This is a genomic window from Bradyrhizobium sp. BR 10289 (genome assembly GCF_019455385.1).
Classification (GTDB): domain Bacteria; phylum Pseudomonadota; class Alphaproteobacteria; order Rhizobiales; family Xanthobacteraceae; genus Bradyrhizobium.
In genome coordinates this window covers 171567-227394 of sequence record NZ_JACOFR010000011.1, presented here as the reverse complement: position 1 = coordinate 227394, position 55828 = coordinate 171567, and the positions used below count along the sequence as shown (strand labels likewise).

The following is a 55828-nucleotide window of genomic DNA, read 5'->3' as shown; positions in this document are numbered from 1 at the left end:
CGACGTTCGGATCTTCGACGACGCGCGCGACCAGCCGGATGTCGTCCGTGCTGTATTGGGTTTTGCGGGTCATCGGCAGGAAGTTGTAGCCGGGGACGTTGACGACGCCGATCGCATGGCCGTCGGGCGCCCCGCGCGCGATCGACATGAAAGCGATCTCGCCGCCGGCGCCGGGCTTGTTCAGCACGACGAATTTCGCCTTGCCGCCCAGCGCACGCTCGACGAAGGGAAGCAGCTTGCGCGCCATCACATCGGTGCCGCCGCCTGGCGCAAAGCCCACCACGACCTCGATGGGCTTGTCTTCGGGCCATGCGGCCCATGCCGGGCTACAGCAGGCAGCCAAGCCAAACGCAGCCACGAGCGCGACAATCTTCCTGTTCATGATTTCCAGCCCTGTTTCTTGTTTTTGGCCGATCTTGCCGATCGGGTGTTTGCGCATTTAGCCGGCAAGCTGACGGAATGGCAACCGGTCTGCCGCGGGACGTTTACGCCATAGGCGGCTGACGATGACCGAGCGGATTGCTGGCACGCGGAACCAAACGCTGCGTGCAACTTTCTTCTAGTGAAACCTCGCATCAGCAAGGTCGACCGGAGAGGAAGTGCGGCATGCTGCGCGAAGGCAAGGACGGAGAAATATTCGACCGGACGGGCAACGTCGCGGCCGCCATCGCGGAGGAAGGCCTGCGCTACGTGAGCGACGCTGCAGCGGGCTACACTCGCAAGCGCGCCGGTACGTCATTTGCCTACTACGACAAGGATGGCAAACGCATCACCGACAAAGCGATTATTCGCCGCATCAAGTCGATCGGCATCCCGCCGGCCTACGAATCCGTCTGGATCTGCCCGTCCGCCAACGGCCACATACAGGCGACGGGCCTCGATGCCCGGGGTCGCAAGCAGTACAGGTACCATCCGAAGTGGCGCGAGCTACGGGAGCAGAACAAGTACGAGCATATCATGCAATTCGCGCAGGCTTTGCCGGCGCTGCGCGCCCGCGTCGCCTCAGACATGACGCGGGACGGCCTCCCTCGCGAAAAGGTACTGGCAACGATCGTGAGCCTGCTGGAGAAAACACTCATACGCGTCGGCAACGCGGAGTACGCCGAGAAGAACAAGTCGTACGGCCTGACGACGATGCGACGCAAGCACGTGGAAATCGGCAGAGGCGTGCTGCGCTTCGACTTCACCGGCAAGTCCGGCAAACAATGGAAGCTCCAGGTGGAAGATAAGCGGATTGCAGCCATCGTGAAGCGCTGCGCCGAGATTCCCGGGCACGAGCTCTTCAAGTATCTGGACGGCGACGGTACCTCACGGACTGTGGATTCCGGCGACGTCAACGGCTACATCAAGGATGTCACAGGAGAAGACTTCACCGCGAAGGACTTCCGCACCTGGGCCGGTACCATCCTGGCGGCGCTCGCGCTGTCGGAGTTCAAGAAATACGACAGCGCGGCAGAGGCCAAACGCAATGTCGTCGCGGCCATCGAAAACGTCGCCAAGCAACTCGGCAACACTCCCGCCATTTGCCGAAAAAGCTACGTGCACCCGGAGATTTTCAACGCCTACATGTCCGGCGATCTGGTGAAGATGCTTGACGCGAGGATTGCCCGCAAGTTCAAGCAGCAATACGCCGAACTCAGCCCGGACGAGATCATGGTTCTGGCCTTTCTCCACAAGCGTCTGCGGGCCCTCAAGCCCGCCGCTTAGAGGAGCAGTCAGACCGCTGCTTCGAATACCAATCCGCGTATGGCGAGTTCTTCACCAGGTGCCGGTTGAAATCCGGGGCGCCGTCGTCCCACCAGACTGGCCCTCGCTCGCCCAAGCGGCGCTTCGCCTCATCTACCCGCCGATGAGCTTCGAGCTCCGCGTCCCGGTCCCCGACACCTTTTGCCGCCTTGACGGCGCGTCGCGCATCCATGAGCTCTTTGACCAGACGCGCCTTTTCACGTGGCTCAAGGTCGGGATCGCTGAGGCGCCACAGCTTTCCCTTCACGACGAAGTAGCGCCGGTCCGGCGTCACGGGATGCTTGATGCCGGCCATGAATTAAAGGATGCGCTTGCTCTTGGCCGCCGTGAAGAACATGCCTGATAAGGAATGGCTAGTCACGAGCACTGCTCAGGACCCTCTATTTGGTCCGGACAGTCTTGGCACCGGCAGACTTGAGCGCGTCGACGAGGCGATGCGTATCGTCACCATGGAAGTTGACCGATACCTCGATAGGCCCCTCGAGCTTGGCGCCGCGCTCCGGTTCGGGCACAGCCTTCGCGTCGGCACCGACAGGCCTCTCGCCAGCAGTGTTATTGGAGCCAGTCGGCTGCACGAACACGTCGCCCCTCGGAACGCCGTATTCTTGCACCACGTGCTCGACTGCAAGCTCCGCCGCGCGGCGATTATCGAATTCGGCGATAAGGGTGCATTCCATGCCCGCTCCTTTCACGATGCGGGCGTCAACCGGTGGCGCAGGCTGAGGTTCCTATCCGGGATGATCGACGGTTGCGAGAACGCGATCGCATCGCTGGTCGATTCAGGGATGAAAGAAGAAGGTCCAGATCGCGACCATGATCACGGCGGCAAGTGCCAGACTCAGGAGCAGCATCACCAAGACGCCTCCGCGGGGCGCCGCTTGGTGTGCTTCCGTTGAGCGTTCCGCAATCTTTTGTTCTCGCGCGTGCATGACGTCCTCCTTCAACACAAAAGCCGCGACGCGAGGATGGTTCCTGGAGGAACGCGCCATGGCCGTCTGCGTTCGGACCTCGAAGGAGCACATCATGACCGAAAAATTCAATCCGGCGCCGCCGGACAAGCACGCCGAGGACCCGAAGCAGAGCGTGAAGCAGGACACAAAGCGTGACGATGAGCTGGACAAAGGTCTCAAGGACACTTTCCCCGCATCCGACCCGGTCAGCAGCACGCAGGCCTCCAGCGCAACGCCTGACGCCTGACGCCTGACGCCTGACGAAGGCACTGTGGGATAGGCAGGCCTATGACATCAACTTTCATGCAGGAGCGGAGAAGTAAGTGATGGGTTTCGCTGCTCTCTACCCACCTTCCGAACTGCTACGGCAGATCGTGCCGCGTTCTCTCAGCCTCTCGGCCATTCACCCCTTCGACCATCGAGCACATCATTGATCGGCCAGCTCGAGCTTGGGAAGAGACCGAGTTGAACAAGGCGCGAGCTGCCTGCATCACCCCGTATCCGGCTATTTCCGGTCAGCCCCATATCCTCGAGACACTCGACCAGCATGCGGCGCCGATAGGCCTATGGCCGAATGCCAAGCCATGCCACCGGAACAAGCCGCCCTGCGAGGGCCAAATCGGCCGTGGACCCGTCCGGAAAATCGTTGCAAAAGGGAGACCTGAGGCGCCGGCGGCCGGTCCGCCAAGCCTCTAGGAAAACGTCGACTTTTGGAAGAATGGTCGGAGTGGCAGGATTCGAACCTGCGACCCCTGCGTCCCGAACGCAGTGCTCTACCGGGCTGAGCCACACTCCGACAAGAGGCCGGCTTATAGCGTCGGGCTTGGCGCACCGCAAGCGGGCGATATGAGGAATTTTGTCCCTGTGAAAACGGGTCTTGAAACACTGGTTTTACCGGCAGGCAGCGCGGCCGCCGAGGCCGCGGCCCGGACCCTCGCTGCGGGCGGGCTGGTCGCGTTCCCCACCGAGACGGTCTACGGGCTCGGCGCGGACGCCGCCAATGCGACGGCGGTTGCCCATATCTACAGCGCCAAAGGGCGGCCAGCCTTCAATCCGCTGATCGCGCATGTCCCGGACCTTGCCGCCGCGCAGGCCATCGGGCGGTTCGACGCGCGGGCACTGGCCCTTGCGCAAGCGTTCTGGCCGGGGCCGCTGACGCTGGTGGTGCCGAAGACAGAGGGTTGCCCGGTGTCGGACCTCGCCACCGCGGGGCTCGACACGGTCGCGATCCGCATTCCCGCCCATCCGGTGGCGGAAGCGATCCTGCGCGCCTTTGGCGGGGCGGTGGTGGCGCCGTCCGCCAACATCTCCGGCCACGTCTCGCCGACGCTGGCCGCGCATGTCGAGAGCGATCTTTCCGGGCGGATCGACCTGATCGTCGACGGCGGGCCGGTTGCGGTCGGTGTGGAATCGACCATTGTCGGCTGCTTCGAGGCGCCGATGCTGCTGCGGCCCGGCGGGCTGTCGCGGGAGCGGATCGAGGCGGTGCTGGGCGCGCCGCTGGCGCGGCCGCCGGTCGAGCCCGAGAGCGACGACAGCCAGCCGCTGGCGCCGGGCATGCTGGCCTCGCATTACGCGCCGCGCGCAAATGTGCGGCTGCGCGCACAGGACGTTGCGCCTGATGAGGCGCTGCTGGCGTTCGGGCCTGCGCGCCTGCCGGGGCTCGAGGCCGCCGCTGCCGTCATGAATTTGTCGCCCGCGGCTGATCTCGATGAAGCCGCCGCCAATCTGTTCGGCTATCTTCGCAGCCTGGATGCAAAAGCGCCAAAGGCGATCGCGGTGATGGCGATTCCCGAAGAAGGCTTGGGCGAAGCGATCAACGACAGGCTGCGGCGCGCGGCTGTTGCGCGATAAAGAGTAGAGACGAGACGATGAACATCAACAAGCCTGCCACCCCTCCACTTGCGCCCGAGCTGATCGAGCAATTCCGCAAGATCGTCGGGGACAAGCACGCGATCACCGATGCGGCCGATATGGAGACGTACCTCACCGAGGAGCGCAATCTGTTCCACGGCCGCTCGCCGCTGGTGCTGCGTCCGGGCTCAACGGCGGAAGTCTCAGCAATATGCAAGCTCGCCTCCGCGCACAAAATTGCGCTGGTGCCGCAGGGCGGCAACACCGGCCTCGTCGGCGGCCAGACGCCGCATAATGGCGAGGTCGTGGTGTCGCTGCGGCGGCTGGACAAGATCCGCGAGGTCGACACCGCCTCCAACACCATGACGTGTGAGGCCGGCGTCGTGCTGCAGATCGCGCAGCAGAAGGCGTCCGACGTGGACCGGCTATTTCCGCTCTCGCTGGGCGCGGAGGGAAGCTGCACCATCGGCGGCAACCTCTCGACCAATGCCGGCGGCACCGCCGCGCTCGCCTATGGCGTCGCGCGCGAGATGGCGCTGGGGCTGGAAGTGGTGCTCGCCGACGGACGCGTGCTCAACGTGCTCTCGAAGCTGAAGAAGGACAATACCGGCTACAATCTGCACAACCTCTTCATCGGCGCGGAAGGCACGCTCGGCATCATTACCGCTGCGACATTGAAACTGTTTCCGAAGCCGCGGGCGGTCGAGACCGCCTATGTCGGGCTGAAATCGCCGGCGGCGGCCTTGAAGCTGCTGACGATCGCGCAGAGCGAAGCCGCCAATACGTTGACGAGCTTCGAGCTGCTCTCGGAGATGGCGGTCGATTTTTCGGTCCGTCACGGCATCGACGTGCGCGATCCGCTAGCCGAGAAGCATCCCTGGTACGTGCTGATGGAATTGTCCTCGCCGGGCGACGATGCCCGCACGCCGCTGGAGACGATTTTGGGCCGCGCCATGGAGGAAGAGATCGTCGACGATGCCGTGATCGCGTCGAGCCTTTCCCAGCGCAACAATTTCTGGAAGCTGCGCGAGGAGATGTCGTCGGCACAGAAGCCCGAGGGCGGCTCGATCAAGCACGATATCTCGGTGCCGGTTGCCGCCGTGCCTGAATTCATCGCGGAAGCCAACGCTGCCGTCGTGAAGCTGATCCCCGGCGCGCGGCCGGTGCCGTTCGGCCATCTCGGCGACGGCAATCTGCATTACAATGTCAGCCAGCCGATCGGCGCCAACACCGCGGATTACCTCGCGCGCTGGCACGAGATGAACGCCGTGGTGTTCGAGATCGTGCTGCGCATGGGCGGCTCGATCTCGGCCGAGCACGGCATCGGCGTGCTCAAGCGCGACGAGCTGCCTGACGTCAAGGACAAGACCGCCATCGAGCTGATGCGCTCGATCAAGGCGATGCTCGATCCGCACGGCATCATGAATCCGGGGAAGGTGCTGTGAGCGTACTTGCAATCGAGGCGATCGGGGATGCCGATGTGGAGCCGGTGGTCGCGCTGTGGCAGCGCTGCGGCCTGACGCGGCCATGGAACGATCCCCATGCCGACATCGCGCTGGCGCGGCGGCGCGACAATTCCACCGTGCTGATCGGCCGCGACAATGGCGCGATCGTCGCGACCGTGATGGTCGGCCATGACGGCCATCGCGGCTGGGTCTATTACGTCGCGGTCGATCCGGATTGCCAGAAGCGCGGCTATGGCCGCGTCATCATGGCGGCGGCTGAAGACTGGCTGCGCAGGGCCGGCATCGCCAAGCTGCAGCTGCTGGTCCGCCGCGAGAACGCCAAGGCGAATGCGTTCTATCAGTCGCTCGGCTTCGAGGAATCGACGTCGGTGATGTTCCAGAAATGGCTCGACGGCCGCGATACGACGCCAAGCAATTGAGATCCAGCCATGACCATTTCCGACCGCGTCCGCATCAAGGACGTCCGCGTGCTCTCGGACGGCTGGACCACGCTGAAGAACACGACGTTCGAATACCGCCGCGCCAATGGCGAGTGGCAGACGCAGCACCGCGAGACTTATGAGCGTGACAATGCCGCCGCCATCCTGCCGTACAATCGTGCGCAGCGCAGCGTGATCCTGGTGAAGCAGTTTCGCCTGCCGGCGTTCATCCGCGGCTATGACGATCTCCTGATCGAAGCGGCCGCCGGTGTGCTTGACAACGCCGAGCCCGAGCTGCGCATCCGCGCCGAGGCCGAGGAAGAAACCGGCTATCGCCTGCACCACGTCGAAAAAGTGTTCGAGGCCTTCATGAGCCCCGGCTCGGTGACGGAAAAACTGCATTTCTTCGTCGCCGAGTACGAGCCTTCGATGCGGGTCAGCGACGGCGGCGGCCTCGCGCACGAGGGCGAGGAGATCGAGGTGATGGAGCTTTCCATCGACGAGGCGCTCGCAATGATCGCCGACGGCCGCATCATCGATGGCAAGGCGATCATGCTGCTGCAATACGCAGCGCTGCATATTTTCAGATAAGTGCCGACCTCCCCGTTGAGCAAGGCCGCAACTATCTTTAGTCTGTCGTCTACAAGAACCTAGGAGACGCGCCCATGTCCGCTCCGCGCGACGACGATTTCGGCTTTGCGCCCGACTATGATTCCCCCGTTCCCTATATGCAGCGCACGCGCGATTATTACGCGGCGATCGGCTACACGACTGCGTATCGCTGGGCGCATTACACCGAGGCGCCGTTTCAGCCGCTGAAGAAGCCGCTGGCGCAGTCGCGCGTCACCATCATCACCACCGCTGCGCAATACGACCCCACCAAGGGCGACCAGGGGCCGGGCGCGGCATATAACGGCAGCGCGAAGTTTTACCAGGTCTATGACGGCGACACGTCGAAGCAGCACGATTTGCGCATCTCGCATATCGGCTATGACCGCAAACACACCAGCGCCACCGACAGCGGCACCTGGTTTCCGCTGCCGCAGCTGCTGAAGGCTTCGACAGCGGGGCGCATCGGCGAAGTCGCCCCGCGCTTCTTCGGCGCGCCGACGAATCGCAGCCATCGCGTCACGCTCGACACCGACGCGCCGGAGATTTTAGCACGCTGCGTTGCCGACAAGGTCGACGTCGCGGTGCTGGTGCCGAACTGCCCGGTCTGCCACCAGACCACCGCGCTCGTGGCGCGGCATCTCGAGGCCAACGGCATCCCGACCGTAATCATGGGCTGCGCCAAGGACATCATCGAGCACGCCGCCGTGCCGCGTTTCCTGTTCTCGGACTTCCCGCTCGGCAATTCCGCCGGCAAGCCGCATGACACGGCCTCGCAGGCGCAGACGCTGGAGCTCGCGCTTCGCGTGCTGGAGACCGCGAGCGGCCCGCAGACCACGATGCAGTCGCCGCTGCGCTGGAGCGCGGATGCGTCCTGGAAGCTCGACTACAACAATGTCGCGCAGCTGTCGCCGGAAGAGCTGGCGCGCCGCCGCGCCGAATTCGACAAGCAGAAGGAGATCGCGCGCGGCAACCGCGCTGCCTGACGTCCTCCGATAACAACAACAAGGGAGTGAGACGTGACGCGACCATTCGAGGGCGTGAAGATCCTGGATTTCACGCAAGTGCTGGCCGGTCCCTACGCCAGCTATCAGCTCGCGCTGCTGGGCGCCGACGTCATCAAGGTCGAGCGGCGCGAGGGCGAGGACATGCGCCGCACGCCGCTGTCGCGCGAATGGGCCGAACGCGGCCTCGCACCGGCGTTCCAGGCCATCAACGGCAACAAGCGCAGCCTGACGCTCGATCTGCAAAAGCCCGACGCCATCGCGATCGTGAAGAAGCTCGCCGCGACCGTCGACGTCGTCATGGAGAATTTTCGCCCGGGCGTGATGGACAAGCTCGGTATCGGCTATGAAGCCCTCTCCGCGATCAATCCAAAGCTGATCTATTGCGCGGTGTCGGGCTTCGGCCAGACCGGCCCGGACCGCCTGCGGCCCGGCTATGACGGCAAGATGCAGGCGCTGTCAGGCATCATGGCGATCACCGGCCATCCCGAGACGGGGCCCACCCGCGCGGGCTTTGCGGTGTGCGACGTGCTTTCGGGCGCCACGGCCGCGTTCGGCGTGTCGAGCGCGCTCTACCAGCGCGACCGCACCGGCAAGGGACAGCTCGTCGACGTCTCCATGCTGGAGGCGACGATGGCGTTTCTCTCGGGGCAGATCGCGGATTGGTCGGTCGCCGGCCATCGCCAGCAGCTGTCGGGCAACCAGGCGGTAAGCCGCAGGACCACGGCGAATTTGTTCAAATGCGGCGACGGCCACATCCTGCTCGCCGTCAACAACGAGAAGCAATATCGCGCGCTGATGTCGGCGCTCGGCCGCGAGGACACGCTGAGCGACCCGCGCTTCGCCGACTGGTTTGCCCGCAACGAGAACGAGCCCGCGCTGCGCGCCATCATCGAGGAGGCACTCGCGAAACGGCCGGCGCGCGAATGGGAGACGGTTCTGGAAGATGCCGGCGCGCCCTGCGCCAGCATCTGGAAGGTCGAGGAGGTCATCGATCATCCCCAGATCAAGGCCCGCGGCGCGATCCAGGAGCTGGACACGAAATACGGCCGCCTGCGCTTTGCCGGCAGCGGCTTCAAGCTCGCCCATGGCGGCGGCAAGCTCGACCGGATGGCGCCGGAGCTCGGCGCAGATACGGATGCGGTGCTGGGCGAGCTGGGGTTCGACGCGGCGGAGATCGCTGAGTTAAGGGCAAAGGAGATCGTTTAAACTCCGTTGCCGTAGGGTGGGCAAAGGCGCAACGCGCCGTGCCCACACCTGTAGCCTTCGCGCACAATCGTGGGCACGCTTCGCTTTGCCCACCCTACGGCACCACGCTAGAACAACGACCCCTGCCCGTCATCTGATGACGCAGCCGCAACCTTCCGCACCGCCTTCTTGGGCTTTGCGGCCTCGGCTTCCGCTCCCATCTGTTCCGCGCTGATCGGCAGCACGAGCTGATCGTCATCATTGGCCACCCGATTGACGCGGGTGGAGACCGGGTGCCAGACGAATTCGCCGGGGCGCGGCGCCGTCATCAGCGGCAGGATCGCATCGACCTCATCGCCCCTGATATCGAGCCATCGCTCGAAATCGCGCGGGCTGATCGTGACCGGCACGCGGTCATGCAAGCTCGCGAGGTCCTCGCCCGCAGCCGCCGTGACGATCGCGACCGTGTCGAGCTCCTCGCCGTTCGGCCCGACCCAGGTCTCGAACACCGCGCCAAACCCGAGCGGCCCGCCGTCGGCGCGGTGGATGAAGAACGGCTGCTTGCGGCCGCCCTCCGACTTCCATTCGTAATAGCCGTCGGCCGGGATCAGGCCGCGCCGCCGCCGGATCGCCTTCTTGAACGCGGGCTTCTCCAGCACCGTCTCCGAGCGGGCGTTGATCAGGATTGTAAATCCGCGGGGATCCTTCACCCAGCTCGGCAACAGGCCCCAGCGCATCAGGCGGAAATGGCGCGCGCCGTTCTCGACCAGTACGACCGGAATCGGTTGCGTCGGGGCGACATTGTACCGTGGCGGGAAATTCGGCTGCTCGATATAGCCGAACAGTTGCCGTAAAGCCTCGGGGGCTGACGTTATGACGAAGCGTCCACACATGCTTGGGCGACAATATAGGGTCCGTTCAGGTCCTTTTAACCCCAAACGCTAACACTGCGGCAGATGAGCTCAATGGCCTCCCAACCCGCGCGGGCGCATGTACAGACGGGCCCCGAGGCTGCGGCCTGGGCGGAACGGCTGCGCGTGGCCAATATCAACCCGCGGACCGGGCTTGCCACCGACTATCTCAACCATTTCAATGAAGCCGTGATGCTGCTGGAAATGGTGCCCGACATGCCTGAATGCGCGGAAGACTTTCTGACCTGGTCGCCGCTGTCCTATGCCGAGCATTTTACGGCGTCCAATTTCAAGGCACGCGATCTCGCCATCGAGGCCTATGAAAAGGCCGATCCGACCGTACGCGCCCAGTTCGACCACATCACCGACACCATGACCTCGATCCTGACCGCCGTCGGCTCGGCCATGCGGGAGGTCGAGAAGGACACCACCCGCGTTCGGCTGGCCGAGCAGGCCACGGCCTGGGTCAAGCCGCTGATCGCAGCCTGCGGCGGCATCATCAATGGCGGTGCGGAAGCCGACGTCGACACCATCATGGCGAATTGACGCCGTGGCGTCCGTCGTCCAGCCCACCCGTCCCCAGATCGCGGTCAGTGCCGCGATTTTCCGCGACGGCAAGGTGCTGCTGACCCGCCGCGCCCGCTCCCCTGCCAAAGGCTTCTATTCACTGCCCGGCGGCCGGGTCGAGTTCGGCGAATCGCTGCACCAGGCCCTCAAGCGCGAGGTCGACGAGGAGACCGGGCTCGGGATCGACATCGTGGGCCTGGCCGGCTGGCGCGAGGTGCTGCCGGCCGCCCCCGGCGCCGGCCATTACCTGATCATGTCCTTTGCCGCCCGCTGGGCGGCCCGGGAACCGGCCCTGAACGACGAGCTCGACGATTACCGCTGGATCGCCCCGGACGCCCTGGCGGACCTCGGCGACCTCAAGCTGACCGGGGGGCTGGAGGAGATCATCCAGTCGGCCCACCGGCTGGTCGGCCCCTGACCATCCTGCCTTGCGTCATTAGTCCTGAGCGGGCATACACCCCGCCGATGTCCACGCGATTTCTGGCCATTTTTGCTCTCATTCTCGCCTGCGCTTCCACGCCCGCGAGGGCCCAGGACGTGGCGGCGCCGTTTGACGGCGATTTGCAGCGGCTGGCGGAGATCCTCGGCGGCCTGCACTATCTGCGCGGCATCTGCGGCTCCAACGAGGGCAACAAATGGCGCAGCGAGATGCAGGCGCTGATCGATGCCGAAACCCCCTCCGGCGAGCGCCGCACCCGCATGATCGCCGGCTTCAACCGCGGCTATAACGGCTTTCAGCAGACCTACCGGAGCTGCACGCCGGCGGCGACGGTGGCGATCCGCCGCTACATCGAGGAAGGCTCGAAGATCTCGCGGGATCTCACGGCGCGTTACGCGAACTGAGCTCTCTCCACGTCATTCCGGGGCTCGCGAAGCGAGAGCCCGGAATCCATTGGTCCACCGTCTCTGAGGCCCAATGGATTCCGGGCTCACGACTTCGTCGCGCCCCGGAATGACAGGTGCGGACGCGTGACGGGAACCCTGTCATCGTCTTTGTTCACAGCCGTTAACCGTTCTTAAAGATGTGGCCTAGCGGTCGTTAACGCGCGTGCTACACCTCATCTGCAGCGCATCGCCGTGGATCGCGCCCCAGCCCTGATCGAGTTTCATGAGCCAGCCGATTTCCTACGCCCCCGCCCGCGCGCCGCTGCCCGATCACGAGCAGAAGCAGGCCGCACTAAGCTATCTCAACGAGGCCTGGGCCGAAGCGCGCCATGACGGCGTCGACGGCGACTGCCTGGCGCAGGCGAGCCTGTTTGCGGCCTTTGCCGAGCTCGTCGGCACCTATGGCGAGGACGCGGTGGCGAAGTTCGTCGAGGGTTTTCCGGGCCGCATCCGCAACGGCGAATTCTCCGTCGACATCTGCCGGCAGTAAACGCTTCGACGCCTAATCCGTTTCGATCGGCAGCGACGGGTCTCTCGCCCACTCCCCCATCGAGGCGTCGTACAGCGTCAGCTTGTCGTAGCCGAGCTGCGTCAGCATGAGCAGGTCGATCGTTGCGGAGATGCCGCCGCCGCAATAGCAGATCACGGTCTTGTCGCGCGTGACGCCCTGGGCGGCGAATTTCGCTTCGGCATCCGCAAGGCTCGTCAGCGTCTTGTCGGACCTGGCGAGCGTCGCCGCAGGAACGTTGACGCTGCCGGGCACGCGGCCGGGCCGGCCGTAGCGGCTCGGCTCGAGACCCTGATGAAATTGTGGCCCCAGCGCGTTGACGATCACGGTCGAGGGATCGCCGATCCGCGCCTTCACAATGGTCTTGTCGACGAACAAGCCCGCGCGCGGTGAGGCCTTGAAGGTCGTGGCCGGATAGCTCTTCGGCGCGCCCGTCTCGATCGGGCGTCTCTCTTCCTTCCATTTGTCGAGACCGCCGTCGAGAACGCGCGCATCGACACCCAGCGAGCGCAGCATCCACCAGAACCGCGTCGACCACATCATGGTGCCGATGCTGTAGAGCACGATGGTCTTGGATGCATCGGCGCCGTGGCGGCCGAACGCGGCTTCGAGCTGGGCGACGGCGGGCATCATGAAGAATTGCTGCGCGGAAGCGTCGGAGAACTCGCCCTGCAGATCGAGGAAATCGGCGCCGGGAATGTGGCCGGCTGCGAAGGTCTTGTCGCCAGGGACGGCGCGATAGGGCACATCGCTCCCCGGCGGCACCGGCTCGTTGTAGGTCGTGCAATCGTAGAGGCGGAGGTCGGGATCGCCCAGAATGGCGGCGAGTTGCTCGGTGGTGATGAGGGCAGTTGGCTGGGACATCGGACTCTCCCAATCTAAGCTGGCGCTTCACGGCACACTGTCATTGCCCGCGAAGGCGGGCAATCCAGTATCCAGAGGCCGGAGTTGTATCAGCCAACTCTCGCCGCGGAGTACTGGATGCTCCGCCTGCGCGGGGCATGACAGCGGAGCGAGACGGCAGACCGCGCCCCTACTGCTTCAGCGTCTCCAGGAACCGCACTGGCTCGCCCTGCGAGGCCGTCACCAACTCGCCCTGCCACATCACGCGGCGGCCGCGGATGAAGGTGCCGACGGGCCAGCCGGTGACGCGGACGCCGTCATAGGGCGTCCAGCCGGCCTTGGAGGCCACCCATTTGTTGGTGATGGTCTCGCTGCGCTTGAGATCGACGATGGTAAAATCGGCATCGTAGCCGGCGGCGATGCGGCCCTTGCAGGCCATGTTGTAGAGGCGCGCGGGACCGGCGCTGGTGAGATCGACGAAACGAGCCAGCGTCAGCCGACCCGCATTGACGTGATCGAGCATCAGCGGCACCAGCGTCTGCACGCCAGTCATGCCCGAGGGCGAGGCCGGATAGGTCTTCTGCTTCTCTTCGAGCGTATGGGGGGCGTGATCGGAGCCGAGCACGTCGACGATGCCCTGCTCGATGCCGCGCCAGATGCCGGCGCGATGATCGGCGCCGCGCACCGGCGGGTTCATCTGCGCCAGCGTGCCGAGCCGCTCGTAGCAGTCGGGCGCCACCAGCGTCAGATGATGCGGTGTCGCCTCGCAGGAAGCAACGTCCTTGTGGTCGCGCAAAAACTCGATCTCTTCCTTGGTCGAGATGTGCAGCACGTGGATGCGTTTTCCGGTCTCGTGCGCGAGCTTGACCAGACGCTGCGTCGCCATCAGCGCCGCGGTCTCGTCGCGCCAGACCGGATGGGAGCGCGCGTCGCCCTCGATGCGCAGCGGCTTGCGCTCGTTGAGGCGGTACTCGTCCTCGGCGTGGAAGGCGGCGCGGCGGCGGATCACCTGGAAGATGCGGCGCAGGCTCTCGTCGTCCTCCACCAGCAGCGCGCCGGTGGACGAGCCGATGAACACTTTCACGCCCGCGCAACCCGGCGCGCGTTCCAGCACCGGCAGGTCCTGCACGTTCTCGCGGGTGCCGCCGATGAAGAAGGCGAAATCGCAATGCATGCGGTGATGCGCGCGCTTCACCTTGTCGGAGAAGGTGGCTTCCGTCACCGTGAGCGGCGAGGTGTTCGGCATCTCGAACACGGCGGTGACGCCGCCCATCACGGCGCTGCGCGAGCCGGTCTCGAGGTCTTCCTTCTGCTCCAGCCCGGGCTCACGGAAATGCACCTGCGTGTCCATCACCCCGGGCAGAATGTGCAGGCCCTTGCAGTCGATCACTTCAGCCGCGGAGGCTTGCGACAACGGACCCAGCTCGGCAATCCGGCCGTTGGCGATGCCGATATCGCGAACACCCTCGCCGTCTTGGTTGACGACGGTGCCGCCTTTGAGGATCACATCGAAACGCTGGGTCATGGGGCCTCTCTCATCCTCAGGGCGCAGGGCTCGAGGTCTTGTCGTTTACGCCTTGCGGGCTTACGTTCGGAAGCCACATGTCGCAAGAGATTTTCGCATGAAATCAGCGTTTCTTCCCGATCGGGGCGTGATCAAGGTCGCGGGCGAGGACGCGCGCAACTTCCTCAACGGCCTCATCACGACCGATGTCGACAGGCTCAAGCCGGGCCTCGGCCGTTTCGGCGCGCTGCTGACGCCGCAGGGCAAGATCATCGCGGATTTCCTGATCACGGAAGTGCCCGCGGGCCATGGCGGCGGGTTCCTGATCGACTGCCCGAAAGCGCTGGCCGAAGGCCTCGCCACCAAGCTGAAATTCTACAAGCTGCGCGCCAAGGTCACTGTGGAAAACCTCGATCTCGGCGTGCTCGCAGCCTGGGGCGGCGAGCTTGCAGCACAGCCGGACCTTGCCTTCACCGACCCGCGCAACGCCGAGCTCGGCACCCGCATCCTGATCCCCGAGGATCTCAAGCAGAAGTTGTCCGACCTGATCGGCGCGGAGCTGGTCGATGCGGCCGATTACGAAGCGCATCGCATCGCACTCGGCGTGCCCCGCGGCGGACTCGATTTCACGTATAGCGATGCGTTCCCGCACGAGACCAACATGGACCGCCTTGCCGGCGTCGACTTCGACAAGGGTTGCTATGTCGGTCAGGAGGTCGTCTCGCGCATGCAGCATCGCGGCACCGCGCGCACGCGCAGCGTCAAGGTGCTGCTCGAGGGGCCCTCGCCCGAGGCCGGCGCCAGCGTCATGGCCGGCGACAAATCCGTCGGCACGATGGGCTCGTCCGCCGACGGCAAAGGCATCGCGCTGGTGCGGATCGACCGAGTCGCCGACGCGCTCGACGCCAATCAGCCGCTCAGCGCCGGCGGCATCACGCTACGGCTCGCCGAACCCGAAGTCGTTCGTATTCCCTTGAAGCAGCCCACCACATGAGCCGTGCCGCCCGCCTGCATCCCGACGGAAAGACCCGCTGCCCCTGGCCTGGCGAAGATCCGCTCTATGTCGCCTATCACGACACCGAATGGGGCGTGCCTGAATATGACGACCGCGCGCTCTTTGAAAAGCTGATCCTCGACGGCTTTCAGGCCGGCCTCTCCTGGATCACGATTTTGCGCAAGCGCGACAATTTCCGCAAAGCGTTCGACGATTTCCGGCCGGAGAAGATCGCGCGCTATACCGACAAGAAAGTGCATGCGCTGATGAACGATGCCGGCATCGTGCGCAACCGCGCCAAGATCGAGGGCACGATTTTGAGCGCGAAGTCCTATCTCGACATCATGGAGAAGGGCCCGGGCTTCTCGAAGCTGCTGTGGGACTTCATGGGCGGAAAGCCGAAGGTCAACAACTTCAAGACCACCGCGAGCGTGCCGGCCTCGACGCCTTTGTCGGTGCAGATCTCGAAGGAGCTGTCCTCGCGCGGCTTCAAATTCGTCGGTCCGACCATCGTCTACGCCTTCATGCAGGCGACCGGCATGGTCAACGATCATCTCGTCGACTGCCACTGCCACGCCACCTGCAGCAAGCTGCAGCGTAAGCCGCGTCTCAAGGCCAAATGAGCGCCAAGAAGACGTCACGCGCCGCGGAGTCCCGCGCCTGGCAGCGCATGCTGTCGGGCCGGCGCCTCGATCTGCTCGATCCCTCCCCGCTCGACGTCGAGATCGCCGACATCGCGCATGGCCTTGCGCGGGTTGCGCGCTGGAACGGGCAAACCACCGGCGCGCATATCTTCTCGGTCGCGCAGCACACGCTGCTGGTGGAGACCGTGATGCGGCACGAGAACCCGCGCGTCGACACGCGGGTCCGGCTCGCGGCCCTGCTGCATGATGCACCCGAATATGTCATCGGCGACATGATCTCGCCGTTCAAGGCCGTGCTCGACGGCCATTACAAGGCGGTCGAGAAGCGCCTGCTCGGCGCCATCCACATCCGCTTCGGCCTGCCGCCGGTGCTGCCGGACGAGATCACGCAGGCGATCAAGGCCGCCGATCGCGGCGCGGCCTATCTCGAGGCGACCGAGCTGGCTGGCTTCAGCGAGAGCGAGGCCAAGCGACTGTTCGGCAAGGATCCCGGCCTCTCCGACAGCGTCCGGCGCGACTATCTCACACCCTGGACCGCGGCGCGGGCGGAGAAGCAGTTTCTGGAGCGGTTTGGCGCGGTGTTTGCGTAGGTGCGGGAGGGTGGGCAAAGGCGCACTTGCGCCGTGCCCACGTTCTCTGGCGGCAGCGCAAGAAATGGTGGGCACGCTTCGCTTTGCCCACCCTACGGCACCGGCTATAATCGCCAAAAAGGTCCGCCATGATCCACGTCTGTTCCCTCGCCGCGCTTCCCGAAACCGTCCGCCTCTCCAAGGCCAGCCATGTGCTGACCGTGATGGCCAATGTCGAGCAGGTCGCGCGGCCGGTGTCGGTGCTGCCGGCCAATCATCTCAAGGTGTCGATGGACGACATCACCGAGGAGATGGACGGTTTCGTCGCGCCGTCCGAGGCGCATATCGAGCAGGTGCTGAATTTCGTGCGCGGCTGGGACCGGGCTGCGCCGCTGGTGGTGCATTGCTATGCCGGCATCAGCCGCTCGACCGCGAGCGCGTTCGCCGCCGTCTGCGCGCTCAATCCGGAGCGCGACGAGATCGAGATCGCGAAGAAGATTCGCGCGGCCTCTCCCATCGCTTCTCCGAACCGGCGCATCGTCGGCCTCGCCGACCGCGCGCTCGGGCGCAACGGCCGCATGCTGCGCGCGCTCGACGAGATGGGCCCGGGCGCGATGATGGTCGAAGGCCGCCCGTTCGTGATCGAGCTCGAATGACAGCTGCGAGCCGCAACGCCGGTGCGCCCCCTCTCCCGCTTGCGGGGGAGGGTTGGGGTGGGGGTATCTCCGCAGTGGGACTTCCCAAGAGGCAAGAGCCCTCACCCGCGCCTTCGGCGCGACCTCTCCCGCGCGCGGGAGAGGTGAAAGACACGACGACCGCATGAGCGACAAGCTGCTGACGCCGATCGAAATCGGCCTGACTGCCGCGATCGTCGCGATCGCGGATCATGAGCCGCTGATCCTGACCGCGCGCGGCAGCGACGGCCTCGCCGGCCTGCCGTTCGGCCCGTTCGATGCGCTGAGCCATCGCACCTTCGAGATCGGCCTGCGCGCCTGGGTCGAGGAACAGGCGGCCTTAAGGCTCGGCTATGTCGAGCAGCTCTACACCTTTGGCGACCGCGGCCGTCATGCCGAGGCCGGCGACACGGGCGCGCATATGGTGTCGATCGGCTATCTCGCGCTGACGCGCGCCGTCGACGGCGAGCTTGCCGCAACAGGCGCGAGCTTCGAGCCCTGGTACCGCTTCCTGCCCTGGGAAGACTGGCGCGAGGAGCCGCCCGCGATCATCGCGCGCGACATCATTCCCGCTTTGAGCAAATGGGCGGAAGAGGAGACGCCGGAGACGACGCGCGCGCTGCCGCGCAAGGACCGCGTGCGGTTCTATTTCGGTCTCGGCGGCGCGCCGTGGGACGAGGAGCGCGTGCTCGACCGCTACGAGCTGCTCTACGAGGCTGGCCTCGTCGAGGAAGCCAGACGCGATGGCCGTCCTGCGGCATTAGCGCGCAAGACGCTTCCCGCGCTCGGCACCTCGATGCGGTTCGATCACCGCCGGATTCTGGCGACCGCGATCGCGCGGCTGCGCGCAAAACTGAAGTATCGCCCTGTCGTGTTTGAACTTTTGCCCGCCGAGTTCACACTCACTGAGTTGCAGCATACGGTGGAAGCGATCTCCGGCCGGCACCTGCACAAGCAGAATTTCCGCCGCCTGGTCGAAACGGAAGCCCTGGTCGAACCGACCGGGGTGATGTCGACACAGACGGGCGGACGGCCGGCGGCGCTCTACCGCTTCCGCCGCGAGGTGCTCCAGGAGCGGCCCGCGCCGGGCTTGCGCGTCCGCTCCCGGCGCTAACCCACGAAGTGCGCGACCGGCCCTGCCCGCCGGCGGCCTGGAGGCTTCATGTTCGACGGCCCGTTTGACGTCTTTGCGTTGATCATTGCGATCGTCGCCTTCCTGGTCGCGATCAAGGCGTCCAACCAGGCTGCCGACCTGCGCCGCCGGCTGAGCTCGCTCGAAGAGATGTACTACGCGCTGCGGAAGGTGCAGCCGCCGCCGATGCCCGCGCCCGTGCCGGTCGAAGCGCCAGCGCCGACGGCAGCCGCAGAGCCGCCGCCGCTTGCGCCGGGGACGGAAACGGCGCCGCCTCCGCTCGTCACCGAAGCCGCTGCGCCGCCGCCGCTCGAAGCGAGCCCCGCGGCCGAGGTACCGCCGCCTTTGCCGACGCCGGCAGCCGAGTCCAGCGAACCCGGCTTCGAAGAGCGGCTCGGCACCCGCTGGGTGGTCTGGATCGGCGGCCTTGCGCTCGCGCTCGGCGGCTTCTTCATGGTGCGCTACTCGATCGAGGCCGGCCTCGTCGGCCCCGGCGTGCGCGTGTTCCTCGGCGGGCTGTTCGCACTGGCACTGCTGGCTGCCGGCGAATGGTCGCGGCGCAAGGAGAGCATCTCCCACATCGCCGCGCTGCCGATCGCCAATATCCCCGCGATCCTCACCGCGGCCGGCACGGCGGTGGCGTTCGCGACCATCTATGCCGCCTACGCGCTCTACGATTTCCTCGTGCCGGGGACGGCCTTCGTGCTGCTCGGCATCGTTGCGATGGGCACGCTCGCGGCGGCGCTCCTGCACGGACCCGCGCTCGCCGGCCTCGGCGTGGTCGGCGCGTTCCTGACGCCGGTGCTCGTCTCCAGCGGCAAGCCGGACTATTGGGCGCTCTACATTTATCTCGCCATCGTCACCGCCGCGAGTTTTGGCCTCGCCCGCATCCGGCTGTGGCGCTGGCTGGCGGTGGCCACCATCGCCTTTGCCGTGCTCTGGATCTTCCCGGGTCTCGACACCGGCGACATGCAGGTCGCACCGCACGCCTTCCATGCCATCGCCGGCTTCGTGCTCGCCGCGCTGCTGGTCGTGTGCGGCTTCATGTTCGGCCCTGTCATCGAGGACGGCGAGATCGAGCCGGTGTCGTCGAGCTCGCTCGGCGCCTATCTGTTCGGCGCGATGCTGGTCGTGCTGTCGAGCGCGCATGCGGATCTGGCGCTTATAGCGTACGCATTGCTAGTCGCCGGGACGCTGTTCGTGGCCTGGCGTGCGCCGGCGGCGACAGGTGCGCTCGGCGCTGCCGCTACCACCGTCTTCATCGTGTTCGCCGAATGGGCCGTGCGCGCAAATCCCGACATGCTGGTGCTGCCGGGCGGCCCGATCCCCGGCGTCGGACCGGTCGCGACCGACGGCTCGGTGAGCCTGCATCTGGTGACGGCCGCGATCTTCGCCGCGGGCTTCGGCGTCGCGGGCTTTTTCGCGCAGGGCCGATCGCGCTCGCCGATCATTCCGGTGGTGTGGTCGGCGGCGGCGGTCGCGACGCCGATCGCGATCCTCATTGCGCTCTATGCCCGCATCGCCCATCTCGACCGTTCGATCCCGTTCGCGATCCTCGCCGTGCTGCTGGCCGCAGCCTTCGGCGCCGCGACCGAAGCGCTTTCGCGCCGCGAAGACCGGCCGGGAACGCCGACGTCAATCGCGCTGTTCGCAACCGGAACGCTCGGCGCGCTGGCGCTGGCGCTGACCTTCGCGCTGGAGAAGGGCTGGCTCACGATTGCACTGGCGCTGATGTCGCTCGGCACCGCCTGGGTCTCGCTGCAGCGGCCGATCCCGGTGCTGCGCCGGCTCGCCGCCGTCTTCGCGGCGATCGTCACCGCGCGCATCGCCTATGATCCGCGCATCGTCGGCGATGCCGTCGGCACCACCCCGATCTTCAACTGGCTGCTGTGGGGTTACGGCCTGCCCGCGGTCTCGTTCTGGGGTGCGAGCATTGTCCTGCGCCGCCGTGGCGACGACGCGCCGCTGCGCACGGTCGAGGCCGCCGCAATCCTGTTCACCGCCCTGTTCGCCTTCATGGAAATCCGCCACTTCGCTACCGGTGGCAACATGATTTCCGCGCCGTCACTGCTGGAATGCGCGCTTCAGGTCTGCATCGCGCTTGCCATGGCGATCGGGCTGGAGCGGCTCGGGCTGCGCAGCCGCAGCATCGTGCACAATGTCGGCGCGGTCGTGCTGACCGCGATCGCCGGACTCATCAGTGTGTTCGGCCTCTTCATCCTGGAGAACCCGCTGATCTGGCACATCGACGTCGGCGGCGCCGTGTTCAACCTGCTGCTGCTCGGCTATGCGCTGCCGGCGGTGCTGATGCTGCTGCTCTCTTATGCGGTGGTCGGCGAACGCGGCAAGGTCTACGCCAACACGATCGCGGGAGGCGCGCTGCTGTTTGCGCTCGCCTATGTCACGCTGGAGATCCGCCGCTTCTATCACGGCCCGATTCTCTCGACCGGCCCGACCACGGGCGCGGAGCAGTACACCTATTCGATCGGCTGGCTCGCCTTCGGCGTGGTGCTGCTCGGCGTCGGCATTCTCGTCAATTCGGAGCGGGCGCGGCTGGCGTCCGCCGCGGTGATCGCGCTGACGATCCTGAAGGCGTTCGTGATCGACATGTCGACGCTGACGGGCGTCTACCGCGCGCTGTCCTTCATGTGCCTCGGTGTCGTGCTGGTCGCGATCGGCTGGCTCTACCAGCGCATCCTGTTCCGGCGGCAGGTGACGCCGCCGCCGGCGCCGCAGACAAACGGTTAAAGCATCAGGCCGCGCGGACCGATTCCAGGAACTGCGCGACCTCGACCTTGAGGCGCGTGCTGTCGGTCGCGAGCGACTTCGCGGCGGACAGCACCTCGGTCGAGGCCTCGCCCGTCTCGATCGCGCCGCGCTGCACGTCGGTGATGTTCGCCGAGACTTCCTGGGTGCCGACCGAGGCCTGCTGGACGTTGCGCGAGATCTCCTGCGTCGCCGCGCCCTGCTCCTCGACGGCCGCCGCGATCGCCGCGGACACTTCGGACAGCCGCTCGATGGTGCCGCCGATCTCCTGGATGGCGCTGACGGATTCCTGCGTCGCCGCCTGGATGCCCGACACCTGCGCGCCGATCTCGCCGGTCGCCTTCGCGGTCTGCTCGGCAAGGGCCTTGACCTCGGATGCGACGACCGCGAAGCCGCGGCCGGCTTCACCCGCGCGCGCCGCCTCGATCGTGGCGTTGAGCGCAAGGAGATTGGTCTGGCCCGCGATGGTGTTGATGAGTTCGACGACGTCGCCGATGCGGGAAGCGGCCTGCGACAGCGCGTTGACGCGTTCGTTGGTGCGCGCGGCCTGCTCGACCGCTTCCGCCGCCATCCGCGCCGAATCCTGCACGCGGCGGCTGATCTCGGTGATGGAGGACGACAGCTCTTCCGAGGCGGAGGCGACCGCCTGGACGTTGGTGGAGGCTTCCTCGGACGCGGCCGCGACCACGGTCGCGAGCTCCTGCCCGCGCTGGGCGGTACTGGTCAGCGTCGAGGCGGAGGCCTCGAGCTCGGTCGAGGCCGAGGAGACGGTGCCGACGACCTCGCCGATCATGGCCTCGAACCTGCGGGTGATGGCATCGACGCGGCGGCCGCGTTCGATCTTGGCTTCGGCGTCGAGTCTCGCCGCCTCGTCGGCGGCCCTCTTGGCGATCAGGGCTTCCTTGAAGATCTGGAGCGCATCCGCCATCGAGCCGATCTCGGTCTTCTCGCCGCGATGCGGCACCTCGGCCGCGAGATCGCCTTCGCCGAGCAACTGCATCGGCTTGATGATCGAGGCGATGCCACGCGACACGTCGCGCACCAGGTAGTAAGCCGCGCCGATCGCGATCACGACCGAGAGCACGATGATGCCGACCAGCACGCGGAAGATCATGGCATAGCTGTCGGCGGCCTGCTTGGTCTCCAGCTCGGCACCGCGATTGTTCATCTCGATGCCCTTCTGGAGCAGCGGATCGGCCGCCTGCGCCATCTTCGCGACCTTGGTCTGGAGCATCTCGTTGGCATCGACCGGGAACTTGCCGATGCTCTTGCGCGACAGTGCCATGACGTCCTGCACGCCGCTCAGATAATCGGCCCACGCCTTGGTCCACTGCTCGTACAGCGAGCGCTCCTCTGCCGAGGTGATCAGCGGCTCGTAGACCTTGCGGGTCTGGTCGATGCGACCTTGCAGCGAGGCGAGACGTTTCTCGGCGGCTTCCTTGCCCTCGGCGGTGTCCTGCATCAGATGCAGGCGCAGCGCGACGCGCAGCTCGTTGACGTCGGCACGGATCGAGCCCAGCGCACGCACGCTGGGCAGCCAGCTCTCGGCGATCTCGACGGTGTGCGAGTTGATGTTCTGCATGGTGCCGATCGCCACGACGCCGACGCCGGCGAGCGAGAGCACGAGGACGGACAATACGGTCAGAAGCTTGAAGACGATCGACAACTTCGACATCACGACAAATCCCGATAATACCTGGCAGCGCACGAGTTACCCGCGCCGCAATCGTCTTGACCGACGACAGGGCGGAGTCATTCCAACAATGCTGGCTGGTTCTTGTCCCGTAGGATTGCTCACATAGTTGCAAACAGGCGTTAACAGGAAGCTACGTGAAACTACGGAACTCGTTGTCGCCGCGATCACATGTTCTGCAACTGCGCGCTGCAATTCAGCAAAGGTCGCGCTGCGCCATACCCACGCACCTCACGCGGCGCGCACCGACTCCAGGAAGCGGGCGACCTCGCTCTTCAGCCGGTTGCTCTCCCGCGACAGCGACTGCGCCGCCGAATGTACCTGCGCCGACGCGGCCCCGGTCTCGCCGGCACCGCGCTGGACGTCGCCGATATTGGCCGAGACCTCCGAGGTGCCCTGCGCGGCGTGCTGGATGTTGCGGGAGATCTCCTGCGTCGCGGCACCCTGCTCCTCCACCGCCGCGGCGATCATCGAGGAAATCTCCGACATCCGCGCGATGGTGTCGCCGATCTCCTTGATCGCGCCGACGGAGTCTTCCGTCGCGGTCTGGATCGCGCCGATATGCTGGCTGATCTCGCCGGTGGCTTTCGCAGTCTGCTCGGCGAGCGCCTTCACTTCGGTCGCAACCACCGCAAAGCCCTTGCCGGCTTCGCCCGCCCGCGCCGCCTCGATCGTCGCATTCAGTGCCAGCAGGTTGGTCTGGCTGGCGATGGTGTTGATCAGCTCGACCACGTCGCCGATGCGGGAGGCGGCCTTCGTCAATTCGGCGACGCGTTCATTGGTGCGCTGGGCCTGCCCGACAGCAACGTCGGCGACGCGCGCCGATTCCTGGACCTGCCGGCTGATTTCGGAAATCGACGACGTCATCTCCTCGCTCGCCGAGGATACCGACTGCACATTGGCGGACGCCTCTTCGGAGGCCGCCGCCACGGCAGTCGCAAGCCCATTGCCGCGCTCGGCGGCTCGCGTGAGCGTGTTGGAGGACGCTTCGAGCTCGGTCGCAGCCGAGGACACGGTCTCGATGATCTCGCCGACCGCGCCTTCGAACGTATCGGCGAGACGCTGCATATCGGCTTTGCGCTGCTGGTGTCCGCGCGCATCCGCCTCGGCCTGCTCGGCGCGCAGCCGCTCGGCTTCCGCCATATTGGTCCTGAACACCTCGACCGCACCGGCCATCTCGCCGATCTCGTCCTTGCGCCCGATGCCGGGAACGGAAATCGAGAGCTCGCCGCGCGCCAGCCGCGTCATGGCGGCGATCATGTCGCCGAGCACCTTCGAGATCGAGCGCCCCAGCAGGAAACCGACCACGGAGAGCACGACGACGGTCAAGCCGAAGGCAACCATCATCCAGACGCGGACGGCCTCACGCGTTGCGGCTTCCGCGGCGTCAGCCTGCCTGTGCGCGGCATCGACGGCGGCGCGGACCTCGACCATGGCCGGCTCGATCTCGCGAAAGGCCTTCTCCATGCTGTTGTCGAGAGCCGCGCTCTGCTGTGCGGCCTCGGCCCAGGCCGCGAACCCGGACTGATATTTCTGCAGCTTGGCCATGATGTCTTTCATCACCGCCTCCGAGACCGCAACGACCTCGATCGCGTTTGAGAACTCGACCCCGGCCTTCTTCACCTCGGCAATGTATTTCGGGTCGCGCCGCAGCATGAAGTCCTTCTCGTGCCTGCGCATCATCAGCATCCAGGTCGTCGACCGGGGATCGTCGATCTCCTTCAGCTTGGCCTCGATGTCGTGCACGGCGGCGCGAAGCGAACCAGACAGGCCGAGCGTCTCGTTGAGCCCGAGCCTGGTCTCGGCCGCGACCAACGCGGCAAAGTCCGACGCATACCGCCTGAAGCCCTCCTGGGCCGACTTCATCTTGTCCGACAGCGCGCTCAAGCCCCCGGCCGCCATCTGCCGCTGCACCTCGTCGAAATCGCGGTCGATCGGCCCGATCAGGTCGGCATGTGCCTTGGCGTAACTCTCGGTCCGGCGCTGCTGGAAATTCTTCTCGTTGCGGCGGGCCTCCAGCATCTCGATCGAGATCTGCTTGTTGAGGTCAGCGATCGCGCGGGCGCGGTTGGCAACGGTGCGGGAGGCCTCTTGGGAGAGGGTGCCGATCTCGTAGATCGCGCCGAAGGCGACGAGACCGACCAGGCCGAAAAGTCCGATCGCCATGACCTTGTGGGTCAGGCGGATGGAAAGGCCGCTCATGAATGTGCTCCAAAACGCTATGACGCAATACAAGAGGGCGACTCAATGCCCGGAATATTGCGGTGATCATGCCTGCGCCGCTTTTCCGAAAAGTTAACCCTGCCTTGGCTTTCATCGCGCGTCCTGCTTAAGTCAGGCGGCGCGCACGGTCTCCAGGAACTTGCCGACCTCGAGCTTGAGGCGGTCGCTGTCGCCGGACAGCATCTGCGCAGCGGAGAGCACCTGAGAAGACGCCGAGCCGGTCTCGCTCGCGCCGCGCTGCACATCGGTGATGTTGGACGAGACCTGCTGCGTGCCCTGGGCCGCCTGCGCCACGTTGCGAGAGATTTCCTGCGTCGCGGCGCCCTGCTCTTCCACCGCGGCCGCGATCGTCGAGGAGATCTCGGACAGCTTCTCGATGGTGTCGCTGATCTCCCTGATGGCGCCGACCGATTCCTGTGTCGCGGCCTGAATGCCGGAAATCTGCTGGCCGATCTCGCCGGTCGCCTTTGCCGTCTGCTCGGCGAGAGCCTTGACCTCGGATGCAACGACGGCAAAGCCCTTGCCGGCTTCGCCGGCACGCGCGGCTTCGATCGTGGCGTTGAGCGCCAGCAGATTGGTCTGGCCCGCGATGGTATTGATCAGCTCGACGACATCGCCGATGCGCGTCGCTGCCTTGGACAATTCGCTGACGCGTTCGGTCGTGGTGCGAGCCTGGCCGACCGCCTCGCTCGCCACGCGCGCCGATTCCTGCACCTGGCGGCTGATCTCCGTGATCGAGGACGACAACTCTTCGGTTGCCGAAGCCACCGACTGCACATTGGTGGAGGCTTCCTCGGAGGCCGCGGCGACCACGGTGGTGAGCTGCTGCGTGCGCTCGGCGGTGGAGGTCAGCGTGGTGGCGGAGGCCTCAAGCTCGGTCGAGGCCGACGACACGGTGCCGACGATCTCGCCGACGGCACTTTCGAAATCGTCGGCGAGCCTATACATCTCGGCCTTGCGCTGCTCGGCCGCGATCTGGTCCTGCCGCATTTTGGCTTCGGCTTCCGCGCGCGCCTTCTGCTCCGACACGATCTTGAATTTCTCGACGGCGCCAGCGACCTCGCCGACCTCGTCCTTGCGGCCGAGGCCCGGCAGCACCACGGTGAAGTCGCCGCCGGCAAGCTTCTCCATCGCCACCGTCAGCGCGCGCATCGGTCGCGCAATGCTGAACACCGAGAAGATGCAGGCACCGATCAGGACCAGCGCCGCCACCGTGCCGGTGATGAAGGAAGTCCGCGCGACGGAGGCGGCCTCGGCCTCAGCCTCGGCGCGGGCCTCGATGCTCCTCTGCTTGGCGAACTCGGTGATTGTGTTGGTCAGCTCGGAGATCTCTGCGTTGATCGGAGCCAGCGTCTCCTTGCGGACGCGGTCGACCTCGGCCACGAGCTTGGCATATTGCTCGGCCGTCTCGGCGTCCTTCTTCCCCTCGAGCGCGAGCTCCTGCTTGCGGATCGCCTCGATCTGCAACTGGCCTTTGCCGAAATCCCCGATCAGCACGGCGAGGCGGTCGATCCGTTTGCGGTTCTCGGGCGACCGCGAGAGCTTCGCCATTTCGCCGGAGAATTTCGATGCAGCCGTGAGCCGATCGTTGAAATAGCTGACGGCCTTCTGCATCTCGGCCGCAGAGGTCGAGGACAGAATGTCGCGAATGCCGATCTGCATGCCGCGGACGGATGCCTTTGCTTCCGCAGCGTTCAGAGCAATCGATTGCTGTCCCGCTGCTGCATTGCCGAGCCTCTGAACATCGGCATCGCCGCTCATCTGCAGGAAGATCATCAGCACGACGAGACCGATCGTCAGCGCCGAGGTGACGGCGAGCTTGGTGCCAATTCGCAGGTTCTGAATGACCATCATTGCAATAATCCCGGGATACGCATTGCCGCGGCGAGCCGCGCGAACATCCCGGAAAAGCTAGTCAGGAGGTTTCTGATTAACGTTAAAGCGAGGCCCGGCAGGCTTCGTAGTAATACGGGAAATGCTGCTCAAACCATCACACTTGCACAGCCATCGCGTGCAGCGAAATGCCACTTCGCGGATTTGCAGACGCCGTGTCCATTCGCCCGCCGAGGGATTTGCGTCCCTCAGCCCAGCTTCTCCCCGACGAGACTGACGCGAAACACCGGCTTCTTGTCTTCGTCGAGCAGCTCCATGCTCCACTTGGCATTCGGCTTCATGTTGCGCGCGATGCTGCCGAGCAGATTGGCGCAAACCTCGGTCATCTCGGTCCAAGCCGCCGCGCGATCCTCGAACTCGTATGGCTGATCGGCGGCGCCCGAATAGCGACCGGTACTGATGCGAAAGAAGTAAAGCGACATCGTCAAAAAACCTTGCGCCCCCCGGCCCCGCGCAAACTGGGGCGCGAACAGCTACCAACGCATGAAAGCCGCGGACCGTATGACTACGGCGCGGCGGCTTCGCGGGTGATCGATGTCTTCAACGGAAAGATGCGCGAGCTGCGGCGCGCATGCCAGCTCACTGGGTGGAACGGCGCAGTTCCAGCGGGGCGTCGTTCTTGGCGGGCTCCGACTTTGCTTCCGATTTGGCCTCGGCCCTGGCTTCCGCCTTCACCGGCTCGAGACGGCCACTCTCGACGCGCGGCGTCTCGATGCGTGCAGCGACTTCGGTGTTGGTGGCGCCGACCGAACCCGTGTGCTCGGAGGAGCGCAGCGAGCGCGGGCGCGCCACGGCGCGGGCCATCAGCATCTGATTGCCGCCCTGGTGGTGGAAGTCGCAATAGGCGAAGCCCATGCCGGACACCGAGCCGCGGAAGCTGCGATCGTCGGTCTTTTCCAGGTTGAAACAGGGCTCGAACGGAATGCCCTTGATCGAGGCGCAGACGTTCTGGCCGCGGATCTGGAGCGTGTTGCCGGGCAGGCGGAGATGCTTCACCGGGCCCGAGCCCGAGAACTGCACCGCGCCGGCCGCGCCGAGGTCGTCCAAGATGCGGCCTGCGCCGCGGGTGCCGTCGAAACAGGTGAAGGCGAACACCTTGCCGGCGACGAAGCGGCGGGCCTCGTCGGCATTCATGCTTCCAGCGATAGCCGGCGCAAACGTTACTGCCGCCGTGACAGCCCCCAACACAATACGCGCAAGCATGCTCTACTCCGAACCCAACCCCGCAGCGGGCGATGCCTTATTTCTTTACCCGCTGCTTACCATACTAACCAAGGCAACATTGAAGCAGCTTGGTTGGTAAAGTCTAAACGTCGTTAAGCTATTTTTACCACGATGCGACCGCGGACCTGGCCAGGGAGGATTTTCGCGCCCCATTCCGGAACCTCGTCGAGTAAAATTTCTTTAGTGATTTCAGACAGTTTCGTCCGATCCAAGTCGGATGCCAGGCGCTGCCAGGCGGCTTTTCGCGGCTCGATCGGGCACATCACGGAATCGATGCCGAGAAGGCACACCCCGCGCAAAATGAAGGGTGCGACGGACGACGGCAGGTCCATGCCGGCAGCAAGGCCGCAGGCGGCGATGGCGCCGCCGTACTTCGTCATCGACAGGAGATTCGCCAGCGTCGTCGAGCCGACGCTGTCGACACCGCCCGCCCAGCGCTCCTTGGCCAGCGGTTTTGCCGGCCCCGACAATTCATTGCGGTCGATCACCTCGGCGGCGCCAAGGCTCTTCAGGTAATCGGCCTCGGAGGCACGGCCGGTCGAGGCGATCACGTTGTAGCCGAGCCGGGACAGCACGGCGGTCGCGACCGAGCCGACGCCGCCGGCCGCGCCTGTCACGATCACGGGGCCGCTCTTCGGCGAGATGCCGTGCTTCTCCAGCGCCAGCACCGAGAGCATCGCCGTGAAACCGGCGGTGCCGATGGCCATGGCATCGCGCGCCGAGAGCCCCTGCGGCAGAGCGACCAGCCAGTCACCCTTGACCCGCGCCTTCTCGGCATAGGCACCGAGATGGGTCTCGCCCATACCCCAGCCGGTGCAGACGACCTTGTCGCCGGCCTTCCATGCCGGATGCGAGGAGGCTTCGACCGTGCCGGCGAAATCGATGCCGGCGATCATCGGGAAGCGGCGCACCACGGGCGCCTTGCCCGTCAGCGCGAGGCCGTCCTTGTAGTTCAGCGTCGACCATTCGACACGAACGGTGACGTCGCCCTCCATCAGCTCGGCGTCGTCGAACTGCGTAAGCTGCGCGGTGGTGCCCTTGTCCGCCTTGTCGATCCTGACAGCCTTGAATGTGGCCACGACTGCACTCCCTGACTTGTTTGTCGGGATTGTTTAGCCGATCAGGCAGGCTGCGCAACCGCCCTCTGGACCGGCTTTTCCACGATGGGAAGATTGATCAGCGCCGAGAGCACGCCGAACAGGATCGAGAGCCACCAGATCGGCGTATAGGAACCGAACTTTTCGAACACGATGCCGCCTAACCAGACACCGAGGAAGCCGCCGACCTGATGGCTGACGAAGGCAAAGCCATAGAGCGTCGCGAGCCAGCGCGTGCCGAACATCAGCGCCACCAGCGCCGAGGTCGGCGGCACCGTCGACAGCCAGGTCAGGCCCGAGATCGCGCCGAACGCGATCGCGGAGAACGGCGTGATCGGGAACGAGATGAAGGCGAGTGTCGCAAGCGCACGGGTGAAATAGATGACCGAGAGGATGTAGCGCTTCGGCAGATAGTTCTGGAGGTAGCCGACGCTGAGTGATCCCATGATGTTGAACAGGCCGATCGCCGCGATCACCCAGCCGCCGGTTTGCGTCGAGATGCCGCGATCGACCAGAAACGCCGGCAGATGCACGGTGATGAAGGCGAGCTGGAAGCCGCAGGTGAAGAAGCCCAGCACCAGCAGCACATAAGAGCGATGGCCGAAGGCCTCCGCGAGCGCCCTGGTGAAGGTCTGGTCGTCCGCGGGCGCCTTGCTCGCGGAGCTGTCAACCGGCGGCGTCGAGAGCGCCAGCGACAACGGAATGATCAGCAGCATCAGGAAGCCGAACACGGTGAGCGCCTGCTGCCAGCCGAAATTGTCGATCAGCGCAACACCAATGGGCGCGAACAGGAACTGGCCGAACGAGCCTGCCGCCGTGCCGGCGCCCAGTGCGAGGCCGCGCTTCTCCGCCGGCAAAAGTTTTGTGAACGCCGAGAGCACCAGGTTGAACGAACAGCCGGCCAGGCCAAAGCCGATCATCACGCCCGCGCCGATATTGAGCGACAGCGGCGTCGCGGAGTAGCGCATCAGCAGCAGACCGCCGGCATAGAGCAGCGCGCCGACGCACATCACGCGGAACAGGCCGAAACGATCGGCGACCGCGCCGGCTAACGGCTGGCCCAATCCCCACAACAGATTCTGGAAGGCAATCGCGAGACCGAACACGTCGCGGCCCCAGGCGAATTCGTGGCTCATCGGCTGCACGAAGAAGCCAAGCGCCGAGCGCGGGCCGAAGCCAAGCATGCCGATGGCACAGCCGCAGAGAATGATGATCGCCGGCGTGCGCCAGGAAGAACGTGAGGCCGAACCGAGTTCGCCCGCTTGTGTCGACATTGGGTGTCCCTCGTCTATCGTTGGCGGGTCCGGAATAGGCAGCCGCGAGTCAGGCGTTTAATGCAGATGCATGAAAACCCCAAGTCAAAAATCGTTGCGTGCCACGAAGGGCTGCCGCAGGAGCATTGCATTTCCCTGCGGCCTCGTCCGACGCGGGGATGCAACTGGACGGCACGAGTTGACGGGAATGTGTGCGGTGGGGCCTAGCGGTCTCGGGTGCCGCGTGTTATCTTAGATTTACTCAGTTTGAGTATATATGAACTCCGGCGAAACGCTACCGGCCCTCGGCCGGATTTCTCGGGCTCTATATATACTCAAATAGAGCATAATTTGACATACATGGGAGGCTTCAATGCCGATCACTGGAATTTACGGCCCCGACGACTTTGCGGGACGGCCGCAGGGCCAAATCGTCACTCCACGCGTCCAGCCGACACGGGCAGGCCCCGTACTGCCGATGCCCGCGCTGGAATGGACCAGCGCGGTCGAGCGCGCCACCGCGCCACTCTATGAGCGCGTCAAGCACGTGATCCCGCCGGTCGAGTGGCCGCTGATGGCGCCGACGATTCACGCGATCAACGAGCTCAAGCGCGAACGGGGCGCGGTGGTCCTCGCCCACAATTACCAGGCGCCGGAAATCTTCCACTGCGTCGCCGACATCGGCGGCGACTCGCTCCAGCTCGCGGTCGAGGCGACCAAGGTGAAGGCGAACGTCATCGTCCAATGCGGCGTGCACTTCATGGCGGAGACGTCAAAGCTGCTCAATCCGGACAAGACCGTGCTGATCCCGGATTCACGCGCCGGCTGCTCGCTCGCCGCCAGCATCACGGGCGCGGACGTCCGCCTGCTCCGCGAAAAATTTCCCGGCGTGCCAGTCGTCGCCTATGTCAACACGTCGGCGGAGGTGAAGGCCGAGGTCGACATCTGCTGCACCTCGTCGAACGCGGTGCAAGTGGTCGAGAGCCTCAATGCGCCAACCGTGATCTTCCTGCCCGACCGTTATCTCGCAACCTACGTCGCCTCCAAGACCAACGTGAAGATCATCGCCTGGAAAGGCGCCTGCGAGGTGCACGAGCGTTTCAAGGGCGAAGAGCTGCGCGCCTATCGCGAGGCCGATCCATCGGTGCAGATCATCGCGCATCCGGAATGCCCGCCCGATGTGCTGGCGGAGGCCGATTTCACCGGCTCGACGGCGCACATGATCAACTGGGTGCGCGAGAAGCGGCCGCGACGCCTGGTGATGATCACGGAATGCTCGATGGCCGACAATGTGCGGGCCGAGCTGCCCGACGTGGAGATGCTGCGCCCCTGCAATCTCTGCCCGCACATGAAGCGCATCACGCTGTCCAACATCCTGGAGAGCCTGCTGACATCAGGCGAAGAGGTGACGATCGATCCGGCGCTTGCGGCGCGCGCAAGGCGATCGGTCGAGCGGATGATCAATCTGAAGAACTAGCAGCACCAGCAACAACACACACAGCTGTCGTCCCGGACAAGCGAAGCGAAGCGGAGCGCAGATCCGGGACCCCCGCGCGAGCGCTGGCGCTCGTCGCGATAACCACAGGGAGATGTTTGGCGAAGAACGACGTTGCACAGCTTCGCACCAGAACTTCCGCCGCGGCGTATGGGTCCCTGCGTTCGCAGGGACGACAGTCGAGTGAAAGGAAAGAACCATGACAAACAACATCCACGACCTCACGCGCACCAGCGACGACGTCGTCATCGTCGGCGGCGGCCTCGCCGGCTTGTTCTGCGCATTAAAACTCGCGCCGCGGCCGGTGACGCTGATCTCGGCCGCACCGCTTGGCCAAGGCGCCTCATCCGCCTGGGCGCAGGGCGGGATCGCCGCGGCCGTGGCTGAGGGCGATACGCCGGAGGCGCATGCTGCCGACACCATTGCCGTCGGCGGCGGCATCGTCGATGAAGCGGTCGCGCTCGGTATCGCACGCGAGGCCGGCCCGCGCATTCACGACCTGCTCGCCTATGGCGTGCCGTTCGACCGCGATCTCGAAGGCCGGCTCGCGGTCGGGCGGGAAGCCGCGCATTCCGCACGCCGCATCGTCCATGTGCGCGGCGACGGCGCGGGCACCGCAATCATCGCCGCCCTGAGCGAGGCCGTGCGCCGCACGCCGTCGATCCGCCTGATCGAAGGCTTTGTCGCCGAAGCCTTGCTGACCGAGGACGGCGCCGTCACCGGGCTTCAACTGCGCGAGGCCGGCAACGCGGCGGCACGGCCGGTCCTGCTCGCCTCACGCACGGTCGTGCTTGCCACCGGCGGCATCGGCCACCTCTATGCCGTCACCACCAATCCGCTTGAGGCCAACGGCTCCGGCCTTGCGATCGCGGCGCGCGCCGGCGCCGTCATCGCCGATCCTGAATTCGTGCAATTCCACCCGACCGCCATCATGGTCGGTCGCGATCCCGCCCCGCTCGCAACCGAGGCGCTGCGCGGCGAAGGCGCGACGCTGCTCAACGGTGACGGCGAACGTTTCATGGCCCCGCGCCATCCGCTCGCCGAGCTCGCCCCGCGCGACATCGTCGCCCGCGGCGTCTTTGCCGAGATCGCGGCAGGGCGCGGCGCCTTCCTCGACGCGCGGCAGGCGCTGGGCACGCGCTTTGCCCAGAAGTTTCCGACCGTGCATGCAAGCTGCATCGCGGCCGGTATCGATCCGGCGACGCAAGCCATCCCGATCGCGCCGGCCGTGCATTACCACATGGGCGGTATCGCCGTGGACGCGCGTGGCCGCAGCTCCATCGATGGACTCTGGGCCGCCGGCGAGGTGTCCTCGACCGGCATGCATGGCGCCAACCGGCTCGCGTCGAACTCGCTGCTGGAGGCGGTGGTCTATGCAGCACGCATCGCCGACGACATCGCCGGCCGCGCCATCCCCTCGCCCGCCCGGCTTCCCGACGCGGTGGTGATGCCGTACGGTGGCGCGCCGGATGCAGCGGCCGTGAAGCGTTTGCGGGCGACGATGAGCGCGCATGTCGGCGTCATCAGGGACGAGGGCGGCCTTGCAGAGGCCGTGCGCAGCTGTGCCGCGCTCGAGCGCGAAGCCGAAAGCGTTGCCGTTCGCAACATGGCGACGACGGCCCTGCTCGTCGCAGCTTCAGCCTGGACGCGGCGCGAGAGCCGCGGCGCGCATTTCCGCTCCGACCATCCTGCGGAGGTCCCTGCGCAGGCGCAGAGAACGATGACCACGCTCGCCGCAGCGCGCGAGGTCGCGGAAAACTTCACCGCACGCCCAACGCCGCGCATCGCGCAACCCATGATCGCCTGACGGAGACCTCCATGATCGTCCCGACCTCCCTGCTCTATCCCGACGCCTTCCTCTCCCCGCTCGCAATCGACGAGGCCGTGCATCGCGCGCTCGACGAGGATCTCGGCCGTGCCGGCGACATCACCTCGCTGGCGACGATCCCGGAAGCGACAAAGGCGCAAGCCATCCTGGTCGCGCGCCAGTCCGGCGTGATCGCCGGCCTGCCGCTGGCGCTGGCGACGCTGCAAAAGCTCTCGCCCGACATCGAGGTGCGCGCCCATGTCCGCGACGCCGCGCGGGTTGCTCGCGGACAGCACGTGCTGACGATTTCGGGCCCAGCGCGTGCCATCCTCACCGCGGAGCGCACTGCGCTGAACTTCGTCGGACGCCTCTCGGGCGTCGCGACGTTGACGGCCGATTACGTCGCGCGCACCGAAGGCACGAACATGCGGATCTCCTGCACACGCAAGACGACGCCCGGGCTGCGCGCGCTGGAGAAATACGCGGTGCGTTGCGGCGGCGGCTTCAACCACCGCTTCGGTCTCGACGATGCGATCCTGATCAAGGACAACCACATCGCGGTCGCCGGCGGCATACGTCCCGTGCTGGAGCGCGCCCGGGCGCATGCCGGGCATCTCGTGAAGATCGAGATCGAGGTGGATACGCTGGCCCAACTGCGCGAGGTGCTCGACACCGGAATGGCCGATGCCGTGCTGCTCGACAACATGGACCTTGCGACGCTGCGCGAGGCGGTGCGGATGAATGAGGGCCGCCTCGAGCTAGAAGCCTCCGGCGGCGTCACGCTGGACTCGATCGCGGCCATTGCGGCGACCGGCGTCGACTACGCCTCGTCAGGCGCGCTGACACATTCGGCGCCGAACTTCGATTGTGCGCTGGATATCGAGGCGTGAGGCTACTGCTCTTCGCCCAGGGCTGGCTGCACCTCTCCCGCAGGCGGGGGAGGTCGGCGCGAAGCGCCGGGTGGGGGCTCCCTCCACGCTGGGGTTCTCGCTTGCGGAAGCACCCCCTCCCCAACCCTCCCCCGCAAGCGGGAGAGGGAGCGCACCTTCACTGCCGCGACGATTGATCGCCTCAGCGCCGCTCGCTCACGCCCATCTCGGCGGAGCTCTTGGCTTCCTGCGCGAGCTCGGCGGAGAGCGCGGCGGTCTGGGCGGGCGTGCCCCAGCTCGGCTCCTCGCTGCCGTCGCCCCAGTTGCGGGGCCGATAGAAGGTGTGCACGCCGGTCTTGTACAGCTTCTTCATCTCGGCGACCCAGGACGGGCGCACCCAATAGGCGTGGTAGTGCGTCGACTTGCCGACTTCAGGCAGCCAGATCTGGCCGTCGAGCATCGCCTTCGAGATCTTCTTCGCGCGCTCCCACATTTCGGGCTCGCGGATCACGTCGGGATTGTTGTCGCAGGCGAAGGTGAACTGGCAGGCGAAGTGGCGATACTTGTTCTGATAGACGACGCCGCAGACCGTGTCAGGATATTTGCCGGAGAACACCCGGTTCATCACGACCTGCGCGACCGCGATCTGGCCGCGTACGGCCTCGCCGCGGGATTCGAAATAGACGGCTTCGGCGAGACATTTCTCCGACTTGGCGCGCGACTTGTCGTCGAGTGCGAGCCGCTCCGCCGGTGATTTGGCGCGCTGGTTGTCGGCGTTGACCTCGCCCTTCGGCGCGACACTCTCGCCGCTCTCGATGTCCTTCGCGATCTGTTCCGTCGGCGGCGTCAGCGAAGCCGTCACCTTCATGTCCGGATCGGACATCACGATCAGCGGCTCGGCACCCGGCTGCCAGCTCTCGATGCTTTCGATATTGCCGCCGAGCGAGGAACTGCCGAAGAACAGGTTGGAGGTCTTGACGCTGAAGGGATCGCGCGCGGGCGCCGCCGGCACGGTGGCCTGCTTCAAGGCGTCCAGCGGCTGCACTGCGAACGCGCGCGCGGCGTCGCTGGCTTTCGGATCGGCATATTGCGGCAGCGGCGGCGCACGCATCGCTTCTGCCAGCTCCGGATCGAGCGCGGCCGCGGACTCCGGCGACATGGCTTGCGGCAATGCGGCGGTCTTGGCCCCGAACACCGAGCTGTTGGACGTCGCGGGATCTTCCTGCGCGGGGGCTGCGGCAGGGACGGCCGTCTCCGGCGTCTGCGTCGGCGTCACGGTTGCGAGGCGATCGCCCTTCATGGAGCGATCGACCTTGGGAAAATCTGCAGCCTGGTAGCGCGGTGGCGCCTGGAGCGCCGGATTGCGGCTGATTGCGCCGGTGACGTCGCGGCCGTCAAGGCTCGCGAGGCGAACCATCGCGCTCTGTGGAATAGATGTGCCGATGGGGCGGGAAAAGCTGTAGGTGGCGAGCTGGATCGAGGACGCCGCGGAATAAACCTGCTTCTGCCAGCGCTCGGCAACACCGGGCTGACGCGCCAGCAAGGAGGCAATGTCCTGATAGCCGGTCTCTCTCGGCATCAATGCGAAGATGCAGAGACCGATGCCGAAGGACGCGAACCGCGCGCCCTTCGGATGGTTACGCAACATTGACATCAACACGCTCACGCTACGCTTACGCTCGAAAGATCGAGCCGCAGTACATCCGTGCAATTCGATCTTTATTGTGAGTATCCAATTTAGGTTGCCGGGGCGTTAATCGGCGTTGCGCGCGCGGCACACTCAAGCGATTGCAGGTGTTTTCACGGGGCGATTACGGGCGTGGTAAATGTCCGCTGACGTGAAGCGGTAAACATCTGGTCAATGCATATGGTGAAGGAACTCTTGCCGGCGCGTATCATTACGGGACGCACGTGAGTTCCCGGTGTTGCCTACACTCGTCGTGGCGAGCGCAGCACATTGACGACGCGGAAGCGACAAACGTTTCACCGTCACCCTGAGGTGGCCCCTTCTTCAGCGGCCTTCGAAGGGCGACGGTCCGGCTTTATCCCGGCCGTTCATCCTTCGAGGCTCGCTGCGCAGCGCAACAGCGCTGCGCACTTGCACCTCAGGATGACGGGACTAATAGCTTCGCGCCTCAATGAGAGTGATCGCCGAAATGAAAGAGGCGGGGTTCGTGGCCCCGCCTCTTCGTACTCACTATCTCAATTCGCCTTACGCCTGGCTCGCGATCGCCTTGCCGAGCGCGGCTTGCGCTGCGGCGAGACGCGCGATCGGCACGCGGTACGGCGAGCAGGAGACGTAGTCGAGGCCGATATTGTGGCAGAAGGCGACGGAGGCGGGATCGCCGCCGTGCTCGCCGCAAATGCCGACCTTGAGCTTCGGGCGCGTCTTGCGGCCGCGCGCGACACCGATCTTGACCAGCTCGCCGACGCCTTCCTGGTCGAGCGCGACGAACGGATCGACCGACAGGATGCCCTTCGCCACGTAGGGACCGAGGAAGCTTGCCGCGTCGTCGCGGCTGATGCCGTAGGTGGTCTGCGTCAGGTCGTTGGTGCCGAACGAGAAGAACTCGGCACTCTCCGCGATCTCGGCCGCGAGCAGGCAGGCGCGCGGCAGCTCGATCATGGTGCCGACCTGATAGGACAGCTTGGTGTTGGTGTCGCGCATCACTGCCTTGGCGGTGGCATCAATGCGCGCCTTGACGAGATCGAGCTCCATCTTGGTCGCGATCAGCGGCACCATCACCTCGAGCCCGACGGCCCTGCCGGTGCGCTTCTCGGCCTCGACCGCGGCTTCGAAGATCGCGCGCGCCTGCATCTCGGCGATCTCGGGATAGGCGATCGCGATGCGGCAGCCGCGGAAGCCGAGCATCGGGTTGAACTCCGACAGCTCGCGCGCGCGGTCGGCGAGGCGCCGCGGGTCGGTGTTCATGGCACGCGCCACTTCCTCGACCTCGGCATGGGTGTGCGGCAGGAACTCGTGCAGCGGCGGATCAAGCAGACGGATCGTGACGGGCAAGCCCTTCATGATCTCGAACAGCTCGACGAAGTCGGCGCGCTGCATCGGCAGCAGCTTTGCCAGTGCCGCACGGCGCGACTGCTCGTCTTCCGAGAGGATCATCTCGCGCACCGTGCGGATGCGGGTCTCCTCGAAGAACATGTGCTCGGTGCGGCACAGGCCGATGCCCTCGGCGCCGAACTTGATCGCGGTGCGCGCGTCATCGGGCGTATCGCCGTTGACGCGGACGCCGATCTTGCGGACCTGGTCGGCCCAGTTCATCAGCGTGCCGAACTCGCCGGAGAGCTCCGGCTCGATCATCGGCATGCGGCCGGCCAGCACCTGGCCGAGCGAGCCGTCGATGGTGATGACGTCGCCGGTCTTGAAGGTGCGCGAGCCGATGCTCATGGTGCCGCGGCCGTAATCGACACGGATGGTGCCGCAGCCGGAGACGCAGGGCTTGCCCATGCCGCGCGCGACCACCGCCGCGTGCGAGGTCATGCCGCCGCGCGTGGTCAGGATGCCTTCGGCGGCGTGCATGCCGTGGATGTCTTCCGGGCTGGTCTCGATGCGGACCAGGATCACCTTGCGTCCGTCGCCCTGAAGCTTGGCGGCTTCGTCCGAGGAGAACACGATCTCGCCGGAGGCAGCTCCCGGGGAGGCCGGCAGGCCGGTCGCGATCACGTCGCGCTTGGCGTTGGGATCGATGGTCGGATGCAGGAGCTGATCGAGCGAGGCCGGATCGATCCGCGTCACCGCTTCCTTCTTGGAGATCAGGCCTTCATTGGCGAGCTCGACCGCGATGCGCAGCGCCGCCTTCGCGGTGCGCTTGCCGCTGCGGGTCTGCAGCATCCACAGCTTGCCCTGCTCGACCGTGAACTCCATGTCCTGCATGTCGCGGTAGTGCTTCTCGAGCAGCGTGTAGATCCGCGTCAGCTCCTTGAAGGCCTCCGGCATCGCCGCTTCCATCGACGCCTTGTCGGAGCCCGACTCCTTGCGCGCCTCCTCGGTGATGTCCTGCGGCGTGCGGATGCCCGCCACCACGTCCTCGCCTTGCGCGTTGATCAGGAATTCGCCGTAGAGCTTGCTCTCGCCGGTCGAGGGATTGCGGGTGAAGGCAACGCCGGTGGCCGAGGTCTCGCCCATGTTGCCGAACACCATGGCCTGCACGTTGACCGCGGTGCCCCAGGATTCCGGGATGTCGTGCAGCTTGCGATAGGTCACCGCGCGCGCGTTCATCCAGGATGAGAACACCGCGCCGATTGCGCCCCAGAGCTGGTCGTGCGGATCCTGCGGAAAATCCTTGCCGGTCTCGCGGGCAACCGCGTCCTTGTACTTGCCGACCATCTCGACCCAGTCCTCGGCCGACAGGTCGGTGTCGAGCGTGTAGCCCTGGCTGTCCTTGAAGGTGTCGAGGATTTCCTCGAAGTGATGGTGCTCGAAGCCGAGCACCACGTCGGAATACATGGTGATGAAGCGGCGATAGCTGTCGTAGGCGAAGCGACGGTCGCCCGAGAGCTCCGCGAGCGCTTCCACGGTCTCGTCGTTGAGGCCGAGATTGAGCACGGTGTCCATCATGCCCGGCATCGAGGCGCGTGCGCCGGAGCGTACCGAGACAAGCAGCGGGTTCTTGGTGTCGCCGAACACCTTGCCGGTCAACTTGCCGACATGGTCGAGCGCCTTCTCAACCTGGGCCTGCAATTCCTTCGGGTAGGTCTTGTCGTGGGCGTAGAAGTAGGTGCAGACCGAGGTCGGGATGGTGAAGCCGGGAGGCACGGGAAGGCCGAGATTGGCCATCTCGGCGAGGTTGGCGCCCTTGCCGCCGAGCAGGTCGCGCATCTCGGTCCGGCCCTCGGCCTTGCCGTCGCCGAAGGTGTAGACCCATTTGCCGGCCTTGACCGCGGCTGGCGCCGCCTTTTTCGCTGCGGGCTTGGCAGCGACCTTCGGAGCAACCGGCTTGGTCACAGCTTTCGCAGCCGGCTTGGCTGCGGGCTTTACGGCCGCCTTGGGAGCGCTCTTGGGCGTGCTCTTGGGCGTGCTTTTGGCGAGTGCCTTGCGGGCCGCCGGCGCGGCCTTCGCCGTGGCGGAGGGCTTTGATTTCACTGCAGTTTTAGAAGGCTTCGAGGCGGCTTTGGCCATAGCTTGCACACAACCTGCGAGAGGAATGGGAAATCGCGCGCCTTACACCACTTTGAGCAGGCCCGCGCAAGTCGAAGAGTTCCGGAAAATGAAGGCCTAGAGATGGAGCCACTTCAACAAACCGAGCCCGATCGCACCATTTATGATGAGAAAGATCGCCACGATGAAGTTGAGCAGGCGAGGCATGATCAGGATCAGCACACCGGCCAGCAGCGACAGGAGCGGCGAGATGTGGGCGACGGTGAGGTGCATGAACTATCTTTCCGTAGAGGTGGGGCGAATCGCGGCCGGATCATACCGGACCGAGTTCCGCGGGTAGAGACGCGCAACACGCGAGCGGGTTCCCGGCTTCGCGAAATCTGCCTGAAAATGCCGCGAATGCGGCAAGGCATTTTCCGGAACATCGCGCGCGTCGCAGCATTGGCAACCGGTCGCGCCACTGGCGCCGGCTGAAATCATGTCGAAGGAGTTGCCCATGCGGAACAGGATTCTCGCTCTCACGGCGCTTGGCATCGCGCTCGGCGCGCCGATCGCGGCGTCCGCACAATCCGGCGTCACGATTGGACGCGCGCCCGTCGTTGTCGATAGCGGCCCGACCATCGCGGTCGAGCAGCGGCCGGCCTTCCGCGACTATGTGGTCGAACAACGCGTGCCCGCCTTCCGCGTCCCGGATCGCGTGGTGGTCGGCGCCACCTTACCCGAGACCGGCGTCACCTATTATGACGTGCCGCAACGTTTCGGCGCCACCACCTATCGCTACACCGTCGTGAACGGCGAGACCGTGCTGGTCGAACCGCGTTCGCGCCGCATCGTCGAGGTGATCGACTGAGCCCGACCACTGAATTCGACTAGATGTCCGGCGCGCCACATCATAGTGGCGCGAGCAGTGTTATCGGACATCAGGCCCCGCCCGGTCTCCCCCCGCCGGGCGGGGCTTTTTTGTGCCCTCTCGTGTCCCGGGCAAGCGAAGCGCGACCCGGGACCCAGAATCTTTGCGGCGAGCATGGGCCCCGGCTCTGCAACGCACCGCTGAAGTAGCGCTACGCTGCGTCCGGGGCACGAGACCTAATCCTGGATCTTCGAGAAATCCGCCACCGCGCGCGTGGCGCTGCGGATCTCGTTCAACAGCTTCAGGCGGTTCTCGCGCACCTTCGCGTCATCGTCATTGACGCGAACCTTGTCGAAGAACGCATCGACCGGCGGGCGTAACTTGGCCATCGCACTCATCGCGGCGGCAAAGTCCTCCCTGGCGACGGCGGCACTGGCTTCCGCCGTCACCTCACCGATCGCCTTCGCCAGCGCCTTCTCCTCGGCGAGGCTGTAGAGCACAGCATCCGGCGCACCGTCGAAGCTGCGCTTGTCCTTCTTCTCCTCAATCGAGAGGATGTTGCTGGCGCGCTTGGTGCCGGCGAGCAGGTTCTTGCCGTCGTCACTCTCGAGGAATTTGCCGAGCGCCTCGACGCGCCGGACGATCATCAGGAGATCGTCCTGACCGCCGAGCGCGAACACGGCATCGACGAGATCGTGCCGCGCACCCTGCTCGCGGAGCTGGACTTTGAGGCGGTCGGCGAAGAAGGCGAGGAGATCGCTCGGGATCTTCTCCGCATCGGCAGGCTTCACCGATAGGCCGGCAAGCGCGGACGCCGCCACCTTCACGAGCGAGAGTCGCAGTGTGTTGTCGACGATCAGCCTGATCACACCGAGCGCGGCACGACGGAGCGCATACGGGTCCTTGCTGCCGGTCGGCTTCTCGTCGATCGCCCAGAAGCCGACGAGCGTGTCGAGCTTGTCGGCGAGCGCCACGGCGACGCTGACCGGATCGGTTGGCACGCGATCGGTAGGACCTTGCGGCTTGTAGTGCTCCTCGCAGGCAGCAGCGACCGAGGCATCCTCGCCCTGTGCCAGCGCGTAGTACTTCCCCATCAGGCCTTGCACTTCAGGGAATTCGCCGACGACTTCAGTCAGCAGATCGGCCTTCGCAAGTTTCGCAGCACGCCTCGCCTTCTCAGCATCGGCGCCGACCAGCGGCGCGATCTCGGCGGCCAGGCGCTCGATCCGCTTGATCCGCTCAGCCTGCGTCCCGAGCTTCTCATGGAACACGATCTGCTCGAACTTCGGCAGGCGGTCCTCGAGCTTCGTCTTCAGATCCGTCTCATAGAAGAATTTCGCATCCGACAGGCGCGGACGGATCACGCGTTCGTTGCCCGAAACGATCACCTTGCCGCCGTCCGCCGCCTCGATATTGGCGGTGAGAACGAACTTGTTTGTAAGCTTGCCCGTCTTGGGATCCTTGACGACAAAGCACTTCTGATTGTTGCGGATGGTGGCGCGGATCACTTCGTCCGGGATCGCCAGATACTCTTCTTCGAACGAGCCCATCATCACAACCGGCCATTCGACGAGGCCGGAGACCTCGTCGAGCAGCACCTGGTCCTCGACCAGCTCAAAACCTTGCGCGAAGGTCAACTCCTTGGCGTCGGCGAAGATGATGTCCTTGCGCGCCTGCGGATCGAGGATGACCTTTGCGGCCTTCAGCTTGGCCTCATAATCCTCGAAACGGCGGACAGAAATCGCGTCCGGCGCCATGAAGCGATGGCCATACGTCGTCTGGCCGGCCTCGATGCCGTCGACCTCGAACTTCACCACATCGGGCACTTCCGTCTCGGGCCCGAAGGTCGCGGTGATCGCGTGCAGCGGGCGCACCCAGCTCAGCGAGCCCGGCTTGCCGGAGCGCGCGCCCCAGCGCATCGATTTCGGCCAGGGGAAGGTGCGGATGATGACCGGCAGGATTTCCGCGAGAACGTCGATCGCGTCGCGGCCCGGCTTCTCGATCAAGCCGATGTAGAAATCGCCCTTGGGGTCGCGCTGGATTTTTGCTTCGTCCAGCGACTTCAGGCCGGTCGCCTTCAGAAAGCCCTGCACGGCCGCATCGGGCGCGCCGACCTTGGGTCCGCGGCGCTCGGTCTTGAGATCAGGCTGGCGCGCGGGGATGCCGTGCACGGTGAGCGCAAGGCGGCGCGGCGTCGCGAAGGCTTTCGCGCCCTCGTAGACGAGGCCCTCGGCAACGAGCTTCTCGGTGACCAGACGGCGCAGATCGTCGGCCGCCTTGGCCTGCATGCGCGCGGGGATCTCTTCCGAGAACAGTTCGAGCAAAAGATCGGGCATCAGGCCGCTCCACCCGCTTCAGTGTGGATCCAGGCCTCGCCGCAGGCTTTCGCCAACTCGCGCACGCGAAGAATGTAGCTCTGCCGCTCGGTCACGGAGATCACGCCGCGGGCATCGAGCAGGTTGAAGACGTGGCTCGCCTTGATGCACTGGTCGTAAGCCGGCAGCGCCATCAGATGCGCCTCGCGCTTGCCGTCCTTCCAGCCTGCCTCAAGGTACTTTCTGCACGCAGCTTCCGCCATCTTGAACTGCTCGAACAGCATCGCGGTGTCGGCGACTTCGAAATTGTGCTTCGAATATTCGCGCTCGGCCTGCAGGAAGACGTCGCCATAGGTGACCTTGGCGTCGCCCTCGCGGCCGTTGAAGTTGAGGTCGTAGACGCGGTCGACGCCCTGCACGTACATCGCGAGGCGCTCGAGGCCGTAGGTGAGCTCGCCGGCAACAGGTGCGCATTCGAAGCCCGCGACCTGCTGGAAGTAAGTGAACTGGCTGACTTCCATGCCGTCGCACCAGCACTCCCACCCCAGACCCCAGGCGCCCAGCGTCGGGCTCTCCCAGTCGTCCTCGACGAAGCGGATGTCGTGCACGGCGGAATCGATGCCGATCGCGGCGAGCGACTTCAGGTACAGCTCCTGAAGGTTCGGCGGCGACGGCTTCATGATCACCTGGAACTGGTAGTAGTGCTGCATCCGGTTCGGATTCTCGCCGTAGCGGCCGTCCTTGGGCCGGCGCGAGGGCTGCACATAAGCCGCGTTCCACGGCTTGGGTCCGAGTGCGCGCAGCGTGGTGGCCGGATGGAAGGTGCCTGCGCCCATCTCCATGTCGTAGGGCTGCAGGATCACGCAGCCCTGCTCGGCCCAGAAGGTCTGGAGCGCGAGGATGAAGCCCTGGAACGAGCGTTCCGGGCGCATATGGGCGGGCAAGGAGGCGTCCATCGTCAGATCAGGCTCTCGCGGGGGTTTTGAATCGCGCGGGACCGTATCGACGGCGGGGGTGGGAATCAAGGCAAAGGGGGCGGAGTCGGGACCAGTTCTCCGTCATGGCCGGGCTTGTCCCGGCCATCCACGACCTTTCTCGCGGCACGAAGAACGTGGATGCCCGGGACAAGCCCGGGCATGACGAGCAGCACGACCTACCCCGGCCTGTACGCCCCGGTCACGGGGTCACGCTTCAGCGTCTTGATATCCCCCATGGGCGTGGCTTCGGTGACGCGCGACAGGCGCATCTCTTCCAGCTCCTGGTTGATCCTGACCGCGGTCTTGTAGGCCCAGCGGACCACGGCAAGCCCACCCAGGACGCCCGCGAATGCAACGAACGGCGGCATCGGTCGATCCTTGTTCAATGCTCAGCCCCCACGCGCATATTCGCGCACTCCAAGCTGCGCCGCAATTGGCTCGGGCTGGACCAAATGGCGCGGGAGGCCCCCGCCTAGAACCCGAATTTCGCCCAAATCGCCCGCGTCTCGACCGCCGAGATCAGATCATCCGGAAGCCCGACCATTGATTCCATGGCCGAAAGCTGCCCCGCGCCGGGCGATTTCCGCCCCAGAAGGCCGGACAACAAACCGGTCGGCTGGGCGATCACGGGGGTGAGAACCTTCTCGCCATAGCGGGCACGAAGAGTTGAGCGGAGATCGCCGATGCTGTCGGCGAGCCCCAGCGCGACCGCGCTCTCGCCGGCCCAGTATTCGCCCGTGAACAGGGTGTCGTCGGCGCCCTTCAGCCGCGCACCGCGGCTCTCCTTCACCAGCGAAATGAAGATCTGGTGGATCTCGCGCTGGATCGCCTTCAGTTTGGCGACATCGTCCGGATTTTCCGGAAGGAACGGATCGAGCATCGCCTTGTGCGAACCGGCCGTGTAAAGGCGCCGTTCGATGCCGAGCCGCTTGATCGCTTCCTGGAAACCAAAACTGCCGCCGACCACGCCAATCGAGCCGAGGATCGAGGAGGGATCGCAAATGATCTCGTCGCCCGCACAGGCGATCATGTAGCCGCCGGAGGCCGCGACGTCCTCGACGAAGACGAGCACCGGCAGCTTCTTCTCCGCCGCGAGCTGCTTGATGCGCAGATAGATCTGGCGCGACTGCACCGGCGAGCCGCCAGGCGAGTTGATCACCAGCGCCACCGCCTTGGCGTTCCGGTACGAAAACGCCCGCTCCAGCACGCGCGCGACACCGGCCAGCGACATGCCGGGGCGCAGCGGCGTCACCGCGCCGATCACCCCTGACAGCCGCACCACCGGCACGACGGCCGTGCCGGGCCGGAAACGCGCCGGCAGATATTGCATGAGCTTGTCGGCCAGGCCGGAATTCTGGGAATCGTTCAATTGTTCGGCCATGCCGCTACCTCTGATTAACCATTTCTTATCACGCGAGTGTCATTGGAAGTGCCTGGAACGTGTTTTGCAGTTCTCCCGTTGGGAAGCTGCAATGAAGCAGCGGAGGAAACGCCATGAAGATCTATCTGCTGATGCTGCTGATCGGTGCGCTTTTCACGGCGATTCGCTTTACGTCACCGCAGGAACAGCAGTCGGAATCGCTTCCGCAGTAAACCGTCACGGCTCCGCCAGCGGCAACACCGCTCTCCCTTCCAGAATATCCCTCACCTCTTTTTTAGGCACGATTGACTCTTCGTTAAGCATGAGACCCGGCAACAATCGCGTCGGGGCTCGGCCACCTTTGATCGCGCGCACCAGCACGCGGATCGCGGGCCGCCCTGCTTCGCCATGAACCGGCAGGATCGACAGACTGCCGAAGCCGCGTGATAGCGCTGCCAAAATTTCTGCGATCCCGTCTGCGCGCCAGATCAAGGTCAGCGCGCCATTCGATCGGAGGATACGCCGCGCTGCATGCACCCACGCATGCAGCGTCTCTTCCGTCGCGACATGCGCGCTCTGGCGCATTGAGTCCGGCGAGCCGCGATGGCGCGCGGGATCGTTGAAGGGCGGATTCGTCAGCACCGCGTCGACGCTGTCAGGCATGAGCCCATGTGCCGCGAATGCCTGCGCATCGGCTGTGACGTCAAGCACGATCGTCTCGGCGATAATCGCATTCGCCGCCGCATTGGCGCGCGCGAGCCCGGCGAGTTCCGGATCGATCTCGACCAGGGTGAGCTTGATGTCCGCCACACGCCGGGCAAGCGCCAGCCCTGCCGTGCCGATGCCGGAACCGAGATCGACCACGCGGTCGCCCGCCCGCGCTCGCGTTGCCGCCGCAAGCAGGATCGCGTCGTGGCCGGCGCGATGGCCAGTCCGCTTCTGCTTCAGCCGCAATTGGCCGCCGAGAAAGGCGTCCTCAGTGAGGTCGGCCTCAATCATCGCCGCGCAGTTCGTGGCTGAGCCCGGCCTCGGTGAGGAGCGCCCGCGCCTCCCGGGCATCGTCCTCATGGACCAGGATCCGCCGCGGCAAAATGCCGAGCGAGCCCTCGATGATGCTCATGTTCTGGTCCAGCACCAGATGATGGATGTTGGCGCCGTCGAGCAGCGCGCCGATCGCCGACACCAGCACCATATCGTTGGTCCGCACCAGTTCACGCAAAACTGAGATCTCCTGCCCAAAGGGGGCTAAAGCAGCAAATGTCAATGGTTCCGCAGGCCTTGCCGCATCCGCCGCCAGTTTCTATTGTATTTCCATCAGAATAGCCCTTCTGGGGCAAATATTGGAGACCGGCGTGGCCGTCATCGTACCTTTCGAAACTCCCGGCGCGTCGATCGAAGAGCTGGTTGCCCTTGTCGCCCCTGACATGGAGCGCGTCAACGCCACGATCCTGTCGCGGACCGGCTCGGACGTCACCATGATCCCGGAGGTCGCCAACCATCTGATCTCCTCCGGCGGCAAGCGGCTGCGGCCGATGCTGACGCTCGCCATGGCCAACCTCGCCGGCTACACCGGCGACGGCCACATCAAGCTAGCCGCCTCCGTCGAGTTCATGCACACCGCCACGCTGCTGCACGACGACGTCGTCGACGAGAGCGAGATGCGCCGCGGCAAGCTCTCGGCGCGCATGCTCTGGGGCAACGAGGCGAGCGTCCTGGTCGGCGACTTCCTGCTGGGCCAGGCCTTCCGCATGATGGTCGAAGTCGGCTCGCTCCGCGCGCTCGACATCCTCTCGGCCGCCGCCGCCACCATCGCCGAGGGCGAGGTGATGCAGCTCGCCGCCGCCAAGAACACCGCGACCACCGAGGACGAATACCTCGCCGTGATCCGCGGCAAGACCGCCGAACTGTTCGCGGCGGCCTGCGAGGTCGGCCCCGTCATCGCCAACCGTCCGAAGGCCGAGCAGACCGCCTGCCGCTCGGTCGGCATGAATCTCGGCATCGCCTTCCAGCTCGTCGACGACGTGCTCGACTATGGCGGCAAGAGCGCAAAACTCGGCAAGAACACCGGCGACGATTTTCGCGAGGGCAAGATCACGCTGCCCGTCGTGCTCGCCTTCCGCCGCGGCAACGACACCGAGCGCGCGTTCTGGATCAAGGCGCTGGAGCGCGGCGAAATCGGCGATTCCGATCTCGACCACGCCATCGGCCTGATGAACAAGCACCGCGCGCTGGAGGACACGATCAGCCGCGCCCACCATTACGGCGCCATGGCCGTCGACGCGCTGGCGCTGTTCCCGTCGTCGCCGATGAAGAGCGCGCTGGAGCAGGTGGTGGCGTTCTGCCTGGCAAGGTCGCATTAGCCGACAGCTGACGCTCGTTCCTATTTCTTCTGCACCACTGGAGCCCCGTCATCCTGAGGCGCGAGTGGCGCGATGCAGAGCATCGCGCAGCGAGCCTCGAAGGATGCACGGCTGAGCTGCAGCCCGGCCGTCGCCCTTCGAGGCTCGCCGAAGAGGCGAGCACCTCAGGGTGACGGATTTGGATTGGTGCACGCCGCATCAACACCGTCATGGCGCAAGGCCTTCGCTGACTCACACACATTTCAGATCCTAGAAACAGCTCTTGCCACCGCAAAAGCTTCACCGTCTCGCAGGCCCTCTACACGCGCTCGCCCTCGTCCCCCAGTGACTTGCTTTTTGCAAGTCACTGACCTAACTTTCCCGCCATGCAGCCCAAATCCCCCTCCATCCTGGAATGCCCGGTCGGCCGCGCCGTGGAGACGGTCGGCGAATGGTGGAGCATTCTGATCCTGCGGGATGCGTTGCAGGGCTCCACGCGGTTCGACGAGTTCGAGCGCAATCTCGGTATCGCGCCCAACATCCTGTCGCGGCGCCTTGCCCATCTCACCAAGAGCGGCATGTTCGTTCGCCGCCGTTATCATCAGCGCCCGCCGCGTTACGAATATGTGCTGACGGACAAGGCGCGGGATTTCTTCCCCGTGATCGCGACGCTGCTCGCCTGGGGTAACAAGCATCTCGCACCAAAGGGCGAATCCATCCTGCTCGCGAACCGCGACGATTGCCGCCCACTCGATCCGGTCGTGGTCGATGCCGCGGACATGCAACCGATCACGCTCGACAATGCGGTGGTGATCGCAGGCCCCGGCGCGAGCCGCCTGATGCGGCGGCGGCTCACCTCGCTCAAGGCCATGAACCCGGCCGTTGCGCCGGCGGGAGACTGACATGCGTCGTATCGTCGTGACAGGCATGGGCGCGGTGTCGCCACTCGGCTGCGGTGTCGAATTGTCGTGGCGCCGGCTGCTCGCCGGTCAAAGCGGGCTGCGGCCCCTGCCCGAATGGTCGCAGGCGCTGCCCGCGCGCATTGCCGGCCTCGTGCCCGACAAGGCCGATGACGCCGAGGGCGGCTTCGATCCCGCGCAGGCCGCCGCGCCAAAAGACCAGCGCAAGATGGACCGTTTCATCCTGTTCGCGCTGCTTGCGACCGCAGAGGCGGTCGCGCAGGCCGGATGGATGCCGCAGGACGCGAGCGCGCTGGAGCGCACCGCGACCATCATCGCCTCCGGCGTCGGCGGTTTTCCGGCGATGGCGGAGGCGGTGCGCATCACCGAGCAGCGCGGCGCGCGCCGGCTCTCGCCGTTCACGATCCCCTCGTTCCTCGCCAACCTCGCCGCCGGCCATGTCTCGATCAAATACGGCTACAAGGGCGCGCTGGGCACGCCGGTCACCGCCTGCGCCGCCGGCGTGCAGGCGATCGGCGATGCCGCGCGCATGATCCGCCTTGGCGAAGCCGACGTCGCGATCTGCGGCGGCGCCGAGGCCTGCATCGACATCGTCAGCCTCGGCGGCTTTGCCGCCGCACGCGCGCTGTCGACCTCCTTCAATGACGAGCCCGCACGCGCCTCGCGCCCGTTCGATCGCGACCGCGAGGGGTTTGTGATGGGCGAAGGCGCCGGCATCCTCGTGATCGAGGATCTCGAACATGCACTGGCGCGGGGCGCAACGCCGATCGCGGAGATCGTCGGCTACGGCACGACGGCGGACGCCTATCACATGACGTCGGGTCCGCCCGATGGCGAGGGCGCCCGTCGCGCCATGGAGATCGCGCTCCGGCAGGCGAAGCTTGCTCCGAAGGATTTGCAGCACCTCAACGCGCATGCGACGTCGACGCCGGCCGGCGACGAGAGCGAGCTTGGCGCCATCGCCGCGCTGTTCGGCCGCAATCGCAGCATCGCGGTGAGCGCGACGAAGTCGGCGACCGGCCACCTGCTCGGCGCCGCCGGTGGCCTCGAGGCGATCTTCACCATCCTCGCCCTGCGCGACCAGATAGCGCCGCCGACGCTCAATCTTGAAAATCCCGATCCGGGCGCCGACGGCATCGACGTCGTCGCCGGCAGCGCCAGGCCGATGGCGATGACGCACGCCATCTCCAACGGCTTTGGCTTCGGCGGCGTCAATGCCAGTGCGATCTTCCGCCGCATGGGCTGAACGACGGGCCTTTTGGACCAAAGACCTTGCAATCGTGGCGCGCCGCGCTACGAAAACAGGATGATCGACACGAATGTCTGGCTGTTCCTGGCTGCGATCTCAGTGAGGCTGAACACGCTGGCGCGGCGGCCGGCCAATGGCTGATGTCCCGCAAAGCCGCTTCTATGAGTCGCACGGCCTGCGACTACATTACGCCGATTGGGGCAATGAGAGCGCGCCGCCTCTAATCCTCGTTCACGGCGGACGCGATCATTGCCGAAGCTGGGACGCGATTGCCCGTGCGTTGCAGCCGCATTTCCACGTCATCGCGCCGGATCTGCGCGGTCACGGCGATTCCGACTGGACCAAAGGCGGCAGCTACGCGCTGACCGAATATGTCTACGATCTCGCGCAGCTCGTTCGCAGTGTCGCAGCGCCCGAGATCACGCTGATTGGCCACTCGATGGGCGGCATGGTGAGCCTGATCTTTACGGGATCGTTTCCCGAGCAGGTCTCGAAGCTCATCGTGCTCGACGGCGTGACCATGCTGCCTGACGCGCCGAAGCCGCCGGTGTATGAGCGCATCGCCAAATGGGTCGGCCAGCTCGACAAGCTGCACGACCGGACGCCGCGCCGCTACGCGACGCTCACTGAGGCGGCCGCGCAGATGGTGTTGCACAACAAGCGCCTGTCCCGCGACCTCGCGCTGCATCTGGCCACCCACGGCGCGCGGCGGAACGAGGACGGCACCTATAGCTGGAAGTTCGATCCCTACCAGCGTGCCAGCGCGCCGCACCGGCTGTGGCCGGACGATCACGTCGCGCTGTGGTCGCGGATCGCCTGCCCGACGCTGCTGCTCAATGCGGGCGAGAGCTTTCTGGCCGGCGCAAAAGCTGCAGGCCTCGAACGATATTTCCCAAACGCGCGAGTCGAAACCATCGCGGGCGCGGGACACTGGCTGCAGCATGACAAGCCGCAGGAAGTGCTGGGTCAGATCCGGCGGTTTCTTGGGTTGGCCGAAGGTTAGTCTGGACCGACCTCGACGCCACGTCGCGCCTCCGCCAGAAACGGCGCCAATGCCGGATTGAGATTGCCCGGCCGCCACGCGACCACGTGCTCGATGATCGGGGCATCATCGAGATCGCAGAAAGCGAGATTCGCGATCCCGAGCTTCGCCATCGATCGCGGCACCAGCGCGATGCCGAGGTTTTCCGCAACGAGACTGACAATGGTCTGCTGCAGTTCGACCTCGAGCCTGAACGTCGGCTCGAACCCGCCGGCACGACAATAGTCGGCGATCGACTGGCGCAATCTCGGCGCCACTTCGGTCGGCGTTCCAATGAACGCTTCGCCACTGAGCTGTCCCGCCGACACGCTCGTCTGCGCGGCGAGCGGATGACTGGCGTGCACCGCCAGGCTCAGCGGCTCGCGAAAGATGACCTGTGTCACAAGGCCACGAACAGGACCGGGATCGAACAGGATCGCGGCATCGAAGCGACCGGTCAGCACCGCGTCACCAAGGATGCCGGGGATCGCCTCGCGCAGCTCGACGCGCACGCCGGGATGTCTGGCCATGTAGCGCCGCGTCAGGCCCGGCAGGACCGTGTAGGCGGCGTGCATCATGAAGCCGACAGAGAGTTCGCCGAGCTCGCCCCGCTCCGCCATTCGCGCGTTCTGGCAGGCCTGGTCGAAGCTGATCAGCACCGCGCGGGCGTCCTCGAGGAAACGCCGGCCGGCGGGCGTCAGCGTGGCGCGCCGCGACTCGCGGTCGAACAGGCGAACCCCGAGCTCCTTTTCCAGGGTCGCGATCTGCCGGCTGAGCGGCGGCTGGCTCATATGGAGTCGCTCGGCCGCCCGGCCGAAATGCAGCGTCTCGGCCACGGCGACGAAATAACGCATCTGTCGGATGTCGATCATGATGATACCGAAAAGGTATGGAGCAGTGCAGCAATCAGTATTGGATGATATCAATCGCGTTGGGTAGCCTAATTCGTCCCTCCGAAATCAGGTTCCCCGATGCTTTCCACCCTTGCGGCCGTCCTCCCCATCTTCGCACTCATCTTCGCCGGTTGGCTCGCCCGGCGGATCGGCGTCCTCGGCGCGCACGCCTCCAGCGAGCTGAACCGCTTCGTCGTCTATCTCGCCCTCCCCGCCCTGCTGTTCGACATCGTCGCGCATGCGCGATGGGCCGAAGTCTGGCAGCCCCGCTTCATTGCCGCCTTCGGGATCGGTGCGGCACTGGTGTTCTGCCTGACCATCGCCGTCCGCCTGCGCCGTCCCCGGCATCTCGCCGACGCCGCCATCGACGCCCTCAATGCGGGCTACGCCAATACCGGCTTCGTCGGTTTCCCTCTGGCGCTCGCCGCACTCGGGCGCGAGGCGCTGGCACCGACGCTGGTCGCTACGATCATTACGGTCTGCGTGCTCTTTGCGATCGCGATCGTGCTGATCGAGACCGGACTGCAGACCGAGAAACGCCGGCGGCATCTCGTTGCCAAGGTCGGCGCCTCGCTGATCCGCAATCCCCTGCTCGTTGCGCCGGCCCTGGCTGCGATTGTCCCGATCACCGGAATGAACGTGCCCGATGCCGCCGAGAGTTTTCTCAAGCTACTGGGCGGCGCAGCCTCGCCCTGCGCGCTCGTCGCACTCGGCCTGTTTCTCGCGACCAAGCGCGAGAGCACCGAGACGAATGTCGGATCGGCGGCGCTTCTCGTCAGCTTCAAGCTGGTGCTTCAGCCGGCCGTGACCTGGGTGATGGCGACCGCGGTGTTCGGATTGTCGCCGCTGCTCACGCACGTCGCCGTGCTGCTGGCCGCGCTTCCGACCGGCACGGGCCCGTTCATGCTCGCGGAGTTCTACAAGCGCGAGGCGGCGATGACGTCAAATGTCATCCTGGCATCGACGGTGACGTCGATCCTGACCATCAGCGGCTATCTCGCGTTGGCGACGTAAGCAATCGTAGCGCGCATGAGCGTCGCGACATGCGGCAGCGCTGTTGAGAAAACAGTTAGCTCAACGTCCCCGCATGCACCCACCAGCCGGAGTGATCGCGCCGGATCTTTTCGGCGGCGTCGTGGGCTTCGGTGGGCGCGCCGTAAATCGCAAAGCACGTGGCGCCCGAGCCGGACATGCGGGCAAGCTTGACGCCGGCGGAGTCGCGCAAGGCCTCCAACACCTCGCCGATCACAGGCTGGATCCGCAGCGCCGGCGCTTCGAGATCATTGGGGACGTTTTCGAGGACCTCGACCCAATCGGCGATCGACCCGCCCTCCTCCGGCCAGGCGGGCGCGTCGAGGACGGCGGTGGCTCCGACCAGCAACTCGCCGTTGCGCAGGCCGAGCTCCCTAAAGACGTCCTTGGTCGCAACCGGCACGCGCGGGTTGACCATCACGCAGGGCATGCTCGGCAACGCCAGTGGCAGCAACTGCTCGCCGACGCCGGTCATGTCGCAGGCGCGCGAGAACAGGCACACCGGAACGTCAGCGCCGGTCGCGAGCGCGACCTTCTGTAGCCGCGGATCGTCGAGCGAAAGATTGTTGAGACGCGCCAGCAGCCGCAGCGCCGCCGCCGCGTCCGCCGAGCCGCCGCCGATACCGGCGGCCACAGGAAGCACCTTGTCGAGCGCGAAGGCGCCGAGCTTCAGGTTCGGCACGGCCTCAGCCAGGAGCTTCGCGGCCTTGAACACCAGATTGTCGGAAACATCGCCGCACGCCGCAGCCAGCGGCCCGGTGGTGACAAGCTTCAGCTTGCCGCCCGGCTCCAGCGTAAGCCGGTCGGCGCAGTCGGCGAAGGCGACCACGCTTTCGAGATCATGATAGCCGTCGGCACGACGGCCGACGACGCGAAGGCTCAAATTGACCTTCGCCCGTCCTTCTTCAATCAGCGCCGGCATCGGCGACACGCCCCCAACTTTGGTCAGTCTAGCCGCCCTTGCCGTCGTCCTTCTTCTTTTCCGCCTGAGCGGCCGAAGAGTTCGAATTGTCCTCGGTCATGCCGTTGGCGATCTTGGCTTCGATCTTCGGAAGGTCATCCGGCTCGGGCTTGAGATCGCGCGCATGGGCCCACTGGAATTTGGCCTCCAGCGTGCGGCCGACGCGCCAATAGGCATCGCCAAGGTGATCGTTGATGGTGGGATCCTCGGGCTTGAGGTCGATCGCGCGCTCAAGGTTCTTCACCGCCTCCTCGTAGTTGCCGATGCGGTAATAGGCCCAGCCGAGGGAGTCGACGATGTAGCCGTCGTCGGGACGTTGCTCGACGGCGCGCTTGATCATCTTCATGCCTTCGTCGAGGTTCACGCCCTGGTCGATCCAGGAATAGCCGAGATAGTTGAGGACATGCGGCTGGTCGGGCTGCAGCTCGAGCGCCTTCTTCATGTCGGCCTCGGCCTTGCTCCACTCCTTGGAGCGCTCCTCGCAGATGCCGCGATAATAATACCAGACGCTGTTGGCCTTGTCGTTGCCTGCCGGCAGCACCTCGATGCCGCGCGAATAGGTCGCGCCACAATCGCCGAACTTCTTGCGGCCGCGCTCGATGTTGCCGAGCGCCATAATGGCTTCGAGATCCTTGGCATCCTCTGACGTGACGCCCTTGAGGATCTTGATCGCCTCGTCGGTGCGGTCGGCGGAATCGAGGTCAATCGCGAGCTGGATCTGCGCGTTGCGCTTGAGCGGCGAGGTCGCCGGCACGCGCTCATAGACCTTGATCGCCATCTGCGGACGCTTCACCGATTCATAGAGATCGGCGAGCGAGAGCAGCGCCAGCGGATGGCTCGGCTGCAGGTAGAGCGAGAGCTGGAGATAGACCAGCGCCAGGTCCTCGCCGCCGCGGCGGGTCAGCGTGGCGCCGATGCCGTAGAGCGCTTCGGCCGCACCGGCTTGTGCGGAGTCGACCAGCGGCGGCAGCTTCTTGCCGGCCTTGGTATCGCGCAGTCCTTCCGCGATCAGCGGATGACGGGCGAGCTTCTTGTCGAAGGCCTGATAGACGGTCGTCGCCGCCGCCGCATCCTTGTTGCGCGACAGCCAGCGCGCGTAGGCTTCGGTCACGCGCAGCATGGAATCGTCGAGCTTGTAGGCGCGCTCGAAGCGGGTGCCGGCATCCTTCTCCTTGCCGGAGAGCTCGAGGATCATGCCGGCATGGAGGTCCTTGAACAGCGGATACCATTCGGGACCGGCCAGCTTGTCGATGGTGGCGACACCGCCCTTGGCATCGCCGGCGCCATAGGCGGCCCAACCCGACAGCAGAGTGGCAACGAGATCGGTGATCGGACCGCGGATCGACTGGTTGATGTTGGTCTGCGCGGTCGCGTACTTCTTCATCTTGAGATCGTGCACGCCGACGACCAGGCGCGCGACGCGGTTGGTCTTGTCGATGGTGAGGATGCGCTCGGCGAGCTTGACCGCCTCCTCGATGTCACCGTCGGCGACCGACGAGATGAAGGCGCGGTCGAGCAGTTCGTTGTTCTTCGGGTCGCTGCGCAGCGCCGAGCGGTAGAACGCTGCGGCCGACGCGGCATCGCGCTCGACGCTGGCGTGGCGGGCGGCCAGATAGCTGCCGGACGTGGTGAGCGACTTCAGATCGTTCCGGGTCGGAAATTGCGCCGCCGTGTCGGACGGATGGTCCGGCGTCTGCGCCATGACCGCGCCGGGGACCGTCGCGATCGCAGTGCCCACGAGGGCGATGGCGGCAACAGTCCAGCGGTTGAAACGATTTGAGAACATCAGGGCTCGCCTTGAGTTGGTAGTGCCTGGGTTTGCAGCAGAAGGCCGTATCGCATGCGAACGCGGCCGGAGGCATCGGGACCCGGAACCGTCGGGCCGACAATGCCGCTTTTGGCGCTTCACCGCAAGGATTCGGGCCGGGCGATCCCCTCCGCACGCCCCAAATCGGCCAAGAGAGCCCAAGACGCTGCTAGTATGGCCTTATCGTGGCCGCGGCCGGTA

Annotated in this window: 53 protein-coding genes and 1 tRNA gene (1 of these 54 running past the window's edge); 27 read left to right on the top strand and 27 right to left on the bottom strand. The window is 65.5% G+C overall.

Annotated features, from left to right (window positions below):
* Positions 1-439 carry the 5' end (the start) of a Bug family tripartite tricarboxylate transporter substrate binding protein gene (locus HYH08_RS20250; protein ID WP_220011567.1) on the bottom strand. Its footprint begins 596 nt before the window's first position, so only the first 439 of its 1035 coding nucleotides appear in the window; it begins with the start codon at positions 437-439; its stop codon lies beyond the left edge, outside the window.
* A gap of 167 nt (positions 440-606) precedes the next feature.
* On the opposite strand from HYH08_RS20250, the gene HYH08_RS20245 reads away from it, so the two are divergent.
* Complete coding sequence (locus HYH08_RS20245; RefSeq protein WP_220011566.1) at positions 607-1707, top strand: DNA topoisomerase IB; 1101 nt, start codon at positions 607-609, stop codon at positions 1705-1707.
* Here HYH08_RS20245 and HYH08_RS20240 read toward each other — a convergent pair.
* From HYH08_RS20240 to HYH08_RS20230, 3 genes are all read right to left on the bottom strand, one after another.
* Positions 1691-2041, bottom strand: a complete 351-nt coding sequence (locus tag HYH08_RS20240; RefSeq protein WP_228747956.1) for a hypothetical protein — start codon at positions 2039-2041, stop codon at positions 1691-1693. The genes HYH08_RS20245 and HYH08_RS20240 overlap by 17 nt on opposite strands.
* A gap of 85 nt (positions 2042-2126) precedes the next feature.
* Positions 2127-2423: a hypothetical protein gene (locus tag HYH08_RS20235; protein ID WP_220011565.1), complete on the bottom strand. Its 297-nt coding sequence runs from the start codon at positions 2421-2423 to the stop codon at positions 2127-2129.
* A 102-nt stretch (positions 2424-2525) separates the two neighbouring features.
* Positions 2526-2735: a hypothetical protein gene (locus tag HYH08_RS20230; protein WP_220011564.1), complete on the bottom strand. Its 210-nt coding sequence runs from the start codon at positions 2733-2735 to the stop codon at positions 2526-2528.
* Positions 2736-2769: 34 nt separating this feature from the next.
* Here HYH08_RS20230 and HYH08_RS20225 point away from each other — a divergent pair, with 34 nt between their 5' ends.
* On the top strand, positions 2770-2943 hold the full coding sequence (locus HYH08_RS20225) for a hypothetical protein (protein WP_220011563.1): 174 nt from the start codon (positions 2770-2772) through the stop codon (positions 2941-2943).
* A 472-nt stretch (positions 2944-3415) separates the two neighbouring features.
* On the opposite strand, the gene HYH08_RS20220 is transcribed toward HYH08_RS20225, so the two are convergent.
* A tRNA-Pro gene (locus HYH08_RS20220) sits at positions 3416-3492 on the bottom strand.
* Between the two features lie 68 nt (positions 3493-3560).
* On the opposite strand from HYH08_RS20220, the gene HYH08_RS20215 reads away from it, so the two are divergent.
* The 6 genes from HYH08_RS20215 to HYH08_RS20190 all read left to right on the top strand — a co-directional run bounded on the left by HYH08_RS20215 (position 3561) and on the right by HYH08_RS20190 (position 9257).
* Positions 3561-4550: an L-threonylcarbamoyladenylate synthase gene (locus HYH08_RS20215; RefSeq protein ID WP_220011562.1), complete on the top strand. Its 990-nt coding sequence runs from the start codon at positions 3561-3563 to the stop codon at positions 4548-4550.
* Between the two features lie 17 nt (positions 4551-4567).
* Positions 4568-5995, top strand: coding sequence for an FAD-binding oxidoreductase (locus tag HYH08_RS20210; protein ID WP_220011561.1), 1428 nt, complete (start codon positions 4568-4570; stop codon positions 5993-5995).
* Positions 5992-6435, top strand: coding sequence for a GNAT family acetyltransferase (locus HYH08_RS20205; RefSeq protein ID WP_220011560.1), 444 nt, complete (start codon positions 5992-5994; stop codon positions 6433-6435). The genes HYH08_RS20210 and HYH08_RS20205 overlap by 4 nt, the downstream gene beginning before the upstream one ends.
* Before the next feature lie 9 nt (positions 6436-6444).
* A complete protein-coding gene (locus HYH08_RS20200; RefSeq protein ID WP_220011559.1) occupies positions 6445-7026 on the top strand; it encodes an NUDIX hydrolase in 582 nt (193 codons plus the stop codon).
* 74 nt (positions 7027-7100) lie between these two features.
* A complete protein-coding gene (locus tag HYH08_RS20195; protein ID WP_220011558.1) occupies positions 7101-8030 on the top strand; it encodes a glycine/sarcosine/betaine reductase selenoprotein B family protein in 930 nt (309 codons plus the stop codon).
* Positions 8031-8063: 33 nt separating this feature from the next.
* Positions 8064-9257 carry a CaiB/BaiF CoA transferase family protein gene (locus HYH08_RS20190; protein WP_220011557.1) on the top strand — a complete coding sequence of 398 codons (1194 nt, stop codon included), beginning with the start codon at positions 8064-8066 and terminating at the stop codon, positions 9255-9257.
* A gap of 107 nt (positions 9258-9364) precedes the next feature.
* Here HYH08_RS20190 and HYH08_RS20185 read toward each other — a convergent pair whose 3' ends face one another.
* Positions 9365-10129: an SOS response-associated peptidase gene (locus tag HYH08_RS20185; RefSeq protein ID WP_220011556.1), complete on the bottom strand. Its 765-nt coding sequence runs from the start codon at positions 10127-10129 to the stop codon at positions 9365-9367.
* A gap of 63 nt (positions 10130-10192) precedes the next feature.
* Here HYH08_RS20185 and HYH08_RS20180 point away from each other — a divergent pair, with 63 nt between their 5' ends.
* The 4 genes from HYH08_RS20180 (at position 10193) to HYH08_RS20165 (ending at position 12089) form a co-directional block, all read left to right on the top strand.
* Positions 10193-10693 carry a hypothetical protein gene (locus tag HYH08_RS20180; RefSeq protein ID WP_220011555.1) on the top strand — a complete coding sequence of 167 codons (501 nt, stop codon included), beginning with the start codon at positions 10193-10195 and terminating at the stop codon, positions 10691-10693.
* A 4-nt stretch (positions 10694-10697) separates the two neighbouring features.
* Positions 10698-11132 carry an NUDIX hydrolase gene (locus HYH08_RS20175; RefSeq protein WP_220011554.1) on the top strand — a complete coding sequence of 145 codons (435 nt, stop codon included), beginning with the start codon at positions 10698-10700 and terminating at the stop codon, positions 11130-11132.
* Between the two features lie 47 nt (positions 11133-11179).
* On the top strand, positions 11180-11557 hold the full coding sequence (locus HYH08_RS20170; protein WP_220011553.1) for a TIGR02301 family protein: 378 nt from the start codon (positions 11180-11182) through the stop codon (positions 11555-11557).
* Between the two features lie 265 nt (positions 11558-11822).
* Positions 11823-12089, top strand: coding sequence for a hypothetical protein (locus tag HYH08_RS20165; protein ID WP_028134933.1), 267 nt, complete (start codon positions 11823-11825; stop codon positions 12087-12089).
* A 12-nt stretch (positions 12090-12101) separates the two neighbouring features.
* Here HYH08_RS20165 and HYH08_RS20160 read toward each other — a convergent pair whose 3' ends face one another.
* Together HYH08_RS20160 and HYH08_RS20155 are read right to left on the bottom strand one after the other, a co-directional pair.
* A complete protein-coding gene (locus HYH08_RS20160; RefSeq protein WP_220011552.1) occupies positions 12102-12971 on the bottom strand; it encodes a sulfurtransferase in 870 nt (289 codons plus the stop codon).
* 169 nt (positions 12972-13140) lie between these two features.
* Complete coding sequence (locus tag HYH08_RS20155; RefSeq protein ID WP_220011551.1) at positions 13141-14475, bottom strand: dihydroorotase; 1335 nt, start codon at positions 14473-14475, stop codon at positions 13141-13143.
* Positions 14476-14572: 97 nt separating this feature from the next.
* Between HYH08_RS20155 and ygfZ the strand changes: the two genes are divergently transcribed.
* From ygfZ to HYH08_RS20125, 6 genes are all read left to right on the top strand, one after another.
* Positions 14573-15448: a CAF17-like 4Fe-4S cluster assembly/insertion protein YgfZ gene (ygfZ, locus tag HYH08_RS20150; protein ID WP_220011550.1), complete on the top strand. Its 876-nt coding sequence runs from the start codon at positions 14573-14575 to the stop codon at positions 15446-15448.
* Complete coding sequence (locus HYH08_RS20145; protein ID WP_220011549.1) at positions 15445-16071, top strand: DNA-3-methyladenine glycosylase I; 627 nt, start codon at positions 15445-15447, stop codon at positions 16069-16071. The genes ygfZ and HYH08_RS20145 overlap by 4 nt, the downstream gene beginning before the upstream one ends.
* A complete protein-coding gene (locus HYH08_RS20140; RefSeq protein ID WP_220011548.1) occupies positions 16068-16682 on the top strand; it encodes a YfbR-like 5'-deoxynucleotidase in 615 nt (204 codons plus the stop codon). Before HYH08_RS20145 ends, HYH08_RS20140 begins: the two co-directional genes overlap by 4 nt.
* A gap of 128 nt (positions 16683-16810) precedes the next feature.
* Positions 16811-17317, top strand: coding sequence for a tyrosine phosphatase family protein (locus HYH08_RS20135; RefSeq protein WP_220011547.1), 507 nt, complete (start codon positions 16811-16813; stop codon positions 17315-17317).
* A 163-nt stretch (positions 17318-17480) separates the two neighbouring features.
* Positions 17481-18449 carry an NUDIX hydrolase gene (locus HYH08_RS20130; RefSeq protein ID WP_220011546.1) on the top strand — a complete coding sequence of 323 codons (969 nt, stop codon included), beginning with the start codon at positions 17481-17483 and terminating at the stop codon, positions 18447-18449.
* Positions 18450-18497: 48 nt separating this feature from the next.
* Entirely contained in the window at positions 18498-21215 is a 2718-nt protein-coding gene (locus HYH08_RS20125; RefSeq protein ID WP_220011545.1) for a DUF2339 domain-containing protein, read from the top strand.
* A 4-nt stretch (positions 21216-21219) separates the two neighbouring features.
* Here the strand turns inward: HYH08_RS20125 and HYH08_RS20120 are convergent, their stop codons facing one another.
* The 7 genes from HYH08_RS20120 to HYH08_RS20090 all read right to left on the bottom strand — a co-directional run bounded on the left by HYH08_RS20120 (position 21220) and on the right by HYH08_RS20090 (position 30637).
* Entirely contained in the window at positions 21220-22908 is a 1689-nt protein-coding gene (locus tag HYH08_RS20120) for a methyl-accepting chemotaxis protein (protein WP_220011544.1), read from the bottom strand.
* A 249-nt stretch (positions 22909-23157) separates the two neighbouring features.
* On the bottom strand, positions 23158-25128 hold the full coding sequence (locus HYH08_RS20115) for a methyl-accepting chemotaxis protein (RefSeq protein ID WP_220011543.1): 1971 nt from the start codon (positions 25126-25128) through the stop codon (positions 23158-23160).
* A 132-nt stretch (positions 25129-25260) separates the two neighbouring features.
* Positions 25261-27003, bottom strand: a complete 1743-nt coding sequence (locus HYH08_RS20110) for a methyl-accepting chemotaxis protein (RefSeq protein WP_220011542.1) — start codon at positions 27001-27003, stop codon at positions 25261-25263.
* A 227-nt stretch (positions 27004-27230) separates the two neighbouring features.
* Positions 27231-27464: a DUF6894 family protein gene (locus tag HYH08_RS20105; RefSeq protein ID WP_220011541.1), complete on the bottom strand. Its 234-nt coding sequence runs from the start codon at positions 27462-27464 to the stop codon at positions 27231-27233.
* A gap of 157 nt (positions 27465-27621) precedes the next feature.
* Positions 27622-28245 (bottom strand): hypothetical protein, encoded by a 624-nt coding sequence (locus HYH08_RS20100; RefSeq protein WP_220011540.1) that lies wholly within the window; start codon positions 28243-28245, stop codon positions 27622-27624.
* A 113-nt stretch (positions 28246-28358) separates the two neighbouring features.
* Entirely contained in the window at positions 28359-29345 is a 987-nt protein-coding gene (gene acuI, locus HYH08_RS20095; RefSeq protein WP_220011539.1) for an acrylyl-CoA reductase (NADPH), read from the bottom strand.
* Positions 29346-29386: 41 nt separating this feature from the next.
* Positions 29387-30637: an MFS transporter gene (locus HYH08_RS20090; RefSeq protein ID WP_220011538.1), complete on the bottom strand. Its 1251-nt coding sequence runs from the start codon at positions 30635-30637 to the stop codon at positions 29387-29389.
* A 352-nt stretch (positions 30638-30989) separates the two neighbouring features.
* Here HYH08_RS20090 and nadA point away from each other — a divergent pair, with 352 nt between their 5' ends.
* From nadA to nadC, 3 genes are all read left to right on the top strand, one after another.
* Positions 30990-32093 carry a quinolinate synthase NadA gene (gene nadA, locus HYH08_RS20085; RefSeq protein ID WP_220011537.1) on the top strand — a complete coding sequence of 368 codons (1104 nt, stop codon included), beginning with the start codon at positions 30990-30992 and terminating at the stop codon, positions 32091-32093.
* Positions 32094-32310: 217 nt separating this feature from the next.
* Complete coding sequence (locus HYH08_RS20080; RefSeq protein ID WP_220011536.1) at positions 32311-33918, top strand: L-aspartate oxidase; 1608 nt, start codon at positions 32311-32313, stop codon at positions 33916-33918.
* An 11-nt stretch (positions 33919-33929) separates the two neighbouring features.
* On the top strand, positions 33930-34808 hold the full coding sequence (gene nadC, locus HYH08_RS20075) for a carboxylating nicotinate-nucleotide diphosphorylase (RefSeq protein ID WP_220011535.1): 879 nt from the start codon (positions 33930-33932) through the stop codon (positions 34806-34808).
* A 181-nt stretch (positions 34809-34989) separates the two neighbouring features.
* On the opposite strand, the gene HYH08_RS20070 is transcribed toward nadC, so the two are convergent.
* The 3 genes from HYH08_RS20070 to HYH08_RS20060 all read right to left on the bottom strand — a co-directional run bounded on the left by HYH08_RS20070 (position 34990) and on the right by HYH08_RS20060 (position 40176).
* Positions 34990-36441: a cell wall hydrolase gene (locus HYH08_RS20070; protein WP_220011534.1), complete on the bottom strand. Its 1452-nt coding sequence runs from the start codon at positions 36439-36441 to the stop codon at positions 34990-34992.
* A gap of 558 nt (positions 36442-36999) precedes the next feature.
* Entirely contained in the window at positions 37000-39924 is a 2925-nt protein-coding gene (gene ppdK / locus HYH08_RS20065; RefSeq protein WP_220011533.1) for a pyruvate, phosphate dikinase, read from the bottom strand.
* Positions 39925-40020: 96 nt separating this feature from the next.
* Positions 40021-40176, bottom strand: coding sequence for a DUF3096 domain-containing protein (locus tag HYH08_RS20060; protein WP_220011532.1), 156 nt, complete (start codon positions 40174-40176; stop codon positions 40021-40023).
* Positions 40177-40399: 223 nt separating this feature from the next.
* Here HYH08_RS20060 and HYH08_RS20055 point away from each other — a divergent pair, with 223 nt between their 5' ends.
* Positions 40400-40753: a DUF1236 domain-containing protein gene (locus HYH08_RS20055; RefSeq protein WP_220011531.1), complete on the top strand. Its 354-nt coding sequence runs from the start codon at positions 40400-40402 to the stop codon at positions 40751-40753.
* Between the two features lie 236 nt (positions 40754-40989).
* Here HYH08_RS20055 and glyS read toward each other — a convergent pair whose 3' ends face one another.
* The 6 genes from glyS to HYH08_RS20025 all read right to left on the bottom strand — a co-directional run bounded on the left by glyS (position 40990) and on the right by HYH08_RS20025 (position 46624).
* Positions 40990-43089 (bottom strand): glycine--tRNA ligase subunit beta, encoded by a 2100-nt coding sequence (gene glyS / locus HYH08_RS20050; protein ID WP_220011530.1) that lies wholly within the window; start codon positions 43087-43089, stop codon positions 40990-40992.
* Positions 43089-44024 carry a glycine--tRNA ligase subunit alpha gene (locus HYH08_RS20045; RefSeq protein ID WP_220011529.1) on the bottom strand — a complete coding sequence of 312 codons (936 nt, stop codon included), beginning with the start codon at positions 44022-44024 and terminating at the stop codon, positions 43089-43091. Before HYH08_RS20045 ends, glyS begins: the two co-directional genes overlap by 1 nt.
* Before the next feature lie 197 nt (positions 44025-44221).
* Positions 44222-44413, bottom strand: a complete 192-nt coding sequence (locus HYH08_RS20040) for a hypothetical protein (RefSeq protein WP_220011577.1) — start codon at positions 44411-44413, stop codon at positions 44222-44224.
* Between the two features lie 104 nt (positions 44414-44517).
* On the bottom strand, positions 44518-45426 hold the full coding sequence (locus HYH08_RS20035) for a S49 family peptidase (protein ID WP_220011528.1): 909 nt from the start codon (positions 45424-45426) through the stop codon (positions 44518-44520).
* Positions 45427-45642: 216 nt separating this feature from the next.
* Entirely contained in the window at positions 45643-46404 is a 762-nt protein-coding gene (locus HYH08_RS20030; RefSeq protein WP_220011527.1) for a tRNA1(Val) (adenine(37)-N6)-methyltransferase, read from the bottom strand.
* Complete coding sequence (locus HYH08_RS20025) at positions 46397-46624, bottom strand: putative signal transducing protein (RefSeq protein ID WP_220011526.1); 228 nt, start codon at positions 46622-46624, stop codon at positions 46397-46399. Before HYH08_RS20025 ends, HYH08_RS20030 begins: the two co-directional genes overlap by 8 nt.
* Before the next feature lie 133 nt (positions 46625-46757).
* Between HYH08_RS20025 and HYH08_RS20020 the strand changes: the two genes are divergently transcribed.
* The 4 genes from HYH08_RS20020 (at position 46758) to HYH08_RS20005 (ending at position 50916) form a co-directional block, all read left to right on the top strand.
* Complete coding sequence (locus HYH08_RS20020; protein WP_220011525.1) at positions 46758-47765, top strand: polyprenyl synthetase family protein; 1008 nt, start codon at positions 46758-46760, stop codon at positions 47763-47765.
* Between the two features lie 365 nt (positions 47766-48130).
* The gene (locus HYH08_RS20015; protein ID WP_220011524.1) at positions 48131-48646 is read left to right on the top strand and encodes a winged helix-turn-helix transcriptional regulator; all 516 of its coding nucleotides are present in this window, start codon (positions 48131-48133) and stop codon (positions 48644-48646) included.
* A 1-nt stretch (position 48647) separates the two neighbouring features.
* Positions 48648-49910 carry a beta-ketoacyl-ACP synthase II gene (gene fabF / locus HYH08_RS20010; RefSeq protein WP_220011523.1) on the top strand — a complete coding sequence of 421 codons (1263 nt, stop codon included), beginning with the start codon at positions 48648-48650 and terminating at the stop codon, positions 49908-49910.
* Between the two features lie 136 nt (positions 49911-50046).
* Entirely contained in the window at positions 50047-50916 is an 870-nt protein-coding gene (locus HYH08_RS20005) for an alpha/beta fold hydrolase (RefSeq protein WP_220011522.1), read from the top strand.
* On the opposite strand, the gene HYH08_RS20000 is transcribed toward HYH08_RS20005, so the two are convergent.
* Positions 50913-51806: a LysR family transcriptional regulator gene (locus tag HYH08_RS20000; RefSeq protein WP_220011521.1), complete on the bottom strand. Its 894-nt coding sequence runs from the start codon at positions 51804-51806 to the stop codon at positions 50913-50915. The genes HYH08_RS20005 and HYH08_RS20000 overlap by 4 nt on opposite strands.
* A 99-nt stretch (positions 51807-51905) precedes the next feature.
* Between HYH08_RS20000 and HYH08_RS19995 the strand changes: the two genes are divergently transcribed.
* Positions 51906-52841 (top strand): AEC family transporter, encoded by a 936-nt coding sequence (locus HYH08_RS19995; protein ID WP_220011520.1) that lies wholly within the window; start codon positions 51906-51908, stop codon positions 52839-52841.
* A 55-nt stretch (positions 52842-52896) separates the two neighbouring features.
* On the opposite strand, the gene HYH08_RS19990 is transcribed toward HYH08_RS19995, so the two are convergent.
* Complete coding sequence (locus HYH08_RS19990; RefSeq protein ID WP_220011519.1) at positions 52897-53781, bottom strand: 4-(cytidine 5'-diphospho)-2-C-methyl-D-erythritol kinase; 885 nt, start codon at positions 53779-53781, stop codon at positions 52897-52899.
* Between the two features lie 28 nt (positions 53782-53809).
* Complete coding sequence (locus tag HYH08_RS19985; protein ID WP_220011518.1) at positions 53810-55606, bottom strand: tetratricopeptide repeat protein; 1797 nt, start codon at positions 55604-55606, stop codon at positions 53810-53812.
* Between the last annotated feature and the right edge of the window lie 222 nt (positions 55607-55828).

Excerpts from the sequence above, each read along its gene's own strand:
- HYH08_RS20245 (WP_220011566.1), top strand. The coding sequence starts at position 607 with ATGCTGCGCGAAGGCAAGGACGGAGAAATATTCGACCGGACGGGCAAC.
- HYH08_RS20035 (WP_220011528.1), bottom strand. The coding sequence starts at position 45,426 with ATGGCCGAACAATTGAACGATTCCCAGAATTCCGGCCTGGCCGACAAG.
- HYH08_RS20105 (WP_220011541.1), bottom strand. The coding sequence starts at position 27,464 with ATGTCGCTTTACTTCTTTCGCATCAGTACCGGTCGCTATTCGGGCGCC.
- HYH08_RS20160 (WP_220011552.1), bottom strand. The coding sequence starts at position 12,971 with ATGTCCCAGCCAACTGCCCTCATCACCACCGAGCAACTCGCCGCCATT.
- HYH08_RS20070 (WP_220011534.1), bottom strand. The coding sequence starts at position 36,441 with ATGTCAATGTTGCGTAACCATCCGAAGGGCGCGCGGTTCGCGTCCTTC.
- HYH08_RS20235 (WP_220011565.1), bottom strand. The coding sequence starts at position 2,423 with ATGGAATGCACCCTTATCGCCGAATTCGATAATCGCCGCGCGGCGGAG.
- nadA (WP_220011537.1), top strand. The coding sequence starts at position 30,990 with ATGCCGATCACTGGAATTTACGGCCCCGACGACTTTGCGGGACGGCCG.
- HYH08_RS19985 (WP_220011518.1), bottom strand. The coding sequence starts at position 55,606 with ATGTTCTCAAATCGTTTCAACCGCTGGACTGTTGCCGCCATCGCCCTC.
- HYH08_RS20180 (WP_220011555.1), top strand. The coding sequence starts at position 10,193 with ATGAGCTCAATGGCCTCCCAACCCGCGCGGGCGCATGTACAGACGGGC.
- HYH08_RS20080 (WP_220011536.1), top strand. The coding sequence starts at position 32,311 with ATGACAAACAACATCCACGACCTCACGCGCACCAGCGACGACGTCGTC.
- HYH08_RS20015 (WP_220011524.1), top strand. The coding sequence starts at position 48,131 with ATGCAGCCCAAATCCCCCTCCATCCTGGAATGCCCGGTCGGCCGCGCC.
- HYH08_RS20155 (WP_220011551.1), bottom strand. The coding sequence starts at position 14,475 with ATGACCCAGCGTTTCGATGTGATCCTCAAAGGCGGCACCGTCGTCAAC.
- HYH08_RS19995 (WP_220011520.1), top strand. The coding sequence starts at position 51,906 with ATGCTTTCCACCCTTGCGGCCGTCCTCCCCATCTTCGCACTCATCTTC.
- HYH08_RS20055 (WP_220011531.1), top strand. The coding sequence starts at position 40,400 with ATGCGGAACAGGATTCTCGCTCTCACGGCGCTTGGCATCGCGCTCGGC.
- HYH08_RS20090 (WP_220011538.1), bottom strand. The coding sequence starts at position 30,637 with ATGTCGACACAAGCGGGCGAACTCGGTTCGGCCTCACGTTCTTCCTGG.
- HYH08_RS20225 (WP_220011563.1), top strand. The coding sequence starts at position 2,770 with ATGACCGAAAAATTCAATCCGGCGCCGCCGGACAAGCACGCCGAGGAC.
- HYH08_RS20005 (WP_220011522.1), top strand. The coding sequence starts at position 50,047 with ATGGCTGATGTCCCGCAAAGCCGCTTCTATGAGTCGCACGGCCTGCGA.
- HYH08_RS20000 (WP_220011521.1), bottom strand. The coding sequence starts at position 51,806 with ATGATCGACATCCGACAGATGCGTTATTTCGTCGCCGTGGCCGAGACG.
- HYH08_RS20140 (WP_220011548.1), top strand. The coding sequence starts at position 16,068 with ATGAGCGCCAAGAAGACGTCACGCGCCGCGGAGTCCCGCGCCTGGCAG.
- HYH08_RS20165 (WP_028134933.1), top strand. The coding sequence starts at position 11,823 with ATGAGCCAGCCGATTTCCTACGCCCCCGCCCGCGCGCCGCTGCCCGAT.
- HYH08_RS20130 (WP_220011546.1), top strand. The coding sequence starts at position 17,481 with ATGAGCGACAAGCTGCTGACGCCGATCGAAATCGGCCTGACTGCCGCG.
- HYH08_RS20135 (WP_220011547.1), top strand. The coding sequence starts at position 16,811 with ATGATCCACGTCTGTTCCCTCGCCGCGCTTCCCGAAACCGTCCGCCTC.
- HYH08_RS20110 (WP_220011542.1), bottom strand. The coding sequence starts at position 27,003 with ATGATGGTCATTCAGAACCTGCGAATTGGCACCAAGCTCGCCGTCACC.
- HYH08_RS20170 (WP_220011553.1), top strand. The coding sequence starts at position 11,180 with ATGTCCACGCGATTTCTGGCCATTTTTGCTCTCATTCTCGCCTGCGCT.
- nadC (WP_220011535.1), top strand. The coding sequence starts at position 33,930 with ATGATCGTCCCGACCTCCCTGCTCTATCCCGACGCCTTCCTCTCCCCG.
- HYH08_RS20120 (WP_220011544.1), bottom strand. The coding sequence starts at position 22,908 with ATGTCGAAGTTGTCGATCGTCTTCAAGCTTCTGACCGTATTGTCCGTC.
- HYH08_RS20195 (WP_220011558.1), top strand. The coding sequence starts at position 7,101 with ATGTCCGCTCCGCGCGACGACGATTTCGGCTTTGCGCCCGACTATGAT.
- HYH08_RS20030 (WP_220011527.1), bottom strand. The coding sequence starts at position 46,404 with ATGATTGAGGCCGACCTCACTGAGGACGCCTTTCTCGGCGGCCAATTG.
- glyS (WP_220011530.1), bottom strand. The coding sequence starts at position 43,089 with ATGCCCGATCTTTTGCTCGAACTGTTCTCGGAAGAGATCCCCGCGCGC.
- HYH08_RS20200 (WP_220011559.1), top strand. The coding sequence starts at position 6,445 with ATGACCATTTCCGACCGCGTCCGCATCAAGGACGTCCGCGTGCTCTCG.
- ppdK (WP_220011533.1), bottom strand. The coding sequence starts at position 39,924 with ATGGCCAAAGCCGCCTCGAAGCCTTCTAAAACTGCAGTGAAATCAAAG.
- HYH08_RS20240 (WP_228747956.1), bottom strand. The coding sequence starts at position 2,041 with ATGGCCGGCATCAAGCATCCCGTGACGCCGGACCGGCGCTACTTCGTC.
- HYH08_RS20230 (WP_220011564.1), bottom strand. The coding sequence starts at position 2,735 with ATGGCGCGTTCCTCCAGGAACCATCCTCGCGTCGCGGCTTTTGTGTTG.
- HYH08_RS20145 (WP_220011549.1), top strand. The coding sequence starts at position 15,445 with ATGAGCCGTGCCGCCCGCCTGCATCCCGACGGAAAGACCCGCTGCCCC.
- HYH08_RS20060 (WP_220011532.1), bottom strand. The coding sequence starts at position 40,176 with ATGCACCTCACCGTCGCCCACATCTCGCCGCTCCTGTCGCTGCTGGCC.
- fabF (WP_220011523.1), top strand. The coding sequence starts at position 48,648 with ATGCGTCGTATCGTCGTGACAGGCATGGGCGCGGTGTCGCCACTCGGC.
- ygfZ (WP_220011550.1), top strand. The coding sequence starts at position 14,573 with ATGAAATCAGCGTTTCTTCCCGATCGGGGCGTGATCAAGGTCGCGGGC.
- HYH08_RS19990 (WP_220011519.1), bottom strand. The coding sequence starts at position 53,781 with ATGCCGGCGCTGATTGAAGAAGGACGGGCGAAGGTCAATTTGAGCCTT.
- HYH08_RS20100 (WP_220011540.1), bottom strand. The coding sequence starts at position 28,245 with ATGCTTGCGCGTATTGTGTTGGGGGCTGTCACGGCGGCAGTAACGTTT.
- HYH08_RS20040 (WP_220011577.1), bottom strand. The coding sequence starts at position 44,413 with ATGCCGCCGTTCGTTGCATTCGCGGGCGTCCTGGGTGGGCTTGCCGTG.
- HYH08_RS20115 (WP_220011543.1), bottom strand. The coding sequence starts at position 25,128 with ATGAGCGGCCTTTCCATCCGCCTGACCCACAAGGTCATGGCGATCGGA.
- HYH08_RS20125 (WP_220011545.1), top strand. The coding sequence starts at position 18,498 with ATGTTCGACGGCCCGTTTGACGTCTTTGCGTTGATCATTGCGATCGTC.
- HYH08_RS20045 (WP_220011529.1), bottom strand. The coding sequence starts at position 44,024 with ATGGACGCCTCCTTGCCCGCCCATATGCGCCCGGAACGCTCGTTCCAG.
- HYH08_RS20210 (WP_220011561.1), top strand. The coding sequence starts at position 4,568 with ATGAACATCAACAAGCCTGCCACCCCTCCACTTGCGCCCGAGCTGATC.
- HYH08_RS20185 (WP_220011556.1), bottom strand. The coding sequence starts at position 10,129 with ATGTGTGGACGCTTCGTCATAACGTCAGCCCCCGAGGCTTTACGGCAA.